The 57671-nt window shown below is 39.3% G+C and carries 51 protein-coding genes and 3 pseudogenes (1 of these 54 running past the window's edge); 46 read left to right on the top strand and 8 right to left on the bottom strand.

Annotated elements, in window-relative coordinates; genetic code table 11:
- On the bottom strand, nucleotides 1–234 hold the 5' portion of the coding sequence (locus CIK88_RS03635; protein WP_027326084.1) for a single-stranded DNA-binding protein. Its footprint begins 144 nt before the window's first position; only the first 234 of its 378 coding nucleotides appear in the window; it begins with the start codon at nucleotides 232–234; the stop codon falls past the left edge of the window.
- A 1834-nt stretch (nucleotides 235–2068) separates the two neighbouring features.
- On the opposite strand from CIK88_RS03635, the gene CIK88_RS03630 reads away from it, so the two are divergent.
- The 28 genes from CIK88_RS03630 to CIK88_RS03495 all read left to right on the top strand — a co-directional run bounded on the left by CIK88_RS03630 (nucleotide 2069) and on the right by CIK88_RS03495 (nucleotide 40197).
- The gene (locus CIK88_RS03630) at nucleotides 2069–2833 is read left to right on the top strand and encodes a type IV toxin-antitoxin system AbiEi family antitoxin (RefSeq protein WP_094434575.1); all 765 of its coding nucleotides are present in this window, start codon (nucleotides 2069–2071) and stop codon (nucleotides 2831–2833) included.
- Nucleotides 2826–3746: a nucleotidyl transferase AbiEii/AbiGii toxin family protein gene (locus CIK88_RS03625; protein WP_094434573.1), complete on the top strand. Its 921-nt coding sequence runs from the start codon at nucleotides 2826–2828 to the stop codon at nucleotides 3744–3746. Before CIK88_RS03630 ends, CIK88_RS03625 begins: the two co-directional genes overlap by 8 nt.
- Nucleotides 3747–3774: 28 nt before the next feature.
- Nucleotides 3775–5334, top strand: a complete 1560-nt coding sequence (locus CIK88_RS03620; protein WP_094434571.1) for a hypothetical protein — start codon at nucleotides 3775–3777, stop codon at nucleotides 5332–5334.
- Nucleotides 5331–6032 (top strand): hypothetical protein, encoded by a 702-nt coding sequence (locus CIK88_RS03615; RefSeq protein ID WP_094434569.1) that lies wholly within the window; start codon nucleotides 5331–5333, stop codon nucleotides 6030–6032. The genes CIK88_RS03620 and CIK88_RS03615 overlap by 4 nt, the downstream gene beginning before the upstream one ends.
- Before the next feature lie 6 nt (nucleotides 6033–6038).
- Complete coding sequence (locus CIK88_RS03610; protein ID WP_144269571.1) at nucleotides 6039–11102, top strand: hypothetical protein; 5064 nt, start codon at nucleotides 6039–6041, stop codon at nucleotides 11100–11102.
- A gap of 4 nt (nucleotides 11103–11106) precedes the next feature.
- Nucleotides 11107–13941, top strand: coding sequence for an SNF2-related protein (locus CIK88_RS03605; RefSeq protein WP_094434565.1), 2835 nt, complete (start codon nucleotides 11107–11109; stop codon nucleotides 13939–13941).
- 12 nt (nucleotides 13942–13953) lie between these two features.
- Nucleotides 13954–14802: a GIY-YIG nuclease family protein gene (locus tag CIK88_RS03600; protein WP_158214630.1), complete on the top strand. Its 849-nt coding sequence runs from the start codon at nucleotides 13954–13956 to the stop codon at nucleotides 14800–14802.
- 5 nt (nucleotides 14803–14807) lie between these two features.
- Entirely contained in the window at nucleotides 14808–16346 is a 1539-nt protein-coding gene (locus tag CIK88_RS03595) for a hypothetical protein (protein ID WP_094434561.1), read from the top strand.
- Entirely contained in the window at nucleotides 16339–18948 is a 2610-nt protein-coding gene (locus CIK88_RS03590; protein ID WP_094434559.1) for a hypothetical protein, read from the top strand. The genes CIK88_RS03595 and CIK88_RS03590 overlap by 8 nt, the downstream gene beginning before the upstream one ends.
- Nucleotides 18949–18957: 9 nt before the next feature.
- Nucleotides 18958–19611: a hypothetical protein gene (locus tag CIK88_RS03585; RefSeq protein WP_094434557.1), complete on the top strand. Its 654-nt coding sequence runs from the start codon at nucleotides 18958–18960 to the stop codon at nucleotides 19609–19611.
- Between the two features lie 4 nt (nucleotides 19612–19615).
- The gene (locus CIK88_RS03580; RefSeq protein WP_094434555.1) at nucleotides 19616–20320 is read left to right on the top strand and encodes a Sir2 family NAD-dependent protein deacetylase; all 705 of its coding nucleotides are present in this window, start codon (nucleotides 19616–19618) and stop codon (nucleotides 20318–20320) included.
- Between the two features lie 26 nt (nucleotides 20321–20346).
- Nucleotides 20347–21192, top strand: a complete 846-nt coding sequence (locus tag CIK88_RS03575; RefSeq protein ID WP_094434553.1) for a hypothetical protein — start codon at nucleotides 20347–20349, stop codon at nucleotides 21190–21192.
- A 24-nt stretch (nucleotides 21193–21216) separates the two neighbouring features.
- Complete coding sequence (locus CIK88_RS03570) at nucleotides 21217–22827, top strand: tetratricopeptide repeat protein (RefSeq protein WP_094434551.1); 1611 nt, start codon at nucleotides 21217–21219, stop codon at nucleotides 22825–22827.
- A 379-nt stretch (nucleotides 22828–23206) separates the two neighbouring features.
- On the top strand, nucleotides 23207–23959 hold the full coding sequence (locus CIK88_RS03565) for a hypothetical protein (RefSeq protein WP_144269569.1): 753 nt from the start codon (nucleotides 23207–23209) through the stop codon (nucleotides 23957–23959).
- Between the two features lie 102 nt (nucleotides 23960–24061).
- Nucleotides 24062–24592 carry a hypothetical protein gene (locus tag CIK88_RS03560; protein ID WP_094434547.1) on the top strand — a complete coding sequence of 177 codons (531 nt, stop codon included), beginning with the start codon at nucleotides 24062–24064 and terminating at the stop codon, nucleotides 24590–24592.
- A 34-nt stretch (nucleotides 24593–24626) separates the two neighbouring features.
- Complete coding sequence (locus CIK88_RS03555) at nucleotides 24627–24791, top strand: hypothetical protein (RefSeq protein WP_254046839.1); 165 nt, start codon at nucleotides 24627–24629, stop codon at nucleotides 24789–24791.
- A gap of 128 nt (nucleotides 24792–24919) precedes the next feature.
- Complete coding sequence (locus CIK88_RS03550; RefSeq protein WP_094434545.1) at nucleotides 24920–28933, top strand: sacsin N-terminal ATP-binding-like domain-containing protein; 4014 nt, start codon at nucleotides 24920–24922, stop codon at nucleotides 28931–28933.
- Nucleotides 28934–28935: 2 nt separating this feature from the next.
- On the top strand, nucleotides 28936–30702 hold the full coding sequence (locus tag CIK88_RS03545) for an AAA domain-containing protein (RefSeq protein ID WP_094434543.1): 1767 nt from the start codon (nucleotides 28936–28938) through the stop codon (nucleotides 30700–30702).
- Nucleotides 30703–30840: 138 nt separating this feature from the next.
- Complete coding sequence (locus CIK88_RS03540; RefSeq protein ID WP_094434541.1) at nucleotides 30841–31068, top strand: helix-turn-helix transcriptional regulator; 228 nt, start codon at nucleotides 30841–30843, stop codon at nucleotides 31066–31068.
- Nucleotides 31055–32260, top strand: coding sequence for a nucleotide sugar dehydrogenase (locus CIK88_RS03535; RefSeq protein ID WP_094434539.1), 1206 nt, complete (start codon nucleotides 31055–31057; stop codon nucleotides 32258–32260). The genes CIK88_RS03540 and CIK88_RS03535 overlap by 14 nt, the downstream gene beginning before the upstream one ends.
- A 1-nt stretch (nucleotide 32261) precedes the next feature.
- The gene (locus tag CIK88_RS03530) at nucleotides 32262–33245 is read left to right on the top strand and encodes a radical SAM protein (RefSeq protein ID WP_094434537.1); all 984 of its coding nucleotides are present in this window, start codon (nucleotides 32262–32264) and stop codon (nucleotides 33243–33245) included.
- A gap of 1 nt (nucleotide 33246) precedes the next feature.
- Nucleotides 33247–34083, top strand: a complete 837-nt coding sequence (locus CIK88_RS03525; RefSeq protein ID WP_094434535.1) for a radical SAM/SPASM domain-containing protein — start codon at nucleotides 33247–33249, stop codon at nucleotides 34081–34083.
- A gap of 2 nt (nucleotides 34084–34085) precedes the next feature.
- The gene (locus tag CIK88_RS03520; RefSeq protein ID WP_094434533.1) at nucleotides 34086–35201 is read left to right on the top strand and encodes a radical SAM protein; all 1116 of its coding nucleotides are present in this window, start codon (nucleotides 34086–34088) and stop codon (nucleotides 35199–35201) included.
- Entirely contained in the window at nucleotides 35198–36076 is an 879-nt protein-coding gene (locus CIK88_RS03515) for a radical SAM protein (RefSeq protein WP_254046838.1), read from the top strand. The genes CIK88_RS03520 and CIK88_RS03515 overlap by 4 nt, the downstream gene beginning before the upstream one ends.
- Entirely contained in the window at nucleotides 36052–36684 is a 633-nt protein-coding gene (locus CIK88_RS03510) for an rRNA adenine N-6-methyltransferase family protein (RefSeq protein WP_094434531.1), read from the top strand. The genes CIK88_RS03515 and CIK88_RS03510 overlap by 25 nt, the downstream gene beginning before the upstream one ends.
- Nucleotides 36681–38447, top strand: coding sequence for a polysaccharide deacetylase family protein (locus CIK88_RS03505; RefSeq protein ID WP_094434529.1), 1767 nt, complete (start codon nucleotides 36681–36683; stop codon nucleotides 38445–38447). Before CIK88_RS03510 ends, CIK88_RS03505 begins: the two co-directional genes overlap by 4 nt.
- Entirely contained in the window at nucleotides 38444–39484 is a 1041-nt protein-coding gene (locus CIK88_RS03500; RefSeq protein ID WP_254046837.1) for a glycosyltransferase, read from the top strand. Before CIK88_RS03505 ends, CIK88_RS03500 begins: the two co-directional genes overlap by 4 nt.
- Entirely contained in the window at nucleotides 39481–40197 is a 717-nt protein-coding gene (locus tag CIK88_RS03495; protein WP_094434525.1) for a metallophosphoesterase, read from the top strand. Before CIK88_RS03500 ends, CIK88_RS03495 begins: the two co-directional genes overlap by 4 nt.
- A 35-nt stretch (nucleotides 40198–40232) precedes the next feature.
- Here CIK88_RS03495 and CIK88_RS03490 read toward each other — a convergent pair whose 3' ends face one another.
- Nucleotides 40233–40910, bottom strand: coding sequence for an NUDIX domain-containing protein (locus CIK88_RS03490; protein ID WP_216820873.1), 678 nt, complete (start codon nucleotides 40908–40910; stop codon nucleotides 40233–40235).
- Between the two features lie 234 nt (nucleotides 40911–41144).
- On the opposite strand from CIK88_RS03490, the gene CIK88_RS12550 reads away from it, so the two are divergent.
- Nucleotides 41145–42176, top strand: a complete 1032-nt coding sequence (locus CIK88_RS12550; protein ID WP_254046836.1) for a VWA domain-containing protein — start codon at nucleotides 41145–41147, stop codon at nucleotides 42174–42176.
- Nucleotides 42177–42226: 50 nt separating this feature from the next.
- Entirely contained in the window at nucleotides 42227–43018 is a 792-nt protein-coding gene (locus CIK88_RS03480; RefSeq protein ID WP_094434523.1) for an ADP-ribosylglycohydrolase family protein, read from the top strand.
- Here CIK88_RS03480 and CIK88_RS03475 read toward each other — a convergent pair.
- The 3 genes and pseudogenes from CIK88_RS03475 to CIK88_RS12755 form a co-directional block, all read right to left on the bottom strand.
- Complete coding sequence (locus CIK88_RS03475) at nucleotides 43012–43608, bottom strand: M23 family metallopeptidase (protein WP_254046835.1); 597 nt, start codon at nucleotides 43606–43608, stop codon at nucleotides 43012–43014. The two genes, CIK88_RS03480 and CIK88_RS03475, sit on opposite strands and share 7 nt — an antisense overlap.
- Before the next feature lie 341 nt (nucleotides 43609–43949).
- Nucleotides 43950–44222, bottom strand: a pseudogene (locus CIK88_RS12760) (transposase); the annotation flags it as partial.
- A gap of 1 nt (nucleotide 44223) precedes the next feature.
- Nucleotides 44224–44517, bottom strand: a complete 294-nt coding sequence (locus CIK88_RS12755) for a hypothetical protein (RefSeq protein ID WP_371591491.1) — start codon at nucleotides 44515–44517, stop codon at nucleotides 44224–44226.
- 177 nt (nucleotides 44518–44694) lie between these two features.
- Between CIK88_RS12755 and CIK88_RS03465 the strand changes: the two genes are divergently transcribed.
- From CIK88_RS03465 to CIK88_RS12690, 14 genes and pseudogenes are all read left to right on the top strand, one after another.
- Nucleotides 44695–45297: a YqiA/YcfP family alpha/beta fold hydrolase gene (locus CIK88_RS03465; protein ID WP_094391577.1), complete on the top strand. Its 603-nt coding sequence runs from the start codon at nucleotides 44695–44697 to the stop codon at nucleotides 45295–45297.
- Nucleotides 45298–45324: 27 nt separating this feature from the next.
- On the top strand, nucleotides 45325–45624 hold the full coding sequence (trxA, locus tag CIK88_RS03460) for a thioredoxin (RefSeq protein WP_094434519.1): 300 nt from the start codon (nucleotides 45325–45327) through the stop codon (nucleotides 45622–45624).
- Between the two features lie 4 nt (nucleotides 45625–45628).
- Nucleotides 45629–45925, top strand: coding sequence for a nitrous oxide-stimulated promoter family protein (locus CIK88_RS03455; protein ID WP_094391578.1), 297 nt, complete (start codon nucleotides 45629–45631; stop codon nucleotides 45923–45925).
- Between the two features lie 16 nt (nucleotides 45926–45941).
- Nucleotides 45942–46577: an HAD-IA family hydrolase gene (locus CIK88_RS03450; RefSeq protein ID WP_158214629.1), complete on the top strand. Its 636-nt coding sequence runs from the start codon at nucleotides 45942–45944 to the stop codon at nucleotides 46575–46577.
- Nucleotides 46578–46581: 4 nt separating this feature from the next.
- The gene (locus CIK88_RS03445; RefSeq protein ID WP_094391580.1) at nucleotides 46582–46959 is read left to right on the top strand and encodes a YccF domain-containing protein; all 378 of its coding nucleotides are present in this window, start codon (nucleotides 46582–46584) and stop codon (nucleotides 46957–46959) included.
- 24 nt (nucleotides 46960–46983) lie between these two features.
- Nucleotides 46984–47262: a DUF1294 domain-containing protein gene (locus tag CIK88_RS03440; protein ID WP_094434515.1), complete on the top strand. Its 279-nt coding sequence runs from the start codon at nucleotides 46984–46986 to the stop codon at nucleotides 47260–47262.
- Nucleotides 47263–47291: 29 nt separating this feature from the next.
- Nucleotides 47292–47530: pseudogene (locus CIK88_RS03435) on the top strand (hypothetical protein).
- On the top strand, nucleotides 47531–48271 hold the full coding sequence (locus tag CIK88_RS03430) for a YitT family protein (RefSeq protein ID WP_089542680.1): 741 nt from the start codon (nucleotides 47531–47533) through the stop codon (nucleotides 48269–48271). It begins immediately after the preceding pseudogene.
- A 41-nt stretch (nucleotides 48272–48312) separates the two neighbouring features.
- Nucleotides 48313–48981: a hypothetical protein gene (locus CIK88_RS03425; protein WP_094391601.1), complete on the top strand. Its 669-nt coding sequence runs from the start codon at nucleotides 48313–48315 to the stop codon at nucleotides 48979–48981.
- Nucleotides 48982–48983: 2 nt separating this feature from the next.
- Nucleotides 48984–49499: a pyridoxamine 5'-phosphate oxidase family protein gene (locus CIK88_RS03420; protein WP_094391583.1), complete on the top strand. Its 516-nt coding sequence runs from the start codon at nucleotides 48984–48986 to the stop codon at nucleotides 49497–49499.
- Nucleotides 49500–49590: 91 nt separating this feature from the next.
- Complete coding sequence (locus CIK88_RS03415) at nucleotides 49591–50481, top strand: AraC family transcriptional regulator (protein WP_094434513.1); 891 nt, start codon at nucleotides 49591–49593, stop codon at nucleotides 50479–50481.
- A gap of 81 nt (nucleotides 50482–50562) precedes the next feature.
- Nucleotides 50563–51105 (top strand): flavodoxin family protein, encoded by a 543-nt coding sequence (locus CIK88_RS03410; protein ID WP_094434511.1) that lies wholly within the window; start codon nucleotides 50563–50565, stop codon nucleotides 51103–51105.
- 20 nt (nucleotides 51106–51125) lie between these two features.
- Nucleotides 51126–51941 carry a carboxymuconolactone decarboxylase family protein gene (locus CIK88_RS03405; RefSeq protein ID WP_094434509.1) on the top strand — a complete coding sequence of 272 codons (816 nt, stop codon included), beginning with the start codon at nucleotides 51126–51128 and terminating at the stop codon, nucleotides 51939–51941.
- A gap of 21 nt (nucleotides 51942–51962) precedes the next feature.
- Nucleotides 51963–52094 carry a hypothetical protein gene (locus CIK88_RS12690; RefSeq protein ID WP_256387343.1) on the top strand — a complete coding sequence of 44 codons (132 nt, stop codon included), beginning with the start codon at nucleotides 51963–51965 and terminating at the stop codon, nucleotides 52092–52094.
- A gap of 182 nt (nucleotides 52095–52276) precedes the next feature.
- On the opposite strand, the gene CIK88_RS03400 is transcribed toward CIK88_RS12690, so the two are convergent.
- The gene (locus CIK88_RS03400; protein WP_094391587.1) at nucleotides 52277–53569 is read right to left on the bottom strand and encodes an ATP-binding protein; all 1293 of its coding nucleotides are present in this window, start codon (nucleotides 53567–53569) and stop codon (nucleotides 52277–52279) included.
- Between the two features lie 1166 nt (nucleotides 53570–54735).
- Here CIK88_RS03400 and CIK88_RS03395 point away from each other — a divergent pair.
- The gene (locus CIK88_RS03395) at nucleotides 54736–55488 is read left to right on the top strand and encodes an EFR1 family ferrodoxin (RefSeq protein ID WP_094434507.1); all 753 of its coding nucleotides are present in this window, start codon (nucleotides 54736–54738) and stop codon (nucleotides 55486–55488) included.
- Between the two features lie 143 nt (nucleotides 55489–55631).
- Here CIK88_RS03395 and CIK88_RS03390 read toward each other — a convergent pair whose 3' ends face one another.
- Together CIK88_RS03390 and CIK88_RS03385 are read right to left on the bottom strand one after the other, a co-directional pair.
- A complete protein-coding gene (locus tag CIK88_RS03390; protein WP_094391589.1) occupies nucleotides 55632–56183 on the bottom strand; it encodes an NUDIX hydrolase in 552 nt (183 codons plus the stop codon).
- 86 nt (nucleotides 56184–56269) lie between these two features.
- The gene (locus CIK88_RS03385) at nucleotides 56270–57082 is read right to left on the bottom strand and encodes an MBL fold metallo-hydrolase (protein WP_094434505.1); all 813 of its coding nucleotides are present in this window, start codon (nucleotides 57080–57082) and stop codon (nucleotides 56270–56272) included.
- Between the two features lie 286 nt (nucleotides 57083–57368).
- On the opposite strand from CIK88_RS03385, the pseudogene CIK88_RS03380 reads away from it, so the two are divergent.
- Nucleotides 57369–57671 (top strand): annotated as a pseudogene (locus CIK88_RS03380) (IS1380 family transposase); the annotation flags it as partial.

The following is a 57671-nucleotide window of genomic DNA, read 5'->3' as shown; positions in this document are numbered from 1 at the left end:
TTCTACCGTAAGGAGAGTTCCCTTTACAAGGCGATCGAAGGAAGAGGTGTTCTCGTTTTTGCGCCATGCCTCTACATTCATGAAGGCTGATGTGCGGTTTGTTTCCTCGCCATTCTTCTCAGTACGGCTGATGGCCAGTGAGAAACGTGCAACGCTTGCTGTTGAGAACTGATGGATGCTTGCATCCTTACCTACGAAACCGCTTACTACGAAAGAATTTTCAATCTTTTTCATAACTTTGAAATTTTAGAAGTGAAACATTTATTTTTTACGTTGCTATCAGAGTTAGCAAGGAAAGCAGGCAAGCAAGGAATTACCGAATTATTTCACCTTGGCACAGAAAAGTTTTTGGGATGATGTCAGACGAAAAAGTTTTTGAAATAATTCAGGTAATAAGGCACTGATACTTGATACAATGCGGCTTGCACTAACTTTGCGACGGAAAAAGTAAGTGTGTCTGCTTCGTCCAAAATAAGAAGTGTAGAAAAGTGCAGAAAATCAAGTAGTCGGTGTTAGGTAAAGGAAACAGGTATCTATATCAGATAAACAAGCGATGAACAAATATCGAGCAGATAGCCGTTGAAGGATGGTCGGAAACTGAGCAACAGCATGAAGAGATTGGGGGTGCAAATACGATGAAAAAGACGGAGAACGCACAAGGAAGGGAACATGAGGAAGGCACACCTGGGGATTAGGATGTCGAGAGTAAACGCAATACGGTTCTCGCAACGATTCACAGAAGCTAAAGAAAGAGGTAATTCAGCAAGGAGAAAAAAGAAGGACTGACCCTGCCGTCAATGAGCAGCCATCGGGCTCAACTTATGGCATGTAAGTTTAAGTTTAGAATTACTCATGTATATATACATGTTCTCCAAACTCAAATGTCATGACCTCAAATGGCTTAGAACAGGAACAAAGATTGAGTTTACAGGTTTATGAAAGCCATATATATGTATATGACGAAATAAACTTGTATGAATAGCTGATACTCCATTTTTTCTTTCTCTTTACTGAAGAAAGTTAAATTTTGAGGTGTTTTGACTGATTTCAGTATAAAAATGCCACAATGAAAAGTATTTGTGGTAATTTTGCATCATCATTAGAACAGGTAATATAGATTGCAACTCATACATCTTATCGGCAAGATGTCGAGCCAAGATAGAATTGCATTCTCCAAAAAGCATGAAAGCATATGCCAGAATGAACACATACAAGTTCTTCGAGGTGTTCATGTTGAACAACTGGATCTGCAGAACAAAGCAAGATTACGCTACGTTTTGATATGAGCACATAGCAATATCGTGTTATTGAATGTTAAATACGTTAATTTTACAATCTGCAAAATTAGGTTCAAAATGAAAAGAAGAGAAAGTAAAACTTAGACAAATAGCTGATAATCAAGCTAAAATGTTTTCAAAAGGACAACGGCTCAACTATCGTCCTTTTAATACGTAAAACACTGATAATCAGATGTGTTGAAAATCTGCGTGGGAAAGTAGAAAATGTTAATTAGAAGACATCTCCCCAATGGAAGGTCAAATCATGGCAAAACAGCAAAACCGCTGATATTCAAAGGATTAACAGGGAAGTGCAGAGAGTATGACCAACGGCTCAATTACCGACCGTTATACACTATATACACTGATAGTCAGATTGTTACACGCTCTGTATTGGAAAGTAGGACATGAAAACAAGAGAAAACAAATAGGAACACCACGGCATATAGCGTTGAGAATCAGCGATTTGCAGAAGCAAAACCACCGTTTCCAACAACGGCCCAAACTCTGTTCCTGCATTGTGTTCATATCTGATTATCAATGTGTTAGATGCTCTGCGTCGGAAAGTAGATTCTGCGTGGGAAAGTAGGTTTAGTTTATCCCTCTTTATATATAAAGTGGAGTAAACTAAACCTACTTTCCCAAAAGACAATTATAACCTTATCTCAAAGCCATTTCAACTTAAAACTAAAGTAAAACTATAGAATAATGCATATTTTTTAACCAAGCATTTGGTTCTATCAAAGAAATAGTATATCTTTGCAGTTGAAATATTCAACGTATTATAAAATATGGCTGTAGAAACGAAGAGCAAAATCAACTCATTACTAATGAATATACTCCCTGGAGGAATACTATTTTCTGAGGGGCTAAAGAAGCAGGGGTATTCTGATCAGTTGATGAAGCAGTACCGTAAATCTGGCTGGCTGACATCCTTATCTAAGGGTGTGATGTATCGTAGCGGAGATTCTCTATCAGCCTTGGCAGCTTTAGCAAGTTGCCAGGAGCAAACAGGAAAACAATATCGTATAGCCGCCCACTCCGCTCTTGAACTATCTGGCTATTATCATTTCGTACCGATGGGAAAACCTCAACTTATGGTAGCCAGCAACGAGCCAAGAACTCCCCAATGGGCAAAAAGCGATTTGTTTGACATGACTATAGAGTTTTTTACGACATCGGCTTTCGGCCTAATCCAGAAACAAGCAATAAAGCAGAATAATTATACCGTACAAGCATCTTCCCCGGAACTTGCTTTCATGGAATGTCTTCTATTGGCCCCAAATAGATATAGCTTCATGGATTTATATTACATCATGGAGCAATTAACAGCACTTCGCCCAGCCAAAGTTCAGCAATTGCTTGAAACGACGAATAACATGACTGTCAAAAGAATGTTTCTTTATATGGCAGAAAAGGCTAATTATCCTTGGTATCAAGCTATTGATGTTGGCCGAATAAACCTTGGCACTTCTAAAATACAATTGTGCAAAGGTGGTGTCTATGTCTCAAAATACAAAATAACAATTCCAAGAGAATTAGCAGAATATGAATAAACAAGATATACAATCAAGTGTTTATGCTCAGAAGGTTGACCTTCTGTTGCGGCTTTTACCTTTGGTTATGGAGGAAAAGGGTTTTGCTGTACACGGAGGAACGGCAATCAATCTGTTCCTAAGGAATCTGCCTAGGTATTCAGTTGACATTGATCTCACTTATATTCCCTTAGCAGACCGTAAGAAAAGTATTGATGACATTAACTTCCATCTGAAATCGATTAGCGAGAAAGCACGTAAAGCATTCCCTGGTATGCACATCATTCCAAACTATGATACTTGTAAATTGCTATGCGAATATCGAGGCAAACAAGTCAAGGTTGAGGTTAACCAAACAAAACGAGGTATCGTAGGTGGTGAGTTAATGCATCTTCCATTATGCGAAAAGGCTCAGGATGAGTTCCAAGTATATTGTATCGCTGACATTGTTCCTATTTCACTACTCTATGGAGGCAAGGTAGCCGCAGCACTCTCACGTCAACATCCACGAGACCTATTCGATGTAAAGTACATGACAATTCCACTGAAGGATTGTCGAGAGGGACTTATCTTCTGTTTACTAGGTAGTGACCGTCCCATTCATGAATCGTTTGCTCCGACTCTTATTGATCAGCATGAGGCTCTTGCCAATCAATTTGTTGGTATGACCGATACTCCATTTTCATACGAAGAATTTGAAGAAACACGCACCAAACTGATAGCTGACGTTAACAACATCTTAACAGATGCAGACCGTCGATTTCTCGTTAGTTTTGAATATGGTGAACCCGAATGGGACAACTATGAGTTTGCACATTTCAAGGACTTTCCATCTGTCAAATGGAAGCTTCTCAATCTTCAGAAACTGGCAGACCAGAATCCTGAAAAATTAAAGAATGAAGCAGAGCGACTAAGAGATTTAATAGAGAAATAAGTAAAAAGTAAATTAATAGAGTAATAATATGCTTGATTTAATAATAAATTGGTGGAACTTTGTAGTATTGGGAATCGGACTTTGTGCTACAAAATGGTGTAATAACAAATACGAAGAAACAAAGTCAAGACCTTTATTGACAAGTCTTCCAGGAGTGTGGACATCACTGGGTCTACTCGGAACTTTCTGCGCAATCTGTTGGTCTCTGCATGGATTAGATAATATTCAAGAGGCCGTTGACAACACTGGAAAAACTCTTGGAGAAGTTAAGGCCGCAGGAAGTCAGGGCCTAGATATTATGAAAATTATTAGTGAACTAATCCCTGCCTTTACGACATCAATAATCGGTCTTGTTGGTGCTCTTGTGGTTACACTATGGGCAAAGATAAAGTTTGCAGAAGAAGAAGTTGAAGATAATAGCAGACTTGGAAACACTACACCAGAGGAGTATATTCGAGATATAGCCATCTATTCAAAGGAGATGACTTATAACAAGTCCATATTAAACAAACATAATGAACTTCTATCCGAATTGATAAATCTTCACAAGGAACAGGAACAGAAAAATAGAGAGTACAACGATAAACTCAACGATAATATTAGCCACCAAAGTGAGATTCTAAAAGAATTTATAGACGGCTTTGTTAAGCGTATGGATGACATATTTAAGCAGATGCATGGTGCCATCCAGCAGCAGGTACAGAATTTTGGTGAAGAACAGTTCACTAAGACAAGTCAGCTTCTTACTTCTATTACAGAGCGTTTGAGTAATGTCTCTAACGACCTCATCAACAATCAGCGTCAGTCTGTTGAGACTATGATGAATAATACTAATACAGAAATTGGTAACATTACGACTTCTGTTACAGAGGTTCTCGGAAATCTTATATCTAAGGTTCAAGAGTCTCTTGCAGCACTTAATAACCAGCAATCAGAACGTCTCAATGCAATAATTTCAAACTATGACTCTCTTGCGACTAAACTGTCAGAACAAAACACAGACTTTGCGACAAAGGTTACTGAACAGATGCAAGCAGAATATTCAAAGGTACAGGAGCACAATGTACAGAGTCTGCTACAGATGGTTGACCTTAGAACCGCTTATCAAGAAGCCACATCTGATGTGCTCACAAGTACCCTTGCCATGAATGAGAAGGCAACATCAGACATGAGAGAGTCGATGTCTGGATTTGTAACAAATATCCAGACCTTGATTGCTACACAATGTTCTGCTCTTAGCACTGCGATTTCTACAAATGTTGAATCACTTAATAAAGCATATCAGTTTATAGAGAGTCTTGTGGCTGAGATTCGCCAGAACTACGACCAAGCTGTACTCGCATATGGTGATGCTGTAAATGTTGCTCATAGAACGAATGAGTCTTCAGAAAAGGTTATTGCTGCAAATAATAAGAGCTTGCAAGCTGTAGAAGAGACTAACGATAAGATTTCTGAAATTCTCGATATCCTTGTAGAACGTCAGGAGAATATTGAGCAACTTATCAAGCAGATTAGTTCTGTTAGTGGAGCAATTGTAGAATTGCAGAAATTGGAATCAACGCTTAATAAGATAACAAATAGCAAATGAGTAGGATTTCATTCCGTGAAAACGGCGAAGAACATAATTTCTGGCAAAACTACACGGATTTAATGTCAGGCTTCCTCATAGTGTTTATCATTACGAGTCTTGTTGCGTATGGTAGCTATAAGGTTTATGTTGACCTGTACCATAATAAAGGTATCACAGAGAACAACATCAATGATATTGTAGTAAATGCGGAACTTTATAAAAAGATTCGAGAGTTTCAAGAAGCTCAGAAGTCCATCAATCGTAAGTATTTCAAATACAACGACAAGTATCAGCGTTTTGAATGTACAGTCAATGTGACATTTGCTCCGGAAAGTCCTGTTATTCCACAGAATTGTTATTCACAACTTGTTGAAGCAGGTAAAGAGATAGAAGACATCATTGACAAATTCAAAGAATCTGCTAATGTTTCTTTCAAGGTTGTAATTGAGGGACGTGCTGCAAAATCGCATAGTAACACAAATCCAAGCAATGACCAAAAAGCTTACGCAGCTCGTCTTAGTTATGAACGTGCTCGTAATCTTCATCTTTTCTGGAAGAATAAGGGATTGTTAAGCAATATTGAGAAACAGAATGGCGAAGTCTTCATTTCTGGATCGGGTTTTGAAGGCAAAGGTCGATATACAGGTTTCGGTCCTGATGGAGAAGACAGAAACAAAACTTTCATCATACAAATTATTCCATACATAACTTATTGATGAGACATGAATGTAAGAGATTTAAGTCAATATATAACGAAGCTATGCGGTCAAGAGACACTACATCTTCTTGGCTCTAACAAAGAATTATTGCTTCAAAAGATTTATGGTCAGGATCCTTCTCCTGATCAGGTGAAATCTGTCATCTCTGATGCTGCCAGCTTCGCAAGTAATGCAGAAGAGCAGTTGTTCTATGAGTTTGTACAGAATGCGTATGATGCAAGTGCTGACTCACTATTCTTCTATGCAAACAAGAATTATCTAATTGTTCTAAACAATGGTGAGCCTTTCTATACAGACTTTGATATTTTTGATTCAGATACAACTCCACGTGACGGTCAGCTATACAACTTCCTTGCAAAAGGTAAGTCGTTGAAGCGTACAGACAATAGTAAGCTTGGTAAATATGGCCAGGGTTCAAAATTGCTTTATACACTCCTTACAGAAGTAAGTGAAAGTGAAGAGAATGAAGACCTTTTGATAAAGACTCTTTATGATGAGAAGAAAGGTCCTTATCTTATCTCTTGGTATAACAGGAATCAACTTGCAAACCTTTTGCAGAAACAAGGTGTATGGACACCAGCACAAGGTGACGACTATAAAGAGAATATTCTTTTTGCAAAAATAATGATGAGCTACTATCCTGTAGCTCCAGGCACATCAGAAGACATCTTCTCTACAAAAGAGGCTTTGGATGCAATCGAAGCATTCGATAATCTCGTTGATCCAAGACGTAATCTCCACTTCCTTGATAGAGGTACTGCGTTAATAATACCTCTTGGTGAAGGTAAATATGAAAGAATAACCTCTGAAATAAACTTAGAGCGTGTAAGAACTCGCCTTGGTGGTTTCGCTTCAATCACCAAAGACCAGGAACGTAATGAGGGAAAGACTGTTGACCACATCTATGTCATGGGCGAAGAAGTTGAACAGCATGAGGTTCAATCTGTATTTGTTGACTTCAAGGTAGAAGGCAAATCGTTCTATTACCACTTTGCGTTCAATCCAGTTTTTGCTGAAAAGAACTTTGTGAACTTGTTCAAGGGTCTTCCTATTCTTGAAACAAAACTTCGACTTGGATTTATCATTGATAGCCAAAAGTTTGATGTTGATAGTAGCCGACAGCGAATAAGTGATAAAGACAAGACAAAAGGACAGTTAGTAAGAGCTTTTTCAGAGCTTGTCACAGTTCTTCGAAGCTTAAAGAATACAAATCCTCAGAAGTTTGATTATATTTACAAGTCAATAGCAGCCACAAAATACCAAGAAGGAGAAGACTTCAAATTCATAAAAGAAGCCTTCCAGGAGGTTTTTGTCCCATTCTTTGAAGAATTTGTACTTACATCTACTGGTGAATATGAGAAGAAAGAGAATGTTCGTTCATTTGATGAAGACTATCAAGTACCTCTGAAAGAAATTGGTATCAATCAATACAAATGGATTGACAGCTCTATAAAGAAAGCCCTTCACCGCCATAAGGTAGATTTTGATACAATCGATTTCTCTACCCTACTCTCTGATGCAGACTCTACTAAGTTGATAGCATGGATAAAATCGTTGTCTGCAAAGGAATACAACGATTTCATAAAGGTTAGTGACAGCCATAAGAACGAATCTGGAGTCCTAAATAACAAGATATTCCGTAGTAACAAAGGAAATCTCTACAGTTACAACGAACTGAAAAGTACAGCAAACATCTACTATCCATTCGAGGATGGCATGAAGTTTGGCGAATGCGAGCATATAAACGAGACTCTTTCTGATATTGATGAGAATACATATCTTGCAATATTGTTTGAAAAGATCAAAGCTAATATTGAGACATTTAGACTAACTGATTCATCAAAAGACGATGCTGCTAACCTGTTGGCATGGATTGCTGCAAAGAACGAGTATTATGGTATGCGTATTAAGACTGAAATATGTCTTTTACAAAACTGGCATGATAGTTATCTGTCTTTTGATAACCTCTTGATTGAACGACCAAAAGATACCATATTATTTGACAATTACACAGTTAAAGGCTATATCCCAGAGGCTGTGAAGTCAACTAATTGGTTACTAAATCCGGCAAAAGCAAAAAAATCTTGCTGGCAATGGGTCGTTTCTCACTGGCAGAACATCCAAGACAATGAAGAATGGGGTGACAATACACATGCATATATAGCTGACATAAAGAAAGTTTATAAGGCTGTAGGTGTTGATGCCCAGGGAAATGTAGATAATACGAATTTGACTCTCTATCTGGATGACGAAGGAAAGCCGACAGATCAGTTGCGTGCTATAGTAAATAATGTATCGAAGCTTACAGAGGACGAATACAACTATCTTGATGAAAAGGTTTCGCATCTGCGATTGTTGCCTTATGAGTATTACAAAGAGCTCATGGAGGCTCCTTTCAGTGTTGAGACAGTTCAATCATCTAACATAGTAAATGAATCGTTATCTGCGGACGAGAAGCTTTTGCGCATCTTTATAAAAATAACGGATGCATACCTACAATTCTATAGAACACAGGAAATATCAGGTAGATACGTTATTACAAAAACTTCAAGCGGTTATAACTACATAGATACAGTATCAACAGATTTGCAGTCAGAACTTCTTGCTGCTAACTTCTATCGTATACCTGATAAAGTGCAGGAGATACTAAGAACTGAGAGCGGAAAATACAAATTCGCTTCAAACGAAACTATGCTCATGAGAGCCATAGAGCGAATAAATAATCCGATAAAGCTCCTTCCTTTTGCAAAACAGGCGAATGTTAATGTAGTAAACTCTTTCTTCAACAACCTTAAGACTATCAATGTAGATAGCAAGATAACAAAGGAAGATTTGAGATGGCAGGTCATGGAATTTGCTGTTCAGCGTAATACTGATGACAATGAATACATTGATACTGTATTTGGACTTATCCGACACAAGAACGCAAAACTTCCAGAGTCCATCACTCAACAATATGTAAAAGTTGGTGAGAATGAATACGATGTATATGTTCTTGATAGTAATTATAAAGATGATAATCAAACAATAGATTCATTCCTCAAATGTCTTCCTTCACAAAATGAGATTGATTACTTCAAGGAGCATTATTATGAGGGAAAAGAAGATGAGGTTCCTACAGATGATCTTTATGATGAATTAAAAAAGCATTATCTGTCTATCGAGCAATTAAGGTTCTGTATAGATTATGCTTTAACAAACAACGACGATTGTGATGATCTTGAAATAACTGAAGACGAAAGCCTCACCAAAGCTCTTGATATGATCTTGGAAAACAACTTTGTTGGTTTTGACAAGCATTTCAAAATGGAAGGTGTGGATTTTGTAAACCATGTTTATGCTAAGCATGACATACTCCTCCAAAGTGAGTACTTGCCAGATGCTCTTCATAAATGGATTGACAAGAATCCGAGTTCTTTGATGTTGTTCACTCAACTTTCAACTTCTTCTGATCCGTACATCGCTGTTCGTCAAGCACTTCTCGACAATACGCCATACTCTGATGTCACTTGTTTCTCCGACATAGACCATAAGGGAGACATTGATTATGCAATAAACTGGGCTATAGAGAAAAAACTTACCTATGCGTACTTATCTGAAAGATACAATACAATGACGGCAATTATCGAGAAATTGCCTTCCGACTATTCTGTAATGCCTTTCCTTAGATACACAGGCAAAGTTGTTCCTTTGGAACAGCCTTATGATATTCCAAAACCAATATTCATGTTGGAGAGATACCAAGAAGGGGCTTCGTTTCTTTCATGGTATTCATGGGCTGGTACACAATTCCAAGAGAGACTTAATGGAAGTCCAAAGCTTGCGAAATTCATAAAAGACAATATTGTCTATATCTACGGTGACAAAGAAATATTATTCAATCATGGATTTAAGAAGAATCCACGTTGGAGCGTACAAACATCTGTGGATATTAAGGATTTTCCAGAGCATGATGACCCTGTATATCAGATTTGGAAGAAGTCTGAAGAATCAAAAGGCATTACCATTCACACATCGAATAAGCCTATAATTATGAACTTCAATATCATGGCTTCTAATGCAAGTATTTTTGCAGACAAGTTGCATGATAGTGAGTTCGGTTATGAACCTGGTAAGCGTGTGGTCATTCAGCAACCAAACAAAGAAGGTCTTAGTTTGATGAAAACCATAGCAAAGCATATTGCAAGTATGGATTTCTTCAAAGAGCCTTTTATTGCCCTTCAGTCATTATACGTTGAACAATGGGAACTTATGCAACAAGGAATCATTGGCAATGGTGAAGGCACTGGAGATAAAGAAGGTGAAGGAAAGTCAAATATCGACCTGTCGAACAGTCCTCTCACAGAAGAACAAGCTCAGGAGGCAATCAATAAAATTTCAGCAGAGACTGCGGAAAACATTGAGCAAGTCAATAATATTACTAAACAGATGAATAGTGAAGAACTGGACAAACTCAATGAAGTTGCAGAACCTATCAAGGAATTGATTGATGGCTTGGAAAAGGAAGATATTGAACGTCTCGCTGAGAAGAAAGAAAAGATGATGCAGATGATGGATGATCTTGCCGAAGCAGAGGAAGAAGAGAAGGAATCTCAGGTGCGTCAAACAATTGGCTTCATCGGAGAACTTATCTACAGCCATTATCTCGAAAACAAGAAGCTTGTCAAAGATGAGGACTTTATTCATGCAGCACTCGATGGAGTTGGTGAATATGACTTTGAGGTGAAGCCTGATAAGATGTATGTAGATGTAAAGACAACTCTCTACAGTTTAAAGGATGGTACTGCGCCATTCTACTTACATCGTTCTCAGAATGTCTTTATGCAGAAACATCCTGATTCAAAGTATCATATTGTTCGAATCTCTCTGATTGACCTTAACCTGAAGAAGTCATACGAAGAACTGCGTGACACTTATGGTAAGGATGCAAACCCATTGGAGAATCCTCATCTGAGAAAACGATGTGAAGCTATTGCTAAACGATACTGGCGTGGAGCAAAGATTGAAGAGTTTGATGCTCTTTCACCAGAATATGCTATCAGAATAGAACAAAAGATAAACAAGTAAATATATGCTGTCAACCATACAACTTTTATATTACGCTTGGGACATATCTCACAAGAAATCAGTAAGTGACGACAGTCGCTTTACTGGTGTCTTGTCAGAAGCACGTGTTGACCTCAATCCGCATCAGGTTGAGGCAGCATTGTTTGCGTTCAAGTCACCACTTAGCAAGGGAGCAATTCTTGCTGATGAAGTCGGTCTAGGTAAAACTATTGAGGCTGGCATCATCCTGTCAGAAATGTGGGCTGAGAATAAGAGAAACATTCTCATTGTCGTTCCTGCTTCATTGCGTAATCAGTGGAATATTGAGTTGATGGAAAAATTCTACTTGCCATCATTCATCTTAGATAGTGAGTCATTTGAGGAAGGACAATCTCAAATTTCTAAGGGAGAAAAGAGTATATACATCTGTTCATACAACTTTGCTGTGACTAATGCAGAATACTTCAAGAACATAGATTGGGATCTAATTGTTCTTGATGAAGCACACAAGTTAAGGAATGTATATAAGAAGAGCAATGTGATGGCTAATGCCTTAAGAGCTGCATTCAGGAACTACAAGAAAGTGCTTCTGACCGCTACGCCTTTACAGAATAATCTGAAGGAACTTTACGGACTAATAAGTATTATTGATCCAGAGTTCTTTTCAAGTCTTGATACATTCGCTGATCAGTATAATGCTGTATCAACCAGAGACAAAGCAAAATACGGAGAACTAAAAGGTCGTATTGCACATATCATTCATCGCACACTGAGAAATCAAGTTGAAGAATATGTAAACTTTACGAAGCGAACTGCATTTGTTCAAGAGTACTACCCTTCTACAGCTGAGATAAACCTCTATAATCAAGTTAGCGATTATCTTATGCGTGAAGGAACTTATGGCGTACCTGAGAGACAGCGTCCTTTGCTTTCTCTCATAGTAAGGAAAATTATGTCATCATCTGCATACGCTCTTGGATATACCCTTGAACGCTTTATACATAGACTTCAAGAGTACAAAGAAACAGGTATGTTGAGTTCGGCATTAGCCTGTGTAAATGCAGATTATGATGGAAATAATGACGAGTATGATATTTACGACAATGATTCTGCTTCATCAAGAGCGGCATATAACGATATTGATGATGAAATAGAAGAATTGCGTGGATATTGTAAACTGGCTCGTAGCATTGGCGAAGAGACAAAATCAAAAGAATTACTTAACGCTTTAGATTTGTCTTTTGAAAAGATCACAAAGCTCGGAGGACAGAAAAAGGCTTTGATTTTTACTGAAAGTCGTAGGACTCAGGAGTATCTGTATAAATTCTTAACAGATCATGGGTACAGAGACAAAATTGTATGTTTCAACGGAACGAACACATCTGACGAGGCAAAAAATATTTATCGCCTTTGGCTCATGCAGTATGCCGGTACCAACAGAATATCTGGAAGTACAGTCATAGATAAAAAACAAGCTATCGTAGATACATTTAAGGATAAGGCAGAGATACTTATTGCTACAGAAGCTGGAGCAGAAGGTATTAACCTTCAGTTCTGTTCGCTCGTAGTAAATTACGACATGCCTTGGAATCCACAGCGTATCGAACAACGCATTGGTCGTTGTCATCGTTATGGTCAAAAGAATGATGTTGTGGTAGTTAACTTTGTTAATCAAGCAAACTATGCTGATAGACGAGTTTACGAGCTGCTGAACAACAAATTCTCTTTGTTTGATGGTGTATTTGGTGCGAGTGATGAAGTTCTCGGTTCTATGGAATCAGGTGTAGATTTTGAAAGAAGACTCAACAATATCTATAACACCTGTCGTACAGAACGAGAGATTGCTGCGGCATTTGATGAACTTCAAAAAGAATTGGAAGAAGTTATCATAGAAAGAATTGAAAGTACGAGAAAGTCGTTACTTGAAAATTTTGATGAGGAGGTTGTCAATAAGTTACGAGTGAGACAAAGTGAAGATACTAATCGTATGGACACATATAACAGGCACTTATGGTATCTTGCTACAAATGTGCTTAGTCATTGTATCAACAATGTAAATAATAGCAGTCATACCTTTACTTTGAACGAAGAGTTGGCATCTGACATACCTGTAGGAACCTATATTCTAAATAAGGAATCAGACCGATATATTCAGCTTAGATATGGCCATCCACTTGGTCAGTATATCGTTCAAAAAGCACTAGGAACAAAAGTCTCAGACACAAAATTAGTTTTTGACTTAGAATCTTATCCTTACAAGTCTGCATTGATTGAGCAATACAAGGGGCAAAGTGGTGATGCTTGTGTCTATAGGGTATCTTCATCAAATAAATATGATTCAGAAGAACAGTTAATCGCATGTGCGCAAACTGATAATGGTGAAATTCTACCCCACGAGTTTATTTTCAAGCTTTTAGAGCTTGACTGTATATCAGAGAATGAAGCAGAACTATGTTCTCTTGATAAAACTTTCAAAAATGAATACGAGAAGCAATTTAATAGTTATAAGCTGACAGTTGACGAAAGAACAAACGAATATGTTGATTACGAGATCAATAAATACGAAATGTGGGCAGAAGATCAGTTGGTTCCACTCCGTAAGGAAGTTATGGAATTGAGTAGAGAGCATGATGTATTACGTCGTCAAATACGAAAAGAACACAATGCTGCTGTTAAGCTTCAATTAAAAAAAGAAGTAAACCAAAAAGCAAAAGTTCTTAATCATAAAAGAGCAAAACTTCTTCAAATGGAAGATGAATATAATGATAAAGTAGATGCCATGACCGACAAGTTGCAAGATTCTATGAAGAATATTATATCATCAAGTATCATGTTTAGGTTTAAATGGACGATTAAATAAATGATCACAAATATGGCAAGAGGAAAAGTAATAACAACTCACCTTCGTACAGGTGATCCAAATGGAATACGTACTGTGTTCATCAGCAATAAGATTTGTGAGATGATAGTATTTCCGAAAACAGAGTTTGACCAAGTGAGTAACTTGGAGGAAAGTTCTCGTCCTTCCTTGTACATATTGTTGGGTGAAGATGAGAATGGAAGTGCTCAGGCGTACATAGGTGAAACTACGAATGGATTGAAACGACTCAACAACCATAAGAGCAATAAACTCTTTTGGAGCAAATGCCTTATGTTTGTTGCTAAGGATGATAGCATTAACAAAGCAGATGTCCAATATCTTGAACATAGAGCTATAGATATAGCCAATGATTGTGCTCGCTACATCATCACAAACGAGCAGTCGGGCAAGGAAAACTCTCTTTCAAACTATCAGATAGATATAATGGAAGAGTTCTTTGACGATGTTCGATTGCTTGCGTCTTTCATGGGATGTCCAATCTTTGAAAAGGATGAGCCTCGCTCTGGTAGCAAGTCTTCAAATGTATTCTTTATCAATGGACTACGAGGAGCCCAAGCTAAAGGCATTTTCAATGAAACAGACCATTCTATTCGTCTGTTAAAAGGTAGTCTCTGTCCACAAAGCTGTACAGAATCATACAGGGATGCGGAAAAGCGCAATGCTATTCTTGCAGCTATTTCGAAGCCTACAAAAGATGGATTTTGGGAATTACAACGAGATTATGTCATTGCAAGTCCGAGTACTGCTGCCGGTATTGTAATTGGTGGAAGTAGAAACGGTTGGAAACATTGGGTCAATCAAGAAGGCAAATCATTAGACGAAATTTATCGTAACGAATAACAAGTATGTACGAAGCTCACATAGCACCATTCCCATTTTGGGGCTCAAAGACAAACTCTAAGGGTGGCCGAGATCCTTTGGCTGTCCAGAATAGTAGTGTCGTTATCTATACTAACATGATAACGGGCATTACTAACGTAACAGGTCGTGTCAGATACAATGGTTTCTTCTGTTGGCTTCTGACATTGATAGCCAAACGGTTGGAACAGATAGACATCACAAAGATTGATAGCCCGACCGAACAGATAAAGCTTATTCGAAGAGGAGAGCTGCTGCTGGCTTATGTAATGCTTGATTCCTATCGTGAAGTAACAGGCGTTAGTGGTAGTATATTTGCACAAAACCACTTCGGTGATGAGACTATAGACCTTGCATGGGGAGCAGACTATGAGAATAAAAATCAGCATAGAATATACTGGCAAAATCCATGGGGTATCTTTGGACAGTACTATATTGGTGTTCTGTCTCAGCTGCGTCTAATCTTTTTCCCAGGAGGTGAACACAAGACATACAGAGTAACGGAAGAGGGCTTAGGTTTAGCAAACATCTATGCAGAGTCCTTCACAAAGGAAGTTGAAGAACTGTTTTGGAATAGTATTTACTCAGGTAAAGTCACAAAGTCATCACTCTCAGAAATGAATGATATGGCACTTCATCTGATTGAGAACGAAAACGAATTAGCAGAATATGCTCGAATCTTCTGTAAACCTGATCGACAAGATATAACAGGCAATGACATTAACCATCGTATAAATTCCATTAAGCTCATTATGGATTACATACGCACAGATGGCAAGGAAGTCTTGCCACGAAATTTCGTACTGACATTCCTGCGACACAACTTTGAGCAGGTTTTAAGCAACATGGATGATGCAAGTGCCGACCAGCTTTCATGGTTCCTTTATGAACTGAATGAGCTTTCTCATGCTGCATACGAGGCATTCCATTTCGCTATTCTTTACTCGATTACAGAAGAACCACAACCTTTGGACGTGATTCTTGAAAATTTACGTATAGAGTTTGAATCATACGAACCTTCAGAATCTACAGAAGAGATTTATGCTCTGTATGACAATGTTAAACAATGCTACAAAGATAGAAATTATGGAGCATTGGTGTATGAAGCTTCTCGAATGATTATTGCCCTATATAAATCTATAGAAGATCATATTGAGTTCTTGTTAGAATTTGGACAACACGAGAACTATGATGTTCAGCACCCTGGCTATGCACCTTCTTTGTTGATTAGACTTGTGGATGAAACATCTTCAGTGAACTGGAGTTTTGTAGAGAATTGCATCTACTTCGCTATAAACGACCACCTTAGAAGTTCATATAGCAAATCGACCATTGGTCAAGGACTCGTACACAACTACATGGTAGAGGATGAGTTAATCTGGAGATTGAGACGACCAGAACCAGTCAGGACATCACCACGTTTGCAAAATGTGCTACAGTACATAGAAGACATGAAGTGGATAGAACTTTCTGGAGATTATTACACGATTACAGAACGAGGATTAAAGGTCTTAAACAATGTTTGAACAGAAATCACTAATAAAAAACATACCAGCAGGAAAGTTTCATTCCGTACTGATGACATCCTTCTCGATAAACCTCTACTATTGGGAAATCCAACTATTGAGGACTTTGTCGGGTAAGGGCATAAACTTTGTATCTGCAATTGTGGATTCTGACTGCCTTTCCGATCAATTGTTGAAGTTTAGTAAGGCATTCTCTGGAAAAAGACCTTTGGAGTTCAGCTTGCACGGTTACAAATCAAAGGGTGCATTCCATCCTAAGATTCAGTTCTATGCTGGAAATGATAACATACTTGTGCTTATTGGCTCAGGTAATCTTACAATCAGTGGGCATGGGAAAAATATGGAAGTTTGGACACCTGTCATGGTTGATAGCCCAGAAAGTAGTGCTTACCCTTTCGTCCGTGATGTATGGAATTACCTTTCCGCATTGTATAACGAACTTGGTGATGAAGCGTATAATATAATCAAGTCGGTAGAAGATAATTGCAGCCTTCTGCAAGTGGAGTACACGCCATCTAATGTTGAACATCAGATAGATAGCGATTATAGCATCAGACTATTCGCAGATGGAAGCAAAACTTTGTTTGATCAATGCAGTGATTGGATTGGTGAAGAGACAATAAATAGCATAACGGTAATGTCACCGTTCTATGACAGCAGAGCAGAACTTATAAAGGTTTTGTACGAACGTTACAAACCTGAAAGAATTAATATCATTGTAGAGCGAGGATTTGGTGCACCGCCCAAATCACAAGCGATTCCTGAATATGTGAATATTTATAGTTGGGACAAAGCTGTTCCTGAAGGAAAGCAATGGCAGGAGTTTTTCCACTCCAAGTGTTTCTTCTTTGAAGGGGAAACCAACAACTATTTGCTTTGTGGTAGCGCAAATGCATCTGTGGCTGCTTTTGGCATTCCTGGAGTTGTATCAAGCAACAGAGAAGCAAGTGTTGGCTACAAGTCTACTACGACTGATTATCTTGCAGAATCTGGGATCCGCTTAATAGAACCAATTGGTGCTACGGATGTTAAAGAGAATCCGTCTCAGCAGGAAACCAAGAATAGTGCATCACCAGTTGTGTGGATAAAGGAAGCCTCATATGAATATGATCACTTTGTAGTTAAGACTCAAAATGACATAGAAATACAAGGTGCAAAAATTACTTTCTATTGCGGAAACAGACAGAAACATGAATCATTTGGCTACTCGTCATCAGCAGGCGAATTTACTTTAGAAGGTCTGTTTAAGGATTCTTTTAACCCTCTGTATGTTGAGATTACCAATCAGGAAGATTGTCTCATATCAAACAGACAGTTTGTTATCCCTACTGTTAGCATGGATTACAATAATCCTTCACCAAGCAGTACTTCATATAGAAAAGGATGCCGTGCTATCGAATCGGGACAATTCGTTAATGGCTCTGTTCTAAGATTCATTGAGCAGATACTCTCTGATACAGAATCAAAGATGTCTGCCAAGAGTTTTGTTGATACATCTGCTGATAAAACCACTAAAGAGATAAAGGGTGGTCAGTTCTCGTCATTCGAGGATTATATAAAAGATGATGGCACAGGTATCACGGGTGATCCAAGGTCAAGAAAAAGCAATACTTCCATATCTCAATCCACTTTGCTGTTTGATAGCATGATGTCATACATTGCTAAGTCTGCCAAAGAAAAAGAAGAGGAAGATATTGACAACGAAGAAACAGAAGACATCAAGAAGTCAGAAGGACGAGAAACAACATCACGTCCGACTCATTCTGTGCTCAAGCCTAAGAGTGCAGATGATGTTAAGAAACGTGTTGCTCAAATGTTGAGCAAATACATAGAGCAGTTAGAGGCTATAGCTATTCACGAATCAAAACCTTCTACCATAAGCATGGTCGAGACATTGAAGAAGTTTATGACGGCTATCTTCTTTGTTAATAGAACCTTAAGCTATAGGTATGTTACAGAAGATAACCCAGAAGAAACTCAATCGCTATTAGATATACCTTATTCAGTATATTACCATAAGACTGCGACGGAGTTTGTCTATCGTATCATTAATCTCTTTTCCCTCTATTTGCAAAAGTGCAATATTCAAGAAGAGACCAACAAGCTAATCAAAGCTAAAGTCGAAAGCTACAAGCAATACGCTTTTGAATTGTGTTTGTCCGTGATTTCTGTTTGTGAGTGGTTGAATGAAGGAAACGAACATTATGATGTTGTCAAATATACTCAGGAAGCAACCCTCAGAAATATTCAGTCTGCACTTGATGGCAAAATCAGTGCTAATAGTTTGACTGAAATATTCAGACGCTATGATAAGTCCATTCAGGATATTGAAGGCTTTGATAAATCATATATGGAAGGTGTAATTGGTAAAACTCTTTCAATCCTTGTCAATCCGGTACAAACTTATCCCAACGGCAAAATAGTCTATACAAACGAATTTGGCTATGTGGTTTTACTACCACATCCAAGACAAAACAAAACAGCTTTCCCATGCACAATGGCAAGCGAATTTGATAAAGAGCGTGAGATTCATTGTCCTGAATACATGTACATGTTCGAAGGGAGCAGAATGATTCGTAGAGCTCCCAAGGTAAAATTTTGAAAAGAAATCATGAAACAATTCAAGGTTACAGAACAACTACTATTGAAGAACGGAGAATTACTTTGTAAGAAGCCTTCTGGACGTTCCATGCAAAAAGCTCATTTTAGGCAGGGCGATTTGGATGGTGCTTGTGGTGTCTATTCTATTGCTATGCTTCTAAATATATTAGGAGTATTTGAAGCAGAAGAAATGAACTCAAATTCAGATGGTGATGCCAGGTATGCAGAATGGAAGTTAATCAATGCTCTAAACAAGTATGGTCTTTATAGAGAAGGCTTACGATCTGATGAAATACAGGAAATCTTAACAAAGACGTATTCCAAATATGTTAATGTACAGGTTGCAAACAAAGAAGACCATGATTTGATTGAGTTGGTTCAAAATTGTATAGATAAGAATATTCCTACGATACTGGGCTTTAATTATGACAATAAGAATAGTCATTGGGTAGTAGCTGTTGGATATGCGGTTGATGAGAATGATAACCTCACAGCCATTCTTACTTTGGATCCAGGTAATGACAGTCATAAGTATAGCATGTGGAACGGCATCATAGATTTGCCTAAAGTTCCAAGAAAGAAGTATGGATATATCTACAATAGTAACCAACAAAGCATGGTTGATATTGATGAGATCATAATTATCACGACAAAACAAGCATAATAAAATGACACGTCAACATATTGTATTTCTCACAGGCGCAGGTATCAGTGCAGAAAGCGGATTAAGTACGTTCCGTGGTAAAGATGGATTGTGGACAAAGGAAGAGTTCCAGTACTTTGCAAGCGCAGATTGTCTTTATTATGAACCAGAGAAGTGTCTGGACTTCTATAATATGCGAAGGAAGAAACTCTCTGAGGTAGAACCTAATGTGGCACATAGACTTATTGCAGAACTGGAGAAAGAACATGAAATGACTGTCATAACGCAAAATGTAGATGACCTTCATGAACGTGCTGGAAGTACAAAGGTTATTCATCTTCATGGTGAAATGACTAAGGTTTGTTCGTCGAATAACAGATATGATCCTAAATACATTAGAGAATATCCTCTTACTACACCTATCAAGGTTGGTGATGATGCCGGAGATGGCTCTCAGCTTCGACCATTCATCGTAATGTTTGGGGAGTATGTATTTGGTATGGAGGTTGCAGAAGAAATCGTCAAGTATGCAGACATCTTTGTTGTTGTAGGAACATCATTGATGGTATATCCAGCAAACAATCTGATACTTCACGCTCATAAAGAAGTTCCAAAGTTTGTTATAGATCCAGGAGAAATGCCAAAGTGCGATGCCCTTGGCTATACACACTTCAAGACAACCGCAACAGAAGGTATGAAGCAACTTCTCGAAGCTTTCAAAGAACTATAAATGATAGAACATAGCTACAAAACAAGATGTTTACAATAAAAGGAGAACCACATATAGTTACCGAGACTCGTGAAAAGATTCTGAAGGCTTTTGAAGATTTGGAGTTTTACGAGGAAGGACACAAGTACCTCTTGCATGGTCAAGAGATAACCTTATCCGTATCAGGTGTAGGTCATCGATTCATACGTGAGCCCTTTAATGAGAAGCTGCAGGCAGCTCGTTACGCTCAGAAGCATGGAAAGACTGCTGAATACTGGATAAAGCAATGGAAGTGCAACTCTTTCAGAGCAACGACACTTGGAACTAAGACTCATGCCTACGGCGAGAGTCTTGGTTATCTGAAAGTCGGTCATCCAGAGTTAATCTGCCCAATGATTAGACCTCAATATAATGAGACCTACTATTATCTTGCCCCAATCCACCCCAAGGAAGAAGCTGCATTAAAGTTCATGGATGAGTTGCCTTGCTCTTACCATCTGGTACTCAATGAGACCAAGGTCTATAGCGGTAAGAATCCTGATGCAAGTAAAAATTTGAAGGAACTTATCTGTGGAACATTTGACATGTTGTATTACTACGATGGTGACGGAAATCCATCAAAGGCAGGATTCATGATTCTTGACTACAAGACAAATGCCTGTCTTTACAGTGACTACAATCGAAAATTTGGTAAGACGTTACTTCCTCCCTTTAGTAACATGATAGAGGAAGACCTAAGTCTATATACCATACAGCTCAGTCTTTATGCCTTAATGCTTGAAGACATAGGCATACCGATTATTGACAGAAAAATTGTCTGGCTTACAAATGATGGAACATATGAGATAATCTCGGTTCCTGATGTTAGTGATAAATTACGCAAATTTTTATAATCATAGTAAATGACCTATTATACAATGAACGAAAGTATATATCTTTGTTATAAAAGAACATTGACAAGTACAATAGCAGCTTCCTTAGTTTTTGAAAGGCTAAGGAACAACGGTTATGCAGTACATTACACCAGAAAACTTCGTGCCAATGATTTTATACGTCATATTGATGACATAATAGAATCTATAAATGATGTCATTGTTTTGTTGGATGACAGGTCTTTCATGGCACTCGATGAAGGAAAAGAAAAGTTTCTTGAATCCTGGTTCGCTCGTGAATTAATTGCAGGTGCTAAACACAAAAAACATATAGTTGTTATCTGCCTCAATGGTTATAACTTGCCCAATAAATCAGAATTACCCAAGGAGATTCACTTCTTATACGATTGTCAAATAAAGGAACTTGATACATATAGACTGAATGTATCAGACAACGTAGAAACCTTCGTGGGAGAACTTGTGTCTAAGCCAGAACTTAAATATCTAAGCGAAGATAGAGTGTCATTTGAGAACTCAGCAGACTTCCTTATTTATTCTAATGGTGATTGTAACGTCTATGAATATGGGTATCTTGTTGCAACATTAGATTCTAATGTAGACAAGCATCATCCTTTCAAGTACACTGTAAACAGAAGTGGTCAACATTATTTCTACGCGATAAATAACGACACTGGCCAGACTATGGAAATCTCTTTTGATATTACTCCTGGTTTTCAGAAATACATTCATATAGAGTGGCAACCTTCAAAGGCACTAACTTCTATCAGCGAGGAAGATATATCAAAAGAAATAGATGGTACATTATTATATAATTGGGGTAAAAGCTATTTCTTTGGCAATCCTAAAAGCAAGCCTAACTATAATAATGCACTATTATGTTTTCTACGTGCTGCCGAGCTGGGGAATCAAAAGGCAGTTGAATTTATACGCAAGTATGACCACAGTTTAGCATCCATTTATAAAGTTCCTATGGAAGTTGCAGAACGGTGGTATAAGCAAGCTGCCGAATATGGTAGTCCTGAAGCCTGGATGAAAATGGGAGAACGCAAAGAGGCTCAGAGTGATTTTCCTGCAGCTATTGAATGCTATAACCATGCCTTAAAACTGGGTCACATTTCTGCTACCACAGAGATAGAAAGATGTCAGCAATTTGTATCAAGTCGTATTGTCCCGAAACAAGATTCATTCTTAGCAGACTTCAAAACAATTATCCAGAACTTCAAGAGACAAATAGGTTCTGGTCGTATCGGTAAATATAAAAGAGAAGTAAACTTTGAGGCCATAGTAAAAAAATTAGTGAAAATGCTAGAGATGATGGAAGATAACCAAAATCAGAGAACTATGTCATTCTTCACTAGTGACTCTAGGCAGACCTCATATCATAACAGAATGTTTGCTCTACTCGGTTATTTAGCGCAGATAGAAGTCTTTGATAATCTGAAGCATAAAGACATTTTAGAAATATGTGTTGACGAGCAAGGAGAGAATCAGTCCGAAGTCAAAGATTTCCGTAATCGTATGGGCGAAAAGAATCTTAAAGAATCAAACATTGCAAAAATGGCCGATCGTCTCATTACTGGACAAGTGAAAAATTCTCTCGATAAGCTAACTGATGGATTATCTTTCATAAAATAGCATAGATGATACAGGCAAATTATCTCTAAAGTTCAAAATCTCAACAAAAGGATGTGCAAATCAGTTTGTGCATCCTTTTTTATTTCCATCCCACGGAAGTTTTATGTGGGATAAATGGGGTGATTGGGATATTACATTTCTATCGGTAAAACAGTTCGTAACTTTGCACCAGAAATAAAGAACAGGCGGTCATAAGGCTCTTACCCGAACTCGCAATTCAACCCAAACCAAGAGCCATAAAGGATGACCATCATGCCAGAACTATATAGATTCGGCGTAGGATTGATCTCTAGGTGGCTTGCGAGGCCCGGGTTATGAGAAAGATCCTATGCCCTTTCTTTTTTCTACTATTGTTAAACAATTAAAGAAATAAATGAGTATGGCAGATTCAGTTTCAAATGAAATCCTTGCAGGGGTAGGAAAAAAACTACGCAATGGGTTCCTGACAGGTAAAGTACCGGCTTCGAAGGTAATTGAGAGCTACAGAAAAAACATGAAGGAGGCTACTCAGTTCTCAATGTTCGGTCTATCCATCTTTGACCTCATCAGAATGGAGGAAGAGACACACAATCCTATTCTTAGAGCGAAGTTGAAGGAAGGTATTGAGTTACACAAACAAAAGTCAAGAAATAGCAACTCACAAAACAAGATCAGTCTAGAAAAACTGGAGAACTTCAGGGAAAATGCACTTGGCATAGGATTACGCAAGGTTATTTCTTTGATGAAAACTCTCGTCAAGAAGACAAATGACATTGAAGCCAGAATCGTACTTATGTTGCTCGAAACAGAGTTTGCCAATCTCTCTGCAAAAAAGCTTCACAAGTTCAAGAATGTAATCTATGAGCGCAAGACCATTCTTCTGGAGCAACTTTCAGATCTTCTCTATGAAACAGAGTGGAAGCATGGGATTAGTTATAATACAGGGAAGAATGCTTCATACATTGTTTACATTTACTTGCCTAATGGAACGCAATTATCATGGCATTGCAATGAATACCAGATGATGTACTGTTATCCAGAAATTCAATGTGAGTGGGATGGACAGATATGCATGACAATGGAGAAGATTCTAAATTACATCTTTACCAGATTCAAGATAGGCACATTGTCCTTAAATTGTGCCGCTGCTTAATTTCGTACAGTAAACGACCAGGTTCATACAATAGGCTAATTAAAAGAATAGAAAATTGAATATAACATATTAATTTTGTGCATTAATTAAATAACATAGGATATGATTGAAGATTTCAACATCAACACTTTCAGACAGAAAGTAAAAGATTACTTCGCTAATGAAGAGCCTTATGAAGCTATTGCACTCGTGGAAGACGAACTGGATGACATCGTATGCAATATTTTCAAAGAGTCCAAAGAAGATTTAGACACAGCTATGAAAGGCAACGCCAAGATTCTTTATAAAAAGAACGGTGGCATTGTAATTCTAACTGACGAAGGAGAAAAACTCTTCATGTATGACTACTCTTACAAAGGCTCAAACAAAGAAATAGGAACTCGTATTCAGTGCGGAAAATTTAAGATGACAAAAAGAGGACGCATCTGTATTGACGCTCAAGAGTGTCTTAGTTTGAATGAATTGAAATATAAGATGTTTATGTATATCGATGAGCAAGACATGATTAAGGCATCGAGTGCAGCATGGGCAATATACAAGGACGCAAGTCCTGAGAATAGAGATAAAATGAAGTTTTGCATTCACAGTCTGAGAAACTATATGAAACGTACCAGACTGGACATTGCTTGCTAAAACAGATTATTCAACAACTAAAAACAAATAGTATATGAGAAATTACGACGATTACGAGGAAGAGTATGACTACTTCGAGGAAGAGCGTACTTATGAGAATTACAATGGTAGTTACGCACAAGATGTTGAGGGTTGGAGTGACCAGGATATTGACGATGTCTTTGATGGTGATCCTGATGCATATTGGAATATTGACTGATAAAAAATTGTAAATCTTACATATTTTGGATCCAAATCACTTCCATGTCATAGAATTTTATTAAATTTGCATCTAACATTAATAAATTACTTTTAGAGATTATAAATCTTAAATTAAAATAAATATATATGGCTGAAATCATGAATAAAATATCTGCGCCAAGCGTTACGAAAGACGCTACAGAGAAGCTACTTCGAAAGATGTATATTAGCAACGTTGCAAAACGTTTGCGTGAATTAAACGCGCCAAGTGACGTTGACAGAAAGCGTTGGGTATGGGAGCTTATCCAGAACGCAAAAGACACAATCGTTGGTGACCCTACACGTCAAGAGATCAATGTCCGTATTGAAATAGAAGGCGATACAGTTAAGTTCCGTCATGACGGAAACCCATTTACAGCCGACGCACGCTTTGGTCTTCTATACAAATATAGCGAAGACAAGGAAAATCAAGAAAGTACAGGACGCTTTGGTACTGGTTTCTTGACAACACATTGTTTGTCAAAGGTAGTTACGATAGAAAGTAACATGTACAGCAACGACGAGCGCACCAAGCAATGCGGTTTTAGCGTAACTATGTACCGTGATGGCCAGATTGAGAAAGAACTTCTTGAAGGTCTTGATAAGATGCAAGCCTCAGAGGAGTATTACCAAGAGACTTTTGACTGGACAACATTCACATACCATGTATCTACTGAATCAGGAAGAAGAGCTATACGATTGGGAATTGAAAACTTTCATGACAACATAGCCCAGACCATGCTTTTCTGTAAGGAATTAGCCTCTATTGAACTCAATGACAACGGTAAGGTTACCAGCATTGTAAGAAAACCTATCGTAGAACTTGGCTCTGGAGTAAAACTCGCCGAATTTGAAATTAATGGTGAGACGACAAATGTAAGGCGTTTCTTGTTTGCCTCTTCTTCTGAGCACAACGATCAGCTTTCAGTAAGATATAGAGCAGAAAGAAGCATTCGCATAGATGCTGCTGTAGAGATCGACGAGAACAATAACATTCTTGATCATGGTGGTAAGACTTCACACTATTGTGTACTTCCATTGGTAGGTATAGAAAGTCAGTTGGACGAACCTATCATTGTTAACAGCCCAGATTTCGAACCAGACAGTGAGCGTCAAAGCCTCCTTCTAGTTGGTCAAGACTGGAACGATGAAACCAACAATATTACAGAGACAGGTATCAATAAACTTATATATGAGAAAATCTTCCCTCTCTATGAAAGTCTGGTCGAATATGTTAGCTCAAACCAGTACGGACATCTTTATCTTCTGGCTAATGGTTTGAAGAAGGCCAAGGAACATGATAAGCTTGATGCAAAATGGTACACTGACAATGTAATAAAGAAGTACAGAGAAATACTGCTGAAATATCCAGTAGTAGAGCCTTATTCTGGCACCAACAATATGTTGCTTACAGACTGTATTGTTGTCAAGGAAGCTAAGGTTGAAAACGAAAATGCAGTATTCATTTTGATTTCCCAGCTTTATCCTTCAAAGTTGGTAAAAAACAACCATGAGTGGGCTCAGTACGTATGGAAAGAAGGTCTTAATTCCTGGAATACAGAAGATTTGTGCAAAGATGTTGCTAACAAATCTAATTGGAACAATATCAGTGTAATTAATGAAACTACACTAACAGAATGGTACAACAAGTTCCTCGGTCATGTTTACACTTACAACGAGTTGTATTTGAAAGAGCATGCTCTTCTCCCAAACATGAACGGAGAACTGCTGAAAAAGGATGCCACAGACTTCAAGCAGGGTGAACATGTAACGTCATTTATCATTGAGCTTCTCAACAAGATGGGCAAAGACGTTAAGCCAATACTCCTGCATCATGACATAACTTCAGTAAGCCTGGAGTCAAAATATACAAGTCAAAGCTTTAGCGCAGACTTAAATAAGTTAGCAAAATCGATAATTGACAATGGTTCTGTGGTTTCAAAGTTGGATCACCTCCTCCCGCTCCTATCGGTAATTCCTTCTGACATCGAAAAGTACGGAGCAAACTTCATAGAGCAACGCCAGAGATTTTTTGATATTGCTAAGAGTTTGTTTGTCTTACCAAATGCAATCTCCACAACGGATAACAGTCTCTTGGATGGTTCCTGGAAAGAACTGGACATCTGGTTTGTTACTCATGTGTTAAATTGCCTTAAGAGCAAGGGGGCATTATCTGAACTTCCTAACGGACTTGGAGCCAAATGGCTTAACGACGCTCTCCAGTCACTGAAAGTTGAAGTAAATAGACTTAATATCTATGAGGTTCTTCCTAATCAGTACGGAAAGTTCTGCAAACAGAATACACTTTTCGAGGATATTAACATTCCTGAGGAATTGAAAGACGATGTCTTCGGAGATATATCTTTGAAGTATAAAGATCTTTTGCTTCATTCAGAAATAGATGCAGCTGCTTTCTCTGTTACGCAGAAGAAGACTATATCAGATTTCGCACGTGACCTAAAGAACAAAGTTGAACCAACAACAAGTTCTTCTTGGGGGAACTACTTTAATGGTTCTTACCACCGATATTCTCAAAATGCCATCGAAAAGGTATCTTTGTATGTCTTGAGTCTTTTGCCTCAGAATAAGGATTTAGACTTGTATATGTGGCAAGAGAAGTTGTTGAATACTTCGAGAGAATTGTTGGCCGGTACTGAGATTCCTGCAAGTTCATACATCAATTATGAATCTAAGGATCTTTGGCAAGACATAAACTTTATAATTGTTAGCTTGTTAAGCAACAAGATTAAGAGTGCTGAGACAATCGAAGTTCTTACTAATAATCTTAATAACTGTGGTGAAATCCATCTGTTTGAACTTCTTAACTCGTTCTATGACTTCTTGAAACAGGCAAACATATCTTATACAGCTCCTAAAATATTCCCAAACCAGGAAGGCATATTCTGTACTATCGGCGAACTTAAGAAGGAAGAAGGTACTATTGATGATATTTTGAAGAACATCATTTCTCGTATTGTGTCAGAAAACGAGGATTACCGCCATCTACTAATGGATAAGCGATGCTCCATTCAACCTCAATCAGAGCTAACTCTAGATAGTGCTTATGCATTGATTGATGAGAAGATGCATGAGCTCTATGAAAATCCGAACAAGTGGGTTGAACAAAACTTCATTGAAGCTGCGCAGATGCTTATTGAAGATTGGGGTGACAAACATAAGGGAACATTTGAAGATAAATTCCCTCGTACATTCCCTGACAAGGAGAAGATTCTGATGAATGTTGTCTGGAAGAAAGAGAAGCGAGAACTTATGATGACTGTAAGTAACAAACTTACTGAAGACCAGCTAAGACTCGTTATTGAGAATAGTGCCCAGATTGGCGAACTCACTTCAAAAGTAAAAGAACTCGAAGATGAGAATGAGGTTCTTCGCAGTCAGCTTGCGGCTATGGGTATCTGCAACGAGCCTAAGGTTGAAGATATTGAAGCAGATGATTATAACGTTGATAATCTTAGTGACATAATCGTTCCTGTAGAGATGGACACTGTGACCTCCGATGGACAGCACCATACAATTACTGTAGCAGAGCCACAATATGCAGGTCTATCAGCAGAAGAAATGCGCGAGTACTTAATCCAGGCAAAGACAGACGTGATGTTATATCTCAAAGATAAGGGATATACCTTTACAAAAGGAATTTGTGAAGATGCATGGTGTAACATATATGGAGTCTTTGATCCTCAGGGACATGAGGTACCTATTGTAGTTCATAGCTACAAGTCAAGAAGACGTGCTTTCTCATTGAACACGTCTGATTGGGAAGAATTAGCAAAGGACAAATCTATGCTTTGGGTTGTTACTCACGATGGTCCTCAGTGTGTACCATTCTATGCTTTGCCACGTGACACAAATACCATTGCAATCACATTTAGTCCTGAGAATATGCAGTACAAAAATCGCTGTATTGCTTTGGCAGAAACTCTTCGTTATTTCAAGGGGCTACACTTCAACTTTGGTACAGCTATAGGCAACAATAAGACACCTGAGCCATTCAACAATCCTTCTGAAGAGATGAAACTGGCGATGAGAGATCTTCATGATCTGCCAGCACAATCAGGAAATCTTCCACAAGTAGGTGCTAACGAGCAATCTATTCTCTAAAGATGAATATTGATAGAAATAAACATTGGCAATTCCTCGAAGATGAGCTTAAAGCAGAAACCGAGGAATTTAACAAGAAATTCATGACCACAGCTATCTCCTTGCTTCAGAATAGCGAGGAGATGTATGTGGCGCAGTTCATAACTTTCAAGGATGGGGAAATGATCATGAAATTTCCCAATACAAGATCTCTTCCACGTAAAGGCGAGTTTCTTGTAAGTATGGTACTCCCTCCTACTCTACAAAACTATCATAATTGGGGAGATAAGACATATCGTGATCTATACAAAGAAAGGTATAATTCAACTGAATGTGTCTGTATATGGCATTCTCCAACATCAGACAAGAATTTCTCGTTAGTTGGGTTCAGCAAAGTAAGCCTTGATTTTGCAGAATATATAAAAGATACCCCTGGTATTATTTTAACTTTTGCGCCACAACGTCCTCCAATTGACTACGTCATGAATCTTCAAAGGGTCGTTGAAGACAAATTTAGCCCGGGGATTTCCAGTGTGCTTGATGCCAACTATTCTCATCAAGAATGGGAACCTATTCTGATAAAACAAGATAATGTGTCAAATTTTGTATATACTCAGTTGAATCTGACTGACACAATGATACTTCAAGGACCTCCTGGAACAGGTAAAACCTATATGATAGCAGAACTCTGTGCAAGACTCTGCGCAGAGGGGAAATCCGTACTTGTGACTGCACTTACAAATAGAGCCTTGATGGAGATTGCAGAGAAGCCTGCAGTACAAAATCTGTTGAAAGAAAGAAGAATTTTAAAAACTAATATCACTACTGATGAGCATAAAGAAGTTCCTCTTCTTGAACCTATAAAGCATCTTGCTCCTATCCCTTCTGCTCTTGTACTATCGACATATTACATTACAAGCGGATTTGCCGCTGACTTATCCATAGAACAACCTTTTGATTATGTTATTATGGATGAAGCAAGCCAAGCTTTACTTGCGATGTTTGGTGCATGTCGGAAAATGGGTAAGAAGAATTTATGGGTAGGCGACGTTCACCAGTTGTCACCAATAGTGTCATTGAACGGTGATAGGATCAAGTTCTGTGGGTATCAAAATATGATTGATGGTCTTCAACTTTTAGCAGACAATAGCACGTCACCTATTTACCAGCTCACAAAAACCTATCGATTTGGGCAACGTTCCGCTGACTATACAGGTTATTTCTATAATGGTACTCTTATTGCCAATGAATCGAATAATTATAATGATCTGCCGTCTTTGAATAATATATTGAGCGAAAAAGGTGGTCCCACTCTCATTCTTACAGATATGCCTTCAGGTGATTACATGCCACAGTTTGCAACAACGCTTGCGGCATATATCGTTGGTAGTATTTTAAATGACAATAAGAAGAAGGATTTGGCTGTACTCACATGTATGAGAAATACAACTCGCGCACTTCAGAAATCAATCATTCAAAATGTTGGTTCCCATTCGAATGTATTAGTTGATACTGTTGCAAGAATCCAGGGGTTGACAACAGACATCACAATATTCTTTGTTCCAAATACTTCTTATAACAGAACACTTGAACCACATTTATTTAATGTGGCAACAAGTCGTGCAAGAGAGCATACCATCATTATTGCAGATAAGAACTTTCATGAATATCCTACAATCAAGCCACTAGTCCGAAGATATTTGGAGAAGCTGAAAGAGGAAAAGTCAATATACATTTCATCAAAGAAGGATGAAAGAGACAGGATTGGACAAACTTTTCTTCTGGAATGACTGAAAAATATCCATATAATGACGGCTACATTAGTATCTAAATGTATTAATTAAGACTATTTGTGAATTATTTAGGCAAATTATTCTTTTATTTCCTGATAAATTATTAAATTTGCATCAAACATTAATAAATTAATCATGGATAATTCAAAGAACCTCAATCGAATTAAGGCTGTATTGGCAGATGCAGGACAAACAAACAAATGGCTCGCGGAGCAATTAGGTAAAGATCCTGTGACAGTTAGCAAGTGGTGTACAAACACAACTCAGCCAGATTTACAGACGCTTGATAAGATTTCAGATTTGCTAAATGTAGATATTCGTGAACTGTTAGTAAGCAAGAATAGAACAAATGGATTTAGATAATGTAAAACTATCTATAGTTGGATTGGGCTATGTTGGCTATCCTCTGTTCAAACTATTTTCAAAGCAATTTGATTGTATTGGTATAGACAATAATATCAAAGTCATTCAAAGGTTTCAGGAAAACGAGTCTGAACAGGGGGCTTTTTGCAATAGTCTATATACTACAGACTATGTAGATATTGCTAACTGCAACATCCACATAGTAACAGTTCCAACTCCTATTGATAGGTTTAATAATCCTGATATTACAATGCTTAAGGACGTATGTGTTAATCTTGCTACGTCGATGAAGCCCGGTTGTATCATCATTTTTGAATCTACTGTTGCACCAGGAACAACAGATGAAATCTGCATCCCTTTACTTGAACAGTACTCAGGATTAAAAATTAATGCTGATTTTCATGTAGGATATTCACCTGAACGAGTTAATGTAGGGGATATTCATCACAACACTGCCAATACATCCAAGATTATATCTGCATCCTCTGATTATGCATTGAATGTGATGTACATTTTGTATTCTGCAATCATTGATGCCCCTATAATCAAGGCTACATCTATAAAAGTAGCAGAAGCAGCAAAGATGTACGAGAATGTGCAACGCGATGTTCTTATTGCATTGGCAAATGAATATTCGAACTATTGTCATTCAGAAGGTATTGACATAAAAGAAGTAACTGCATGTGCTGCTACAAAATGGAACTTTTCAAATGCGTTGCCTGGACTAGTTGGTGGACACTGTATTGGAGTTGATCCCTACTACGTCATTGATAGAGCACAGCAAAATGGATTAAATTTACCCTTGATAAGAACAGCCAGAGAGGTAAATGAGCAATCTGTGATAAAGTCGGCATATCGTTTTATCCACCGTGTCAACAATAATCTTGGCAATACAAAATCACTAAGCCTTCTTGTCTTAGGTTTTTCCTACAAGCAAGACATTGGTGACATTAGAAACACCAAGATTGCAAAATTCATTGAGCTCGTCACACCAGAGTTCTCACAGGTAAATTGTTTCGACCCATTAGTTGATAAACAAGCAGCTAAACAAGAATACGATATTGATGTTCTTACATCCTTAGATGAGTTAAAGCCATCATACAATGTAACCATCAAGATGCATAACCATACTTGCTTTGCTGCCCTGAGTGTTAATTCCGAACAATTCTATTCATTAGATCAATTCCTGTAATATGATAAGACTTCCAAAAATACATGAAGTATCAATAGACTTCTCTACACTTTGCCAATTACGCTGTGTTGAATGTTCCACATCTAAGGGAATCACTCACAAGGGTATAGTTGGCAAAGGACAGTTAAAGTATTCAGACTTTCTGAAATTTGTGGAAACTAATCCACAAATCAAAAGAATGGAAATGTCAAACTGGGGAGAGATTTTCTTGAACCCCGAGATAGCACAAATAATAAAGTGTGCATACGAGCATGGTGTAACTTTGTATTGCGGAAATGGAACAAATTTCAACCATATTGATGAATTGACATTAGAATTCCTTGTGAAATATAAGGTTGAGTTTCTAAACCTGTCTATTGATGGTGCTTCACAAGAAACATACGCTAAGTATAGGATTAATGGCCAACTTGAAAAGGTTCTTAAAAACATAGAACGACTAAACCATTACAAGAAGCAGTATGGAAGCGATTACCCAAAACTGTCCTGGCAGTTCATTATCTTTGGTCATAACGAACATGAGATACCAAAAGTAAAAGAACTATGTAAGAAATATAATATGGCTTTTAATCCGAAACTGAATTACTCAGACTTCTCTCCTGTGAAAGACAAAGAGTTCGTCAGAAGAGAAAGTGGTCTTGGTGTTGCAGACAGGAAAGAGTATAAGGAAAAGTATCAAAAGGAGTACAAAGCACCCTGCTATCATTGTTTCGACAGTCCACAAATAAACTGGAATGGGGATATTCTGGGCTGTAGCGTTAACAAATGGAAAACTCTCGGAAATGCTTTCGATAAATCTATCGCACAATGGGAAGAAGGTGACATTTACAGGAAGCTAATAGACGTTCTTTTTGAAGGACGTGAATGTACAGAGGAACTTCCTTGTTTCCACTGTCCAAATTATAAGAAAATCAAGGAAAAGCCACTCACACAAGAGGGATTTGATAAATATATATCCTATGTGCCACCTGCTTTAAGAAAGGAATAAAATGATTCAACAAGTTGGAAATAAAAATATACGAAAGGATTTGGATCACAAATCTGACCAAAGCTTCCTCATAAAGTTCTATAAGGAGAATGGTTGTTTTCCACAATTCAAACAAGTTCTTATAGAGACAAGAACTGACTGCAACAACCATTGTCCTTTCTGTCCACATGCTTTCAACAAAAAAGAGTTAGGTATAATGGACTGGAATACTTATTGCAAAATCATAGATGAATTGTGTGCTATTGGCTATAACGGAAGGGTTGCATTAATGCTATCTAATGAGCCCCTGCTTGAAGATCGCCTGGTTGATATGATACGCTATGCTAAGAATAAGTCACAACGCCTTTTCATGGATATAACTACTAATGGTAGGCTGTTAACTGTTGAAATGGTGGACCAGTTGTTTGCAAATGGATTAGACAATATAAATGTCAATGACTATCGAGGTGATAGAGAAAAAAATCCATATAAACTTTCAGGTAAACTTCAAGAAATATATGAGGCTTACAACAATAATCCCAAAATCACATTTCAATATAGAAGTTTGAATGAACAACTTCCGAATTATGGAGGGAATATACCACAAGAAGAATCTAATGAAGATTTGGGATTCTGCAATTTTCCTTTCAGAAAGCTTGTGTTCTCCTATAAAGGAGATATTCTTCTCTGTTGTAGTGATTTTATGTATGCCACAAATTTTGGAAATATACATGAAAGATCTATAATAGAATGCTGGAATGATAGTTCATTTGATAAAATTAGACTATCGCTACTTGAAGGTAAGCGTATATCACTATGTTCAAAATGTAATGATTACCAAGATTATAACACGTTCTAAATATGGTTTTGAATAAGGAACAATTTGATGCATTTGCTATGGAAATTGCAACATTCGGCAATATACCTATCCTGAGTAAGTATTGCGGAATAGGATGTGTATTCTGTAAAGTGCATACCGATTCATACCTGGGTCAATACCCTAAGATACCAATGATAGATGAAGAAGATCTCATAAAGGGATTTGATTACATATCGCCTGACGTAAACTATGTAAGACTTGGAGCTGGTGTTCTTGTTGCACCACATACAGATCCATTCCTTCATCCAAAGATATACGATTTTATCAAAATGGCATCTGATCGTTTCCCAACGAAAAAGATTTCTACAGTTACTACTGGAGCATATATAGACATAGACAAACTTGATTATCTAAATAGTATTCCTAACTATGGTATTGATTTGTCTTTGATCACCATGCAAGAGCAACGAGAATCAATCATCCCTCGTTCGGAAAGAGAAAGGACTTTACGCTTATTGAAATATGCACCATTAAACAAGTGTACTCTTATGTTTACAGGTAATCTGGATGAAATGAAAAAGGATTTGGAATTGCTCCATGAGCTTGGTGTACACAAAAGAGTCAGACAAATCCTTGTGAGACGCATGGAACATACAGATACCTCTCAACCACGATTAAAACAATTATCGACCGCATGTATCAACGGTTATGAGGAATGCATAACATGGGTAAAAGAACATTATCCTAATGTCATTTTTACAGTTCCTATATTAAAGGATGTATTTAGAGGAGGAAATAATGAGTACTTTATCGAAGCAGAGGAACGCATTGCAAAGCAGAAACTATTCATAAAGGAATTGCCTGAAGAATGCTTCGTAAATCTCATATCGCCATTATCAGGTTATGATTATTTCCGAAAAGCGTATAAGAACTTCCCAAATGTAAAAGTGAACCTTATTCTTAATCATCTGTATGGTGGTTCGGTATCTGTAGCCGGTCTATTGAACCATGCTGATATTAAGGAACAATTCCATCCTGAAAGAAATGATGTCATGATAATGCCTCACGAAATGTACAATTCTGACGATGTTGATATTCAGGGTGAACCAAGAATTGAATTAGAAAAATATTATAATGCTCGTGTTGTTGCCATATGATGAAAGAACATGATTTCTGGAACAAGCTAAGAATACTTGTTACCAACAAATGCAATTATCGCTGCCCTTTCTGTCATAATGAAGGACAAGATAAAGATAATAGTGCAGATGTAATGAAGTTAACAGACTTTATCAGTTTTGTTGACTTTATGAAAGATCAGCCTATTTCCGAGCTTCACTTCAGTGGTGGCGAGCCTTTCCTAAACCACGAAATTGTCGATATGATTGAATATGCCGATAAAAATACAACATGGGGTATAGGCTGCGCGACTAATCTTTCAAGACTAACAGATGAACAGATACATCGTTTAGCAAATACACGTGTGAAATTCAACATCCAGTTCCCATATGCGGATAAGGACGATTTTCACAAGAGTACTGGTACGGGATCTTATTCCCATATAATAGAACAAATTACGAAAGTCAAGAAAGCAGGTATTCGTATAGGTCTAAACAGTGTCGTTCAGTCAGATGATATGAAACATATCCAGAATCTGATAAACTTTGCCATTAAATATCAACTTCCGCTTAAGCTACTTCCGCAAATCGGGTTAGATGGCAGTGACAAGTTTAAAGAACTAATCTATCCTTTGCTCAAAGAAACATCTATAGAAGTAAAAGATAAGGGAACAGGAGCTCTAAGATGGATAATAGAAAAAGAAGATAAACAAACCGTTGTATTGTACATCGATTCACCGTGCTTTGACAAAGATATTACAGAGTGTCGTGAATTTGGTGAACTCAGGGTTCATCCAGATTTTACCCTTCAGCCTTGCATTCTAAGATCATCAAATGTACGACTGAACTTGCAGGAAGGAAAAGAAAAGGCAATTGAACAGATGACTTGTTTATGGAACGACTTCAAACATTGTTAGCAGAATATATATCAGCGCACAATACTTATTTCAGTAGGCATGAATGGACAAAAGCATTTGCTACGCTTCCCTACCCTCTTTATTGGAATAAAGTATATGATATTGCAAAAACACTTTCCAATTCAAAGACTGTGCTGGAGATTGGTGCAGGTTTTGGATTTGTATCGTCAATATTTGCATATCATGGCTTTAAGCAAATTATAGCATTTGAACGCGACTCTGAGATATGTAAGATTGGAAATGAGCTGTTGACAGAAATATTTGGAATAAGTTCCTGTATTAGATCTGAGCTATACGGAATGCAGAATATTAAAACAGACATACTCGTTCTTGTAAACTGTTCATATGCTGACAACTGCAAAAACAAACAAGAATATATGTCAAAATTGGTCTCATATTACGAAAAGGCTGAATATCCTGATTTATACATTTTAGAAGTCATTGACAGCAGTTATTCAGAAAAAGATGATTGCTTTCCTGAATTTATAAGATTGTCTCGACACGATATAGAGCAGATGTTTCCAAACTGCATAATATCCTCATGGCCAACATACCAATATCCAATTAATAAAAAAAGTAAAACTTTATATCTTATAGAGAAATCATGAAGATACTAATAGTCACATCAGAATATGGCGAGAATGGAGGTGGATTGTCATTCGCTTGTACCAGACTCAATGATATATTAGGCAGTAAGTTAGGACATGATGTTACAGTAGTATCGTCATGCGATAATACTATACAAACTGCGAAAGGTGGATATAATCCTACACTAAGCACTAAGATTTCATCCGAATATAGGTTGAAAACTCATCTTCAAAAATTTCTTGAAAATCGTTATGAGCTTATAATTGCCTTTGGTGGCAGTTTTAATGGATATTATGCTAACATCCTTGCAAAACGCCTGCGTTTGCCTTTATATCTGATGCTTCGTGGAACAGATATTAACATGGCAAAATGGGATTGCCAAGAATCTTTTTATTTAAGAGAGGCTGGTCTGTATGCATCAAGAATAATATGTTTGTCCTCAGAAATGGTTAGCAACGTGTTAGAGTTATTGCCATCTGTTTCAAATATATGTAGTGTCATTCCCAATGCAATAGAACCGATAAGTTCCAAAATTAATCTTCCTGTTCATACAGAAAAGTTGGTAATAGGTTGTACTGCGTCACATATTAATGAGAAGAAAGGTATCGCAAACTTACTATATGTTGTAGAGGCATTTAAAGATATTTCTAATATCAACATGACACTTCATGTAATTGGCGATATTGACAATGACTTACTTCATAATTATCAGAAAATAGCAAAAGAACTGTCAATTAGCGATAATGTTATATTTGATAAATACATGAGCCGACAGGACTGCATTGCAATTCAAAAAACATGGAATTACTACATACAAGGGTCTGTATGCGAAGGGTTCTGTAATTCTGTCGGAGAATGTATTTCAGCAGGAATACCTGTGTTTATCTCAAATACAGGATTCATAAGCGAAATACTGAAGGATCGTTTTCCACAGTTTGTATTCGATAGCTTTGAGCCACACAAGATTGCATCACAGCTTAATGACTTGATAAACTTAGCTAACAAGGAGAATATGTATAATCAGGCTTACTCTCTGATTTACGAAAAATGTGACATACCAACTGTTACCAACATGTGGAAGCAGCTACTATCTGAAAAGAAAGAATATACAAGACCATCTAAAAGAAAGGGCAGTATATTAACAGTTGCATTACATGAGATTTTGGGTTCCGAACATGATCCAATTACTACGCCTGAAAGTGTATTTATAGACTTTATTGAACGTATCAACAATAATGGATATGGCATTTGTTCATTTAAGGATTATCTGAAGAAACCAACTAATGAGAAAGACAAATGGATTGTTTGTACTTTCGATGATGGTTATGCAAGTCTTGTTGAGATAGTATTACCGATTTTGAACCAAAAAGGGTTTACTGCAACAGTCTTTGTCAATTCAGATTTAATAGGAAAGGATAATTCTTGGAATTGGAAAGATACGCAAAGACGCAAGCATCTTAACGAGGATGGAATAAAAAAACTATTTGATAGCGGTTGGGAAATTGGAGCACATGGACATACACATAGAAATCTGCTTCAACTAACAGAAAAAGAGTTAGATTATGAGTTCTCGCAGTCATCTCAAATTCTAAGTTCATTAGTAGGAATAGTATCAACTTATGCTTATCCTTATGGAGCAAGCAGTCCATTTGTACGAAAGATCTGCAATAAGTATTACGACTATGGCTTTGCCCTTCATGAGGGAGGAACAGAGTTGTCAGTTGATAAAATGATGATACGTCGCTATTCTCTTGATGATATATATAAAATCTTGTCATTATGAATGTATTAGGCATATTACGTGGTTTCCCTGGATTGGGAAGAGTTGTTTCGGGTACAGCAATACTTGAAACACTAAGAGATGAATATAATTGTAACATAGAAATAATTTCATATCTACAAGGGCAGAATTTCCTTGAAAAGCGTGGACATGTCAAAGAATGCGATGTGACTCCATTAGATTATTGCTCAATAGGCTTATTGCCTACGAATAAGATGGGTGCATACATTCATCAAAGAATCAAAAAATTTCACCCAGATATTGTAATTATTGACGGAGAACCTTTTATCCTACATTCATTGCGCATATCATATCCTAATCTAAAGATTGTTTCTTTGTTGAATCCTTCAGATGTTGATAATCCGCAAAATGATGTCGAAGCAATGGATTTCTTCACTTCTATGTATAGTTTGTCAAACCTTGCTATCGTCCATGGATTAAGAGGTGTTGAAACAGATAAATACAAGTCAATTATCTCCATAAACACAATTCTACGTAAGGAAATTCTCAATATAAAGAATGTGCCGACACCAAACATATACTGTGTGTTAGGAGGCGGAACTGTAAATGTTGGAGCACAATTCGCTGAATCTACAATACAAATGGCTAAACTTTGTGTTGAAGCCGCATCATATCTTAAAGACTATACAATGCATATAATATGTTCAAGCGATAATATATACAAGAAATTATCAAGTGGCGTTCCTACAAACGTCCAATTACATAAGGAAATAATAGATTCTGAAGAGTATTATTCTAAAGCCTGTCTTGTAATTACAAGATCAGGAAGAAATACCCTGAGTGAGTTGGCATATTTGGGTATTCCTGCGATTTCTTTTGTTTCCGGATGTTCATATAGAAAAGCCGAACAGGAACAAAATCTAAAAAGCCTTAATGCCACGAATATATGTTCCGCAGAAATCGATATTTCAGCTAAAGATTTTGCGGATTTATGCATCAAACAGCAATCGTATCGCCAAGAATGCCCCAAATTTATAATAGGAAACTTAACAGCCGTTAGTGAAATATTGAGCTTATGAAGATAATACACATGTCTGACCTTCATATCACCGAGTATGGCTCTGAGATATGGGAAACTGATACTAAGTCTCATTTCGACAGAGCAATAGATCAAATATCCCAAATGGATGATATAGATTGTATTATTGTTACAGGTGATTTGTCAAATGACGGTTCGCAATGGTCATATTCATACATTGACAATGCATTCAAAAGTATTGGCATTCCTACTATTTGTTGCCCAGGTAATCATGACAACATAGTAAACTTTAAAAAAATGAATTATTGTTCATTCAAACAGATAGTTCATATAAATGGGTGGAAGCTTCTTAATCTGGATTCGACAATACCAAACATGGGGCGTGGACGGTTAAACTCCGAAACACTTGATTACATTGATAATGAATTGTCAAAAGATAATGCACCTACTATTATCGCATTTCATCATCCTTCTGTTGAACCAGGGGGATGGTTAGATAGGAAGTTGTTAGAAGATAGAGACTCTTTCAATCAGTACATAACACAAAAAAACAATGTCAAGTTAGTATTATACGGTCATAGTCATTATGCCATCTCACACAAGATAGGTGCTACTATATTTTCATCTGCTCCATCAATTGGTTTTGCATTTAATAAAGAATTACCAAAATTTCAAATAGCGAAAGGTGAGGAAGGCTTTAATATAATCGAAATAGAAGGTGAATGTATCTCAATAAAAACAATAAGAATATAAAATAAGGACAATGTTTTTTCATCCTCCTTATTTCATCAAAATGCGTTTCTGTTCTCTATTTGTTCACGGTACTTCTCTTCATCAAATGTGTAGAGAGTACCAGGGCGACCGTTATTCCGAATCTGCTGATCCGTAGGAACAATGTAGCCGAGAGCTGTCATTTTCTTATGGAAGTTACGACGGTCAAAGGTCTGACCAAGCACTACCTCATAGATTGTCTGAACTTGTGTCATTGTGAAAGTCTTGTTAAGAAGACGGAATGCCAAAGGCTCATAAGTAATCTTCCAACGAAGTTTTTCCAATGCAACACGGATAATCTCCTTATGGTCAAAAGCAAGTTCAGGAAGTTCTGAAATCGGGAACCATTGAGCCTGTGCTGCATCATCACCAGCAATAACCTCATACTTTTCTTGGCGTACGAAAGCCAAGAATGCAATAGTCAGCACTCTTTCACGTGGATCACGGTCAACTCCAGTGAATGCTTGAAGCTGCTCGATGTAGATGTCCTTGACACCTGTTTCTTCCTGAAGCTCACGGAAAGCACCCTGCTCTGCAGTTTCATCCATGTTCATGAAACCGCCAGGCAAAGCCCATGTTCCTTTATATGGCTCAATACCTCTTTTGATAAGAAGGAGGCTGAGTGAATTTCCATCGAAGCCGAAGACAACGCAGTCAGTAGTGACCGCAGGATGAGGATATTTATACGTGTACATTATATTATTATAGGTGATTAGTGTTGTTTTCAAATCACGGTGCAAAGTTACTGCTTTTTTCCCGAAAAACAGCATAATTGCGTAACTTTTACGCAAACAAACGTTAAATTCGTTATTATTTGCGTACTTTTTACACAAAACATTTGGTGGATTGCCGAAAACTTCATACCTTTGCGTCATAATTACACAAACAAAGTATTTTGAACCTCTAAAAAGTAAAGAAAGGATTAAGAAATGGAAAAGACAAAAGTACACAATCTCATCATTGTTGACGCATCAGGTTCTATGGACAGCATCTACAATCAGGCACTCGCAGGTATCAATGAAACTATCAAGACTATCGACATGGTTCATCAAAAGGATATGAACGTAGATCAGACACTCACACTCCTTTCTTTTGCTGATGGTGGTGCTAAGTTGCAATACATCTATAAGAGCGCTGATATAAAGAATGTTCGTACTGTAGGTGAAAGAGATTACCAACTTCGAGGTATGACTGCACTGTATGATGCCATCGGCGAGTCTGTTACAGACCTTCGTAAAAGCGCAGGTGTCAATGATAAGGCACTTGTAACTATCATCACTGATGGTTACGAAAATGATTCACGCATCTGGAGCGGAGCACAGATCAAGCAACTCATTGATGAACTCAGAACCAAAGGATGGGTATTCACCTACATCGGAGCAAACCAGGATGTAGAGGTTGAAGCGAAGAAGATGGGCGTGGTAAACAGCATGAAGTTTGAGGCAACCATCGAAGGAACAGTAGAAATGTTCGAGCGTGAAGGTCGTTATCGTCAGCGTTGGAATGAACGAGTCAGCCGTGGAGAGGAGAACCTTGAAGAAGGCTACTTCATGGAGGAAGTATCTGTAAACTTCCCTACTGAGCGAATCACATCTGATCGTATAGACAGACTGGCTAACAATGAAGTATTTGTTTTCGGCAGTAACATAGCCGGTAAGCATAACGGAGGTGCTGCCAAAGCTGCTATGGTAAGATTCGGAGCACAGTACGGTGTTGCTGAAGGACTACAGGGACAGAGCTATGCAATACCTACTGTTGGATGCCAATACAGAGAAACTGCACTTGCTATACAGCGATTCATCAGCTTTGCCAAGGCTAACCCTAATCTAAAATTCCTTGTTACACCTATCGGATGTGGTAACGGAGGATGGCAACCTAATGACATGGCACGTCTGTTCGTCGATGCTATGGGAGTTGACAATATCTGCTTACCAAGAGTATTCTGGCAGAATCTTGTCTAATGAGAACAATACAAGAATAAGAAATACGTTAATACAATAAAGACAACAATATGAAGAATCTACTTTTAGCAGCCGCTATTGGTGACATCAGCGGTGTACCATACGAGTTTGAAGGTCGCACAAAGAACTATGATGCTATTGACCTCCTCAATCCAGAGAATACATATTCAGATGATACCATCTGTACCTTTGCATGTGCTGAAGCCCTTCTTGAAGGTAAGGATATGGCAGAATGCCTTCATCGTCGTGGACGTGAGGACTTCCACAGAGGTTTTGGTGGACGATTTGCAAGATGGCTTATATCTCCAGAAATAAAGCCTTCATACGGTTCATTCGGTAATGGTAGCGGCATGAGAGCGTCATCAGCAGGTTTCCTCGCAAAGACAAAGGAGGAATGTATTGACTATGCTACTCAGACAGCACTCCCTACCCACTCTCATCCAGAAGGCATCAAAGGCGCAGTAGCAACAGTCCTCGCAATCTTCTATGCCAACCAAGGTAAGGATAAGGACTTCATCCGAAAGAATGTGCTCGATGAATACTATCCCGACTGGAGAAGCAAGACATACGCAGAAATAAAGCCAGGCTTTTTCTTTGACGAAACCTGTCAGCTCACTATTCCTGCAGCAATCATATGTTTCCTCGAAAGCAAGGACTATGTGGACTGTCTGAAGCTCGCCATTTCACTCGGAGGTGATGCTGACACACTGGCTGCAATAGCTGGTCCGATGGCATACGCTCATTATAGGACGATTCCAGAGGAACTTATTGAAAACGCAAAAGCCAAGCTTCCGAAGTGGATGCTTGACTTGAATGATAAGTTCGATGCAGCTTGTCAGTAAGAAGAGATAAGCGACAAACACTTCTCTTTCACAGAACGAATAAAGTCCAAAAGGATGGTCGGGTTAATAGCCTTGCCATCCTTTTTTGTTGTAAGATGGAGGTGAGGACCGGTTGACATTCCTGTATTTCCAGACTTGGCTATTACCTCACCAGCATTGACAAAAGTCCCTTTTGTAACCAACGGAGCAGATAGATGACAATAGCTGATAGTGTAGTTCGAAGACTTTACTGTTACATACTTACCAGAACGTTTGTCCTGACTAACAGCAATGACAGTACCAGGAAACATCGAATACACCTCTTCGTAACGAGCTTGTAGGTCAACCCCATTGTGCATACAGTATTTGTGCATGATGGGGTGTTTTCGCATTCCGAAGCCCGAACCTATGCGAACAGCCTTCAGCGGATATGATACACTCATATACTGCTTTATGAAATCTTCATCTGATACTGGAGCAGATTCAAGTGGTTTCTTAATGGAATCCACAGACATAACACTATCACAACTCTCTTCTGTTTCATTAGGAGTTGTGGCATTCTTTATCTCTTTTCTTTGGTAGTTACGACCTACCGTGTTGAACTGAGCCATAACCTGATGGCAATTCAAAAGCATTGTAAATAATATGATTAGCTTTGATTTCATGCTGCAAAGTTATGACCTTATTATAACCCTTTCGTGCTAAAGTGCGCATATACAGCATTTTTCTAACATAATCTAACATTCGAGTATAATTATTTGTGTAGAATCATACTCGATTTTTAAATAATGCGAAATTTCATGCTCGCAGACTAACACAAATCTTCTATAACTAATACCCCAATTCGGGATAAAATAGCGATTAGTTGCATGTGAAGACAGATACGTGAATTCTCTTCCCATACCATCAGACATGGGCTATATATAAAGAATCGAAAGAGATTATTCTGTCCTTAGAACAATGTAAGTTGCTTCGTGTCTTCGATGCAGTATCCTTGCAATGCCTTTGGCTTGTTATCAAAGAAACAATATGCTCCCAAGGCAGAAATAAGGTTCATGATAAAGTTGCTTACAGATCTATGGCGTGAATGTACAATCTGTGCCGTATTCTTCAGCATGTCGTTAATGGTTTCGATAATGTATCTCTTGCGCAGCATCATTCTGTCATAGAACGGCATCAGCTTGTTTCTCATGTTTACGCGCAACCCTGTCACCAGCTGTATTCCGTCACACGCGGCTTTCCAACTCCACAAAGCGGTTGTACGACACAGCTTTCGGAAAATAAGACTTCATCGTACCCTTAATAAAGAACAGGTAGTAGTGCTTGAAATTGCGGAATGTACCGAAATGGAAATACAACAGAATCGTCATGATTTCACTGTCGGACAACGATGCTGCACGCCGTCTACGCTTCACTCCGCTATTGTCTTCCAGCAAATTTCCTGCATTTTCTGCATCAAAATGTTTGCAAAACTCGTCTATAATACAAAATAATTCTGTAACTTTGCAATCGGTAGTCATATCCAATATTTTTGTAACTAATTGATTTTCACCTATAAAGATACAAAATATTTGTAAGACTACCAACTTTTTACAAGCTATTTATTATCCCGAACTGGGGTATTATTTTATTTCCTCTCAGATAAATGAACTTGCATTCATTTTGTATTGTCTTCGTTTTGCACTATCTTTGCACACATGAAGAAGATACTTTTTCTACACGGATTCTTCGCCACGGGCAGTTGTCCGATGGCGAAGGCATTGAAAGAGGCGTTTGAGGGGACAGCGGTGGTGCTGACTCCCGACCTCCCATTGCACCCCAAGGAGGCACTGAAGGAGATTCGCTCCATCATCGACCGGGAACAGCCCGACTTACTTCTGGGCAACAGCTGCGGCTCTTTCCTTGCCCAGATGCTGGCTCCGGTGGTGGGCATCCCTGCCCTGCTTGGCAATCCGTATTTCATGATGACGGAGTTTCTGAAGGAGCGAATCGGAGAGCATGAATACAAGGCGCCGAGAAGAGACGGCAATCAGCGGCTGGTGATTGACGAGGCGTTGATTAAGGAGTTTGCGGAGTTGGAAGCCGTACAGTTTGACCATTGCACCCCATATTATAAGAATCGTGTGTGGGGACTATTTGGTGAACAGGACACCCTGGCTCATTTCGCCCCTCTCTTCCTGGAGCATTACAACCAAACCTTCCATTTTCCAGGCGGTCACACGCCTACAGAGCAGGAGGTAAAGACCTGGTACGCTCCCCTTGCCAAGAAAATGTTGATGAAGTTTTCAGTAAACTTTTAATCGTTTCACGGAGATAGATAAATAATTATGGAGACATTCAATAATGTAATAAACAGTGGCCAGCTTGTTCTGGTCGATTTCTTTGCTACATGGTGCCAACTTTGCAAGGCGATGCACCCCATTCTGGAGCAGGTGAAGAGTGTGTTGGGCGACCGCATCCGAATCATCAAGGTGGATGTAGATAAGTATGGCGTAACAGCAAGCCAATACCGCATCCAATCCGTGCCTACACTGATGCTCTTCCGCAACGGAGAAGTATTGTGGCGCACAAGCGGTGTGGTAGATAAAGCCGAACTGCTGGCTACGCTTGATCCATTCTTAATATAAAAAGATGAAAAGAATAAAGGAAGAGCAGCGAGTTGTGGAGCAGATGATACGTTTGTACTGCAGGAAGAAGGAGGGCAATAATGAATTATGTCCTGGGTGCCAAGAGTTGCTACAGTACGCTACTGCAAGGCTGGAACGCTGTAAGTTTGGCGATAACAAACCAACTTGCAAGAAGTGTCCCATCCACTGCTATCGCCCTCAGATGAAAGAACGAATGTGCAAAGTGATGCGCTGGGCGGGACCGAGAATGATTTGGTATCACCCGATAGCTGCCATCAAGCATGTCATAAGAGAATTGTAACAATAAGAAAATGAGCATGAAACAGATAGAAACACTCGTCTTTGATTATGGAGGTGTCATCGTGAATATTGATGATGCCTCTGTTGTAAAAGCCATGGAGAGCCTGGGCGTTACGGCGTTCATGCGACTAATCCATGTCCGCAAGATCAAGAGACTGATGCACCAATATATTAATGGTCTGGTAGCGGAAGCAGAAACTTTGAAAGAGATGCTGAGCCTTTGCCGCAAAGGAACCACAACAGAGGATATTGAAAAAGTACTTGAAGAGCTGTGTGGCAATCTGCCTGTGGAAAGACTGGAGGCATTGGTCAAGCTTCGGAAACGATACAAGGTCTATCTGCTCAGCAACATCAACGACACGCTTTGGCAGAAATCGGTCAGTCTGATGAAGCAACTGGGATATTCCACAGACGAGCTGTTTGATGAAATCTTCCTCTCATACGCCATGCGGAAAGAGAAGCCATCCGTCGAAATCTATGAAGAGATGACGCAGCAGACAGAATTGAATCCTGCCACCACCCTCTATTTCGATGACCGTGCCGAGAATGCCGAAGCAGGCAAGCGTTTTGGTTTTCAGAGCGTACTGGTAAAGACCAATCATCTGGAAGAGCATCAGGAATGGCAAGAAATTAACAAGAATATAAAAGAATAATCTTATGCGCATAATAGGAAACTTACTTTGGTGGCTCTTCGGAGGTCTCGAAGCTGCCATCGGTTATTTTACCGGAAGTCTGGCTCTTGCATGTACCATCATCGGCATTCCCTTTGCGATACAGACATTCAAGATTGGTCTGCTCTGCCTATGGCCTTTTGGTTCTACAGTAAGAGAATCGAATAGTCCAACTGGTTGCATTCGCATTCCGCTGAATTTACTCTGGCTGTTTTTCGGAGGATTGTGGGCTTGCATCATGCATCTGTTCTTCGGCATTCTCTTATGTATAACCATTATCGGCATTCCTTGGGGAAAACAGCATTTCAAGATGGCTGGGCTTTCGCTCGCACCATTCGGCAAGGATGTAGAATTGGGATTTTAAAGAGATAAAAAAGTAGTTGAAAGGATGAATACATTACACAGTTGCCTCGCCTACTATCTCCTTGTCATCAATGCAGTTACATTCATCGTGTACGGCATTGACAAGTATAAGGCTAAAAAGGCCAAGTGGCGCATTCCGGAAGCCACGCTTTTGTTGCTGGCTGTGCTTGGAGGAAGCATTGGGGCATGGATGGGAATGAAAGTCTGGCACCATAAGACGATGCACAAGAAATTCAAATACGGCATTCCTGCTATTCTCCTGATACAGATTGCGCTGATGGCGTATTTCCACATGAATCTTTGAAAACAAATAGTTTGAAGAAAATTATGGCAATGACAATTGATACAACAAACCTCTGTTCGCATCTTCAAAAAAGTTGTTTGAACCTAAGGGAATATATTATCCTATCTGGCAAGCCATGCAGAATGATGAGGGGTTGACAGCCGTGGTTCGCTCACGACAGCTTCATATTTATCGTAACGCTAAGAAGATTCTCATTCTCGCTGGCAAGGCTCAGCCGAAGATTATCAGAGAGGATAAACTGAACGAATTGATTAAGAAAATAATATAAATGATTAAGAAAGAAGAAGTTATATCTTTTGTATGGCAGCATATTCTGCTGCTCGTTTCGCTCTATGTAATGACTTTCGGAGTCGCAGCATGTGTGCGAAGTCAGTTAGGTTCAAGCGTTATTTCCACCATCCCTTACGTGATGGCTTCGGCAGGTAAGATGCTTGATTACATCCCAGGATGGACTATCGGCGGCTACACCATCATGATGAATGCAATCTTCGTGGTGCTGCAGATTCTGATTCTGAGAAGAAACTTCGAGTGGGTGCAACTCTTCCAGCTCGCTATCGGCTTTATCTTCGGAATGTTCATAGACCTCAATATGGTACTTACACAGTGGATGGTTTCAGAAAATATCCTGGTCAATGCCCTTGTGCAGATTGCCGGTTGCACCATCCTCGGTTTCGGAATTGCCATGGAGGTGAAGTGCGGCTCAGTAACCATGCCTGGCGAGGGCATTTCCATCGCCATTCACAAGGTTACCGGCTGGCCTTTCCCTAAAGCCAAGATTCGGGTGGACATCACGCTCGTGGTCTTGGCCGTCTTGTTCTGTTTCCTGCTTCTCGGTTCATGGAAATGGGAGATCGTGGGCATCGGAACGCTCTTCGCCATGGTCTATGTAGGTGTTACAGTTCGCCTATTCAACAAACATCTTGCATGGTTCGACCGCCTGCTCCACTATCGTCCAGGTTGCCGAAGATATGTTTACGGACTGGCACGATACATAAGAAGACAGATGTAACGTCAAGATTATTTAAGTTCAACGGATAAAAATAGATGAACATGAATTTTCCAGAAATATATTCAGCAACAGGCATGATGGAGCTGATTCAGCAAATCGGCTTCCTCCCTCTCCTTGATAGCGGCATTGAAGGCTTCTCTGCCGAAGACATCGTAGCAGAAGACTGCGGTTACGTAAGACTTCCTGAAGGCGGTTGGGACTGGCCGCTATGGAAATGGAAGGGCGAGATTGTGCAGGAAATGCCATGTATGTACGGAAAGTTTTTTAACAAGAAAGCAGGATTCATCAGCCAGGAATGGTGGCCTGACTTCTGCAACTACAGAAGAAACAAATACCCCCGTCCGGATGAAGAATCGATAGAAGGAGCCATTCTCTGCACGCTTCAATCTACTGGCAGTCTCATCACGAGAGAACTTCGGGCAGCCTGCGGTTTCACGGGCAATGGAATGAGAAGCAAGTTTGACGGTTATCTCACCCGACTGGAAATGGCAACTTACATCGTGACCGAGGATTTCATCTATCCTCGTGACAAGCACAATCACGAATATGGCTGGGGTTGGTCGCTACTCAATACTCCCGAAGATCTCTATGGCAGGGAGGTTTGCCAATGCAACCGCACTCCCCAGGAATCTTATCAGACGATTTTCGAGCATCTGAAAGAAATCCTGCCTGATGCTTCGGATAAACAGATCATTAAATTAATTGGATAAAAATGAGAAAGGAATCAAGAGAAATGGATAGCCAATGGGCATTGGAAGTAATGCATAAGGCTCCGTATATAACGGTCAGTTTTATTGACGAAGACGGCAAGCCTTATGGTTTACCCCTGTCACTCGCATCAGATGATGATGTGAATTGGTATTTTCATGGTGCCTTGGAAGGCAAGAAGCTGGAGGCAATCAAGGCTCATCCTGAGGTTTGCCTTTCAGCCGTAACCCGTTGTGCGCCTACGGTTGGTCCGAAGGACGGCAGTTTCACCCTGCAATTCAAATCAGCCATTGCATTCGGCAAGGCGGAAATCGTGACAGAGGATGCAGAGAAGATTCATGGCCTCCGACTGATCTGTGAACGTTTCCTTCCTCAACACATGGATGCTTTCGACCAGAGCATCGCCCGTTCCCTATCGCGCACGGCTGTTGTTCGCATCACGCTTACTGAGCCACCAACCGGCAAGCGCAAGCAATATGATAAGGAAGGCGTGGAAATGAAATATGGAAGAATGGAATAAATCTCCGATAATGGTAATATCTTCCGAAAACCAGGTATAAGCTCTTTAGGAGAATGTGCGTATCTTTGCAGAAATTTAAAAGCATAGGATTATGAAGGAATTATTCTTTAATACCATACAGGAGTTTAACGACTTCATAGGGGTGAAAACACTTCATCCCTTGGTAAGCGTTGTGCGTGTAGAGAATGCCTCTCCTATACAGGAGGCTGTGCATCACTACGGACTTTATGCCCTCTTTCTGAAGGAAAACAAGGGCTGCAAATTGTCATACGGAAGAACAGAATATGATTTTGACGAGATGACCGTCACCTCGTTTGCTCCAGGACAGTCGATTAAGGTAGAACCCATTCCAGGTGTTCCGTTTGCCAAATATACGGTATTGGCTTTCCATCCCGACCTGCTCAACCGCACCCAGCTTGGCAAAAACATCTCCCGATACGAGTTTTTCGACTATACAAGCAACGAAGCATTACACTTATCCACTGCCGAGGTAAACATCTTCCGTGATGTGCTCTCAATGATTAAGCAGGAACTGCAGCATCCTATAGATAAGCATTCGCGCGAACTCATCGTTTCCAACATCGAGTTGCTGCTGAACTATTGTCTGCGCTTCTACGACCGACAGTTTATCACACGCGAGGAAATAAATCATTCGGTGGTCAAGAAATTCATCTCTCTGCTCGATGAATACATTGCCCGTGAAGCGATGCGTGAAGGTCTGCCTACCGTAGCTTACTTTGCCGACAAATGCTGCTATTCGCCTAAATATTTCGGAGAATTAGTCAAGACCGAGACAGGCAGAACTGCAAAGAGTCTGATTAACGACCGACTGCTTTCTGCAGCCCGCCAACTACTTGTTGATGAAACCCTCAGCATTACGCAAATCAGCCAGCACCTCGGCTTTGAATATCCTCAGCACTTCGTCCGCTTTTTCAAGGCACAGACGGGAAAGACTCCAAGCGAGCTCCGCAAAACTGCATAGATACAAGGAAGCATGTATAGAATAACTGTTATTCTTAATACATTGAAGAGTTCCTGAAGAAGAATTAAAAAAAATGATACAATGAAGAAAATAATCGTAATCTCTACCAGTCTGCGTACTGGTTCAAATAGCGACATGCTCGCAGATCAGTTTATCGAAGGTGCCAAGGCTGCAGGTCATGAAGTGGAAAAGATTTCGCTTGCAGGAAAAGACATCAAGTTTTGCAAAGGCTGTCTGGCATGTCAGAAGTTGGGCAAGTGTATCATCAAGGATGATGTGAACGACATCATGCAGAAGGTGCTGAATGCCGATGTGGTTTGCTGGGCAACACCTATATATTATTATGAGATGAGCGGACAAATGAAGACCCTCATCGACCGCATGAATGCCATGTTCGCGCTTGACTACAAGTTCCGTGATGTTTACATGCTCACTACGGCAGCCGAAAATGAGCCGGAAGTGCCTAAGCGTGCTGAAGCCGGACTGACAGGCTGGATTGACTGCTATCCAGAGAGCCATCTTGCCGGCACTCTGTTCTGCGGTGGTGTTGACGCTCCACGTACCATTCTAGGCAACAAGAAACTGCAGAAAGCATACGAGTTAGGAAAATCTGTCAAGGGATAGAGACTCAACTATTGATTCTTATGAAAAAATATGCGACATTCATCATATTAACAACTATTTCATTTAATATAATGGCACAACAGAAAATAGTACAGACAGCAGGGCGCACCCAACTGGGTGAGTTTGCCCCGGAGTTCGCCCACCTCAACGACGACATCCTCTTCGGAGAAGTATGGAGCCGCAATGACTTGCTTTCATTGCGCGACCGCAGTTTGGTAACAATCACTTCGCTCATCAGCCAAGGAATCACCGACAACTCGCTGAAATATCACTTGCAGTCGGCAAAGAATAACGGAATTACCCGCACGGAAGCGGCAGAGATTATTACTCACATCGCCTTCTACGCCGGCTGGCCAAAGGCCTGGGCTGCCTTCAATCTGGCAAAGGAGGTATGGAACGAGGACGTGAAAGGAGAAGATGCCAAGGCTGCATTCCAGCGTGAGATGATATTCCCTGTTGGCGAACCCAACACCGCTTACGCCAAATACTTCAAGGGTAATAGTTATCTGGCACAAATATCCGACAGTCAGATACCTTTCTTCAATGTTACCTTTGAGCCTGGTTGCCGTAACAACTGGCACACGCACCACGCCACAAAGGGTGGCGGACAGATGCTGGTAGGCGTAGCCGGACGTGGCTGGTATCAGGAAGAAGGCAAGCCTGCGCAGGAAATCCTCCCCGGCACAGTCATCCATATTCCTGCCAACGTGAAGCATTGGCATGGTGCTGCAAAAGACAGCTGGTTTGCCCACCTCGCCTTTGAAATACCTGGCGAAAACACATCCAACGAATGGCAGGAGGCTGTAAGCGATGAGGAATATAACAAGATAAAATAGCAACTATATGATTTTACAATTATGAAGAAGATAAAGTTAAGCAATGGCGTGGAAATGCCACAATTGGGTTATGGTGTTTATCAGGTGGAACCTGATCCAACCCTACCCTCACCCATATTGGCGAGAAATATGGCAAGACTGCCGCACAGGTAGCCTTGCGCTGGCTGTTGCAGAGCGATGTAATCATCAGCCGTGATGTAATCAGCGACATGCACACCACTGAGTTCCACATGATGCTAACTTCCGATCATTAAGGTCATTAAGGATTTCCGGTTATTCAAGATGTCCCAAGTTGTCCCTCAATGCCCCTCTATCTTATAAATAGGGTCCACTAATTATTCGATTATTGCAGATACAGAATATAAAGGATAATTGGCAAGCCAATCCTGCTCTCTATAAGGTGACATAGATAGGCGCACACCTTTTAATCCCTGATTACGTTCCACAAACACCCTCAGACTCTTAGCTTGTAAATTTTCCTCAGCCTTTACTTCTATCGGAATGATTCTTTCCTCATCCTGCACCAGGAAATCAATTTCACCACGTGAATTATCTGCCGACCAATAATAGATTGACAAAGAAGCTTTCTCCTTAAGCTGCTGCAGGACATACTGTTCTGTCAGCGCCCCTTTAAAATCAGAAAACAACACATTTCCTTCCAACAAGCTTTGGATAGGAATATTGCTCATGGCTCCCATCAGTCCCACATCAGACAGAAATAACTTAAAAGCAGAGAAATCTTCGTATGCAGCCAAAGGCAACAGAGCCTTCTTGCAGCGGTTCACCTTATAGATTAACCCTGCATCTTTCAGCCATTCGATGGCGAGCTCAAAATCCTTTGCTCTGGCCCCTTTCTTCACAGCACCATAGATAAATTTCTTGTTTTCCTTGGCGAGCTGGGATGGAATGGATTTCCATACCATTCGGATACGTGGAACTTCTATAGCCGGTGCATGTTTGGAAAAATCACGCTCATACGCTTCAAGGATTCCTTTTTGAATGTTTCTGACTTTAGACAGATTCCCCTCACAGACAAAAGACTGGACTACAGCCGGCATTCCCCCTACCAGATAATACTGTCGCAGACATTCCTCGAATTTATTCCGGAACATGGTTATCATATTCCAATCCTTTTTCATGAGCAATTCCACCATCCTACTTTCACCGATTGCATCCAAAAATTCAAAAAATGTAAGGGGGTATAAATGCATAAAATCTACCTTACCTACAGGAAAAGAGTCATTCTGATGCATCGCAATTCCGAGCAATGAACCTGCAGCTACGACATGATATTGAGGTGCTTTTTCTGCAAAATACTTTAACGCGGTGATGCCCCTGGGCGCTTCTTGTATCTCATCAAGGATAATAAGCGTATTCTCATCAATAGAAACTCCTGTACTCCATTGTATGCTATTAATAATGCGGGAAATATCAAAGTCATGCGCAAAAACTTCCCGGAGCATTTCATTGTCTTCGAAGTTCACATACGCACTATGGTTATAGGCCTCTTTGGCAAATTCTTGCATCAGCCAGGTTTTGCCAACCTGGCGGGCTCCAAGCATGACCAATGGCTTTCGGTCGTTACTTGCTTTCCATTGATATAGGTAGTCGATGGCTTTTCTCTTCATAACTATCTGATTGCTTGATGATTTCTGAATGCAAAGATACATTTTTTATTTCAAACCGCGTCAAAAGTCGTCCTTAAAAATGTATAAAACCACAAAAAGTCATCCTTAAAAGTGTAGAAAACCACAAAAAGTCGTCCTTAAAAGTGTATTTCCAGTGGTCATATCCTGATAGATATTACCTCTACCTTATAGTCTTCTGTCTCTGTCTGCGTCATGTTAAGGACAAAAGTAACAACAAGTACCATTCCCAATCGGAGGGAAGCCAGAAATCAAAATCATGGATCCACGGAGCACACAGAGCCCACAGAGCTCACGAATCATCGGAATTACAAACTGCCCTTCCCATCAGGTTAGACAGTTTCCCGTCAAGTCTTCGATAGTTTCTCGCTATTATCTCGTTCGACGTTCGCTGCTCTTTCGTTCGTTTTTCGCTTGTTCCTCGTTCGGTCCTCGTTCGGTCTTCGATAGACTAACGAATAACGAACGAGAGACGAACGAGAGACGAACGAGGACCTAACGAGAAGTGAACGAGAACCGAACGATAACCGAACGATAACCGGTCGGGTGGCAATCGAGCAATCATGCTCCTTATGTTGCAACCAGTTGGAGGTATTTGGAATAGTACATGTAAACATAAATGAATGATTTTTAGTTGTATGATATATGGTTTTTTGCTAAAGCGCCTTTTTGTTTACGACGCCATCATTTTGGTATTTACAAATGTACAACATCACACCCCCTAAATGCAAATATTCGCCCAATTTTGAGCTGATATTTAATTTTATTTAACTTATTTATAGATTTTTTATATAAGTCACATATCAATTCAAGCTAAACATTTCGGTCAAGAGACAATAGTCAGCCAATATAGTGATATATCTTTTGTGCCTAACGAACCCACATAGGCTTCCAGATTATCTGTAAATAATATTTATCTTTAACATCCATCTTTAGTTATTTTTTAGACAATACTGTAGAAGTTGGCACAGCTGCTCATTTTTTAGATCTTTGTGTCATCAGCAATGTTATTACCTCATCCTTCGTTTTCATAGTGTCACCAGTTATATCATGACCTAAAAAACGATGGAGTTCAAAAGATTTCCATACAAAAGTACCAAAATTAAAAAAATCTATGGTACTTTTGTATCAATAATAGCAAGACGCGAATGGTTTTTTATTTTTCAGGAACAGGAAACAGCAAACATGTGGCACAATGCCTGGCGCATGCCACAAAAGAAAAGTGTGTGTCAATAACAGACTGCATGAGGAATGGCGAATTTTCATTTTCCTTATGCAAGGACGAACGCGTCGGATTTGTCACCCCTGTCTATTTCTGGGGACTCCCCGACATCGTTGTAAGGTTTCTCAATCTGTTGAATATTACAGACTTGCGACATCACTTCATCTACCATGTGGTTACATTCGGAACTTCCACGGGGCAAGCACATTATATGATGCAACAACTACTGAAACATAAAGGCTTGTGGCTTGATGCAAAGTATAATGTGAGGATGGTGGATGTATGGACTCCCCTATTTGACGTGTCGAATCACGAGAAGTGCATGCGAAAAACGGAAGAAGCAGAAAAGACCATCACTCAAATAACGGAATGGGCTGTGGCTCGCAAGGCAGGCAACTTTGACAACCTGCGCCTTCCCCATTGGTTGGCACGCTGGTATTACCTCACCTACGACAGCCAGCGCAAGACCAAGCATTTCCACGTGATGAAAGACAAGTGTATTGGTTGCAATCAATGTGCGCATCAATGTCCAGAACAAGCCATAACGTGTAAGGATGGTTATCCTGTTTGGACAAAAGAGAAATGCACGCTCTGTCTGAAATGTCTGCACCACTGTCCACAGTTTGCCATACACTATGGTCATCAAACCATAAAACATGGTCAGTTCGTGCATCCATAAAATTGCTCACACAAATCACAGATTTACACTTTTTCCCTCCATGTGCCCACCAGTAAAACGTCAGAAATCACAGAAATTTTTATTTAGTTGTCTGAAAGCAAGAAATAAAACTTAGCGTGTGATCCGTGTGAGGGTTTTACAGTTTACGTGCGTGTGGCAAAAAACTTCCATAGTGGTGCCAACATCAATGCCTGGCAGAACTGACCAGAACGTAGCATCTCATAGACTTCATCTTTATCGCGAAAGAACACTTCCAAATCTTCCGTGGCATCAAGGTGCGTATCGGAAACGAGTTCTACACCCTCTGCCAAATAGGTATAGCACAGATTATTCATCACACTGGGATTTGGAGCCGTAACAAGGAATTGTGTCCACGTTCCACCACCAAAACCTGTTTCTTCTTGAAGTTCACGTTTTGCTGCATCCATAGGATTTTCCCCTTTTTCTACCACACCTGCAGGAATTTCGGTTGAAACAATCTTCAAACCATGCCGCCATTGCCGCTCCAGAATCATCTTACCATCTTTTGTTATGGCAATAACATTAATCCACGTAGGATATTCTAACGTATAATACTCATCGTATATACGACCATCAGGTAACTCAACCTTTTCCACCTTGGCGGTTAGCCAATTGCGCTTGAACAGATATTTCGTTTCAAGCGTTTTCCATTCCATTTCCTTATCACTTCTCATGATGCGTTATCGGATTTTTTGTTCATGCAATATATCTGTTACAAATTTACTCATTCTTTTCTAAACTTATAGTAAGAAGTCGCCTACTACCAAGTGATGGTATCGCCACCATGAAACTGATGCAACCTATCATTCTGATCTGACAGCATGTCGAAACTATGATCACCCGTACAATGGCCTGTATAGAACGTAACGTTGGAATATGTTTCGCGCAGACTGGCAGAAATGGCTTGCAACTGCGTATCGGTTTCGTAGTGTTGATCCAGATGGGAATCTAAAAGATGGAAGCCACCTATTGCCACGTCAAAAGGTTGTTTTACCGTCTCCAGTATGTTCAACAGTCCATTGTGGGCACAACCTGTGAAGAGCACTCCATCCACCAAGAATACGAGTTCGTGATGGAACGCATCGGCTGTAAGACTATCATCCGAAGTACGGATTAAAAGATTTTTATCGCCCAAGGGTAGTGCGTGGTGTTGCATGATATGGGCATAGACCTGTACGGGCCCCACCGTGGTATTGTTATCGACAAAGACAAAACGGTCGTGATACCTATCGAAATCAACATGACTGGTTATGGAATGTTGATAGCGACGCACCGATACATACTCCGCACCAGGAATCTGTGCAGAGAGTATGACCTTAGCTTTGCTGTTGATGGTAAGAAACGCATTCAGTCCACCTATATGGTCGCTATGACCATGGGAAATCAAGCAGTAGTCGATGTCGGATAAATCGATGTCCAACAGTGCTGCATTGCGGACAAAGAGATCCGATGCCCCTGTGTCGAGTAGAAACTTTCCCGATGGGCCCTCCATATAGATAGAGAGTCCATGTTCTGTTTCCAGTCGTGCATCATTGGTACGATTATCGCTCAGTATGACCAATCGGTTATTCATTGTTTTATGTCTTTTATGTGATGGGGAATCTCCACGATAACGCGACCCTCGGTTATCAAGGTGTAAAGGTAGTGCTTTTTTTTAAGAAATGATAAAAATGCCACCTTTTTCATGAGTATTTCACAATTATTGGTTATCTTTGTATGATACCTTAATTCCGCAACACTATAATTTAACTTTATTTATAAGTTCCTGAGCAACAAAAAGTTGCCCAGGATTTTGCCATGTCAGAATTTTCACTTATCTTAGTGTTGCAAAAAGAAAACAAGCAAAACTCTAATATGACATGGCAAAAATACAAATTAAATCTGAGAAACTCACACCTTTTGGAGGAATTTTTTCAATCATGGAGAAATTTGACTCCATGCTTTCACCCGTTATCGACTCAACACTGGGTCAGAGATGCAGCAGTATCTTCGGATATCAGTTCAGCGAGATAGTCCGTTCGCTGATGAGCGTTTATTTCTGTGGCGGCTCATGCGTGGAAGATGTAACGTCACAACTGATGCGCCTCTCTCGTATCATCCTACCCTTCGTACATGCAGCTCTGATACCATCCTCAGAGCCATCAAGGAACTGACACAGGAAA

This window comes from Prevotella sp. P5-50 (assembly GCF_002251295.1).
Lineage (GTDB): Bacteria > Bacteroidota > Bacteroidia > Bacteroidales > Bacteroidaceae > Prevotella.
Note: the sequence above shows the minus strand (reverse complement) of the source record. Positions and strands in the feature narration are given on the sequence as shown.

What these genes read in the sequence shown, in the direction of transcription:
- CIK88_RS03540 (WP_094434541.1), top strand. Translation starts at nt 30,841, where the DNA reads ATGGATAATTCAAAGAACCTCAATCGAATTAAGGCTGTATTGGCAGAT.
- CIK88_RS03450 (WP_158214629.1), top strand. Translation starts at nt 45,942, where the DNA reads ATGAAACAGATAGAAACACTCGTCTTTGATTATGGAGGTGTCATCGTG.
- CIK88_RS12755 (WP_371591491.1), bottom strand. Translation starts at nt 44,517, where the DNA reads ATGACTACCGATTGCAAAGTTACAGAATTATTTTGTATTATAGACGAG.
- CIK88_RS03495 (WP_094434525.1), top strand. Translation starts at nt 39,481, where the DNA reads ATGAAGATAATACACATGTCTGACCTTCATATCACCGAGTATGGCTCT.
- CIK88_RS03560 (WP_094434547.1), top strand. Translation starts at nt 24,062, where the DNA reads ATGATTGAAGATTTCAACATCAACACTTTCAGACAGAAAGTAAAAGAT.
- CIK88_RS03475 (WP_254046835.1), bottom strand. Translation starts at nt 43,608, where the DNA reads ATGGCTCAGTTCAACACGGTAGGTCGTAACTACCAAAGAAAAGAGATA.
- CIK88_RS03505 (WP_094434529.1), top strand. Translation starts at nt 36,681, where the DNA reads ATGAAGATACTAATAGTCACATCAGAATATGGCGAGAATGGAGGTGGA.
- CIK88_RS03405 (WP_094434509.1), top strand. Translation starts at nt 51,126, where the DNA reads ATGAAAAAATATGCGACATTCATCATATTAACAACTATTTCATTTAAT.
- CIK88_RS03510 (WP_094434531.1), top strand. Translation starts at nt 36,052, where the DNA reads ATGGAACGACTTCAAACATTGTTAGCAGAATATATATCAGCGCACAAT.
- CIK88_RS03400 (WP_094391587.1), bottom strand. Translation starts at nt 53,569, where the DNA reads ATGAAGAGAAAAGCCATCGACTACCTATATCAATGGAAAGCAAGTAAC.
- CIK88_RS03515 (WP_254046838.1), top strand. Translation starts at nt 35,198, where the DNA reads ATGATGAAAGAACATGATTTCTGGAACAAGCTAAGAATACTTGTTACC.
- CIK88_RS03425 (WP_094391601.1), top strand. Translation starts at nt 48,313, where the DNA reads ATGAATTTTCCAGAAATATATTCAGCAACAGGCATGATGGAGCTGATT.
- CIK88_RS12690 (WP_256387343.1), top strand. Translation starts at nt 51,963, where the DNA reads ATGAAGAAGATAAAGTTAAGCAATGGCGTGGAAATGCCACAATTGGGT.
- CIK88_RS03545 (WP_094434543.1), top strand. Translation starts at nt 28,936, where the DNA reads ATGAATATTGATAGAAATAAACATTGGCAATTCCTCGAAGATGAGCTT.
- CIK88_RS03500 (WP_254046837.1), top strand. Translation starts at nt 38,444, where the DNA reads ATGAATGTATTAGGCATATTACGTGGTTTCCCTGGATTGGGAAGAGTT.
- CIK88_RS03480 (WP_094434523.1), top strand. Translation starts at nt 42,227, where the DNA reads ATGAAGAATCTACTTTTAGCAGCCGCTATTGGTGACATCAGCGGTGTA.
- CIK88_RS03520 (WP_094434533.1), top strand. Translation starts at nt 34,086, where the DNA reads ATGGTTTTGAATAAGGAACAATTTGATGCATTTGCTATGGAAATTGCA.
- CIK88_RS03430 (WP_089542680.1), top strand. Translation starts at nt 47,531, where the DNA reads ATGATTAAGAAAGAAGAAGTTATATCTTTTGTATGGCAGCATATTCTG.
- CIK88_RS03605 (WP_094434565.1), top strand. Translation starts at nt 11,107, where the DNA reads ATGCTGTCAACCATACAACTTTTATATTACGCTTGGGACATATCTCAC.
- CIK88_RS03390 (WP_094391589.1), bottom strand. Translation starts at nt 56,183, where the DNA reads ATGAGAAGTGATAAGGAAATGGAATGGAAAACGCTTGAAACGAAATAT.
- CIK88_RS03410 (WP_094434511.1), top strand. Translation starts at nt 50,563, where the DNA reads ATGAAGAAAATAATCGTAATCTCTACCAGTCTGCGTACTGGTTCAAAT.
- CIK88_RS03580 (WP_094434555.1), top strand. Translation starts at nt 19,616, where the DNA reads ATGACACGTCAACATATTGTATTTCTCACAGGCGCAGGTATCAGTGCA.
- CIK88_RS03385 (WP_094434505.1), bottom strand. Translation starts at nt 57,082, where the DNA reads ATGAATAACCGATTGGTCATACTGAGCGATAATCGTACCAATGATGCA.
- CIK88_RS03595 (WP_094434561.1), top strand. Translation starts at nt 14,808, where the DNA reads ATGTACGAAGCTCACATAGCACCATTCCCATTTTGGGGCTCAAAGACA.
- CIK88_RS03550 (WP_094434545.1), top strand. Translation starts at nt 24,920, where the DNA reads ATGGCTGAAATCATGAATAAAATATCTGCGCCAAGCGTTACGAAAGAC.
- CIK88_RS03420 (WP_094391583.1), top strand. Translation starts at nt 48,984, where the DNA reads ATGAGAAAGGAATCAAGAGAAATGGATAGCCAATGGGCATTGGAAGTA.
- CIK88_RS03530 (WP_094434537.1), top strand. Translation starts at nt 32,262, where the DNA reads ATGATAAGACTTCCAAAAATACATGAAGTATCAATAGACTTCTCTACA.
- CIK88_RS03395 (WP_094434507.1), top strand. Translation starts at nt 54,736, where the DNA reads ATGGTTTTTTATTTTTCAGGAACAGGAAACAGCAAACATGTGGCACAA.
- trxA (WP_094434519.1), top strand. Translation starts at nt 45,325, where the DNA reads ATGGAGACATTCAATAATGTAATAAACAGTGGCCAGCTTGTTCTGGTC.
- CIK88_RS03570 (WP_094434551.1), top strand. Translation starts at nt 21,217, where the DNA reads ATGAACGAAAGTATATATCTTTGTTATAAAAGAACATTGACAAGTACA.
- CIK88_RS03610 (WP_144269571.1), top strand. Translation starts at nt 6,039, where the DNA reads ATGAATGTAAGAGATTTAAGTCAATATATAACGAAGCTATGCGGTCAA.
- CIK88_RS03625 (WP_094434573.1), top strand. Translation starts at nt 2,826, where the DNA reads ATGAATAAACAAGATATACAATCAAGTGTTTATGCTCAGAAGGTTGAC.
- CIK88_RS03455 (WP_094391578.1), top strand. Translation starts at nt 45,629, where the DNA reads ATGAAAAGAATAAAGGAAGAGCAGCGAGTTGTGGAGCAGATGATACGT.
- CIK88_RS03445 (WP_094391580.1), top strand. Translation starts at nt 46,582, where the DNA reads ATGCGCATAATAGGAAACTTACTTTGGTGGCTCTTCGGAGGTCTCGAA.
- CIK88_RS03555 (WP_254046839.1), top strand. Translation starts at nt 24,627, where the DNA reads ATGAGAAATTACGACGATTACGAGGAAGAGTATGACTACTTCGAGGAA.
- CIK88_RS12550 (WP_254046836.1), top strand. Translation starts at nt 41,145, where the DNA reads ATGGAAAAGACAAAAGTACACAATCTCATCATTGTTGACGCATCAGGT.
- CIK88_RS03565 (WP_144269569.1), top strand. Translation starts at nt 23,207, where the DNA reads ATGGCAGATTCAGTTTCAAATGAAATCCTTGCAGGGGTAGGAAAAAAA.
- CIK88_RS03525 (WP_094434535.1), top strand. Translation starts at nt 33,247, where the DNA reads ATGATTCAACAAGTTGGAAATAAAAATATACGAAAGGATTTGGATCAC.
- CIK88_RS03575 (WP_094434553.1), top strand. Translation starts at nt 20,347, where the DNA reads ATGTTTACAATAAAAGGAGAACCACATATAGTTACCGAGACTCGTGAA.
- CIK88_RS03415 (WP_094434513.1), top strand. Translation starts at nt 49,591, where the DNA reads ATGAAGGAATTATTCTTTAATACCATACAGGAGTTTAACGACTTCATA.
- CIK88_RS03590 (WP_094434559.1), top strand. Translation starts at nt 16,339, where the DNA reads ATGTTTGAACAGAAATCACTAATAAAAAACATACCAGCAGGAAAGTTT.
- CIK88_RS03615 (WP_094434569.1), top strand. Translation starts at nt 5,331, where the DNA reads ATGAGTAGGATTTCATTCCGTGAAAACGGCGAAGAACATAATTTCTGG.
- CIK88_RS03630 (WP_094434575.1), top strand. Translation starts at nt 2,069, where the DNA reads ATGGCTGTAGAAACGAAGAGCAAAATCAACTCATTACTAATGAATATA.
- CIK88_RS03465 (WP_094391577.1), top strand. Translation starts at nt 44,695, where the DNA reads ATGAAGAAGATACTTTTTCTACACGGATTCTTCGCCACGGGCAGTTGT.
- CIK88_RS03585 (WP_094434557.1), top strand. Translation starts at nt 18,958, where the DNA reads ATGAAACAATTCAAGGTTACAGAACAACTACTATTGAAGAACGGAGAA.
- CIK88_RS03535 (WP_094434539.1), top strand. Translation starts at nt 31,055, where the DNA reads ATGGATTTAGATAATGTAAAACTATCTATAGTTGGATTGGGCTATGTT.
- CIK88_RS03440 (WP_094434515.1), top strand. Translation starts at nt 46,984, where the DNA reads ATGAATACATTACACAGTTGCCTCGCCTACTATCTCCTTGTCATCAAT.
- CIK88_RS03490 (WP_216820873.1), bottom strand. Translation starts at nt 40,910, where the DNA reads ATGTACACGTATAAATATCCTCATCCTGCGGTCACTACTGACTGCGTT.
- CIK88_RS03600 (WP_158214630.1), top strand. Translation starts at nt 13,954, where the DNA reads ATGGCAAGAGGAAAAGTAATAACAACTCACCTTCGTACAGGTGATCCA.
- CIK88_RS03620 (WP_094434571.1), top strand. Translation starts at nt 3,775, where the DNA reads ATGCTTGATTTAATAATAAATTGGTGGAACTTTGTAGTATTGGGAATC.